This is a genomic window from Paenarthrobacter sp. TYUT067, from assembly GCF_023656375.1.
In the GTDB taxonomy this organism is placed as follows: domain Bacteria; phylum Actinomycetota; class Actinomycetes; order Actinomycetales; family Micrococcaceae; genus Arthrobacter.
Genome location: NZ_JAMOIT010000030.1, coordinates 1 through 46,282, shown reverse-complemented (window position 1 = coordinate 46,282; position 46,282 = coordinate 1). Strand labels below are relative to the sequence as shown.

Genomic DNA, 46,282 nt, shown 5'->3' with positions numbered 1-46,282 from the left:
CCGGCGTCGCGGCCGGCCGCTTAAGCACAAACGACGGCGACGCTCCCCAGCACGGGAGGCGTCGCCGTCGTCGGTCTTGCGTTGGTAAGCGCTACTCGGTGACGGCTGCGGCAACTGCCGCGGTGACCGCCGGTGCCACGCGGGCGTCCAGCGGGCTCGGCACGATGTAGTCCGCTGAGAGGTCCTCTGCGGCGAGCTCAGCAATGGCGTTGGCCGCAGCGATCTTCATGGCGGGCGTGATGCGGCGGGCTTTGGCATCGAGCGCTCCGCGGAAGATGCCCGGGAAGGCCAGCACGTTGTTGATCTGGTTCGGGAAATCGCTGCGGCCGGTGGCTACAACTGCTGCGTACTTCTGGGCAACCTCGGGCAGAACTTCAGGGTCCGGGTTGGACAGGGCGAACACGATCGACTGATCGTTCATGAGCTTCAGGTGTTCTTCATCCAGCTTGGAAGAGGAGACACCCACAAAGACGTCGGCGCCGGTCAGTCCTTCGCCCGGACCGCCGCTGATGCCGCGGGGGTTGGTGCGCTGGGCCATGCGGGCTTTGACGCTGCCGGGATCGGCCACGAGGTCTGCACGGTCCGCGTTGACCACGCCCTTGGAGTCGAGCAGGATGACGTCCTTGATGCCAACAGCCAGAAGGATCTCGGCAATGGCGATGCCAGCGGCACCGGCACCGGAGACGACTACCTTGAGTCCGGCGAGCTCGCGCTGGGTCACCTTGGCGGCGTTGGTCAGGGCGGCAAGAACCACCACGGCGGTACCGTGCTGGTCGTCGTGCATGACCGGGCAGTCCAGGGCTTCGATGAGGCGCTCTTCGAGTTCGAAGCAGCGCGGAGCCGAGATGTCCTCGAGGTTTACTGCGCCAAAGCTCGGGCGGAGGCGGACCAGGGTTTCGATGATCTCGTCCACATTGGTGGTGTTGAGGACCAGCGGGATGGAGTCGAGGTCGCCGAAGGACTTGAAGAGGGCCGACTTGCCCTCCATGACCGGCAAGGAAGCGCTGGGGCCAATGTTGCCCAGACCCAGAACGGCGGTGCCATCGCTGACCACAACAACCAGGCGTTCGGCCCAGGTGTGGGTGCGGGCAAGTTCAGGGTTGGCGTGGATTGCGCGGCTGACCTGGGCAACGCCAGGGGTGTATGCGATGGAGAGGTCGCGCTTGTTGTTGAGCGGGACGGTGCTGGAAATGGTCAGCTTGCCGCCTTCGTGGGCGGTGAAGATCTCTTCTTCACTCAGTACCAGGGCGTCGTTATCAGTTGCAATTGTCTCAATGGACACGTCTTTGTCTCCTCAGGCTAGCCGTGGACCCACGGCATGATTCGGGCAGGAACAGAACTGCTGGTGCGGGCCAAGGGTGACTGGTCCGGCATTGCTTCTGCAGATAGGGGGCTGCTAGCCGCTTCGGTGATTCCAGCCTAGGGACACGTTGAGGGTACAAGATTCAATACCAACAGAGACGATTCGAGAGTAAAACGTTCAACCAAGCCAAATCGTGAGCTACCTCACGCCAAAAAGCGTGTTCTGGGGCCGCATCGGTCTAGACCAGCGGCCCGTTTCTCATTCACCAGAGAGCAGCGTGCACGCTTTCTTCAGGTCCTTCTCCGCCTCAAACAAGGACAACCTCCGGCAGCGGACCGCCTGCACCAAGCCACTCACCAGGTGCAGCAGGATGCGGGCCTTCACCGTGTCCTTCCCCTGGTCCTTGCTCAACGAACCGACCACTTCTTCGGACAGGGCATCGATCTCGCGCAGCAGCTGCGCCGTGTCGTCATCCTTACCCGCAGGACGGATGAGGCAGTGCTCAATACCCGGTTGCATAACCCGCAAGTGAAAAATCTCCATCATCAAACCCGCGAGGGCATGGCCTTTACCTTCCCGCAGCCGGACGCCGTCGCGAAGTTCCCTCAACTGTTGCCGATAGACGGCCAGCATCAGGTGGGCAGTGGAAGGGAAGTAACGGTAGAGCGTACCGAGCGGAATGTCAGCCCGGGCCGCCACGTCAGAAAGGCTCAACGTATCGAACTGCCGTTGGGCGAAGCCTTCGGCAGTCTTGAGAATGCGGGCATAGCGCAACTGCTGCCGCGGTGTGGTGGGCGCGGCAGCCATACGGGGCAGCCCCGTGGTCAGGTCAAGGGAGTAGGGTTCCAGTGAGTTTGTTGCGGGCATTTCCGGCGATCTCTTGGCAGGCTGACAACGAAACGGCCGGCTGGGTCCAGGACCACAGCTGGCCGATCGCATCAATGATACGGGAGCAAAATGACCGTTTCCTGAGAGCTCGATCTGCTTCCATGAGCCATGCCTTTCCCGTCTATCCACCCGGCAGACATACACTTCATGCAGGTTTTGAAGCCACTCGGGAGGAACACACACATGGGGAAATTACGACGCCGGATGGCAGCAGCGCTGCTGACCGCCACTGCTGCGGCCATGGCACTTAGCCCCCTGCCGGCGTCGGCCGCGCCCAGCAACGGGCCAGACCCCATAGTCAACGGTCAAGCATTCGTCGGCAAGAAGCTGACCGCGGACATCGGCCCGTACACGTTCTACGGATGCGGGGGCGGCAAAGGCCCCGATTTCACGATCTACTGGACCCGGGACGGCTTTCTGGTGGCCGGGGAAACAACACGCAGCTACACGCTGGAGCAGGACGACACCGGCGCCCGCATGGCCGCGCACGTGACAGCCAGCACCACGGCCTGCGGCGGAGAATCGCTCCACAGTAACGAAACCAAGCCCGTGGGAGCCGCGAACAGGGCTGCAGGTTTCACTGGTCGCAGCTTTGAACTCCTCACCCGCGCCAACGATGGCTCGCTGGTGCTCTACGGGCGAAATGGCAGCGCATGGGATCCAGCCCGAACCGTGGGTTACGGCTTCAACATCTTTAACACGGCGTTCTCCCCAGGCGACTTCGACGGTGACGGCAAAAGCGACGTGATAGTGCGTGACTCCGTCGGGGGGCTCTACCTCTTCAGCGGGGACGGCGCAGGCGGATGGAAGCCAGCTAAGCCCATCGGTAACGGATGGAACGTGTTTGACTCCATCGTCGGTCCGGGAGACTTCAACGGCGACGGCCATAACGATGTCCTCGCGCGAGAACCCGGCGGCGCCCTCTATCTCTACCCGGGCAATGGTGCCGGCGGCTGGTTGGCGCGAACCGCCGTCGGGACCGGCTGGAATGTCATGGACGCACTGGTGGCGCCTGGTGACTTCAATGGCGACGGAAATGTGGACATCCTGGCACGTGACCGCAGCGGCTATCTGTTCTTCTACGGCGGCAATGGCTCAGGAGGCTGGTCGCGGTCCTGGATGATCGGCGTGGGATGGAACGCCCTCAAATATGTTGGCGGTGCCGGTGACTTCAACGGTGACGGCTTCCCCGACGTCTACGGAGTGGACCAGCAAGGCCGGCTCCTTGCCTACTACAGCGACGGTAAGACGGGGTGGAAAGGTTCCGAAGCGGTGGGCGCCGGATTCGGGTGGTTCACAGCAATCTTCTAGGAAGATCCCAGTCGCGGTACCATTAACCCCATAAAGTCTGGGGAGGACACAATGTTTGCTTCATCACGCCCTACGTCCGGCGTGCGCCGGGCTATAGCCGGAATAGGGGCTGCGATCTTTGCAGCAGTTGTTCTGGCCCCCGCCCCCGCCATGGCCACCATGGACCCCGAACCGCCGGTGATCACGGGCGCGCCATACGTTGGTTCCACCCTCACGGTCACCTGGGACCCCTACGCGTACAAGGGCTGCGGCGCTGCTGCCGGCCCGGACACACGCATCTATTGGACGCGCGATGGTGAAGTAGCAACGGACCACCCCACATGGCCCGACTATGTCCTCACTGAAGAAGACCGCGGCAAAACCATCGCCGCGCACCTGGTGGCCAACTATCCCTGTGAAGGCATGGAAGTCGCCAGCGAGGAAACCGCTCCGATTTCTGCGTCCAACCGGCCCAACGGGTTCACTGGCCGCGGGGCGTTCGAGCTCCTGGCCCGCCGATCCGATGGCGCGCTGCTGATGTACCCGCGGGTCCAGAACTCCTGGGAACCGGCGAAGACGGTCGGTGCAGGCTGGAATATTTTCCCCACAGTGCTCTCCCCCGGTGACTTCGACGGCGACGGCATCAACGACGTCCTGGGCAGGGACTCAGCAGGCGGCCTCTACCTGTACAGCGGTGACGGCTCAGGCGGCTGGAGCGGCCCCCGGAAGGTCGGGACCGGGTGGAACATCTTCACTTCGCTGGTCTCTCCCGGAGACTTCAACAGCGACGGCACCAACGATGTCCTGGCCCGCGACGCCAACGGGGTTCTCTACCTTTACCCCGGCGATGGTGCCGGCGGATGGCTGCCCCGGTCCGTGGCGGGGCAAGGCTGGAACTCCCTGAACGCGCTCATCACCCCCGGCGACTTCGACGGCGACACCAACGTTGACGTACTGGCTCGCGATTCTGCCGGTTACCTGAGGCTCTACAGCGGCAACGGTGCCGGCGGCTGGAACGGCATGACCGTAGTTGGCCAGGGCTGGAACGGCATGAGCAAGATCGGCAGCGCCGGCGACATCAACGCCGACGGCAGCCTCGACGTCTTTGCTGTGGATGGCTCCGGCCAACTGCGCGCCTACTACGGCAACGGCAGGGCCGGCTGGGCCGGCGCTGAAGTTGTCGGCTGGGGTTGGGGCGGTTTCACGGACCTGTTCTAGCCTCAAGCCACCATTTCGAGGGTTCCTTGGCGCTTACGCTGTTGCGAACGGCACCGTGAGCAGGGAACCATCGAATTGGTGTGTGTTCGCCATCCATCCACGGCGTCGCAATATTCGGACCGCTATATGCCAGCGGGCCAGCAGGCGGTAGTGTCATCCCAATTGATCTCTTCGGCCAACTCTGTGCCGCCTTATTTTGGGGGAATCCTTGGGCTTTAACTCTGCCCTTCGCGCGCCTGCGCGCCGCCGCAGTCCACGCCGACTGCTTGCACTCATTACGGCCCCGGCTTTAGCCACTTGCCTCTTGGTCTCGGCCGTCCCTGCTTCCGCCGCTGAAGAAGCGGTGGACACCACGGCCTCCTTCACAAAAGATGCGGTGCCTAGCAAAGAATCCATCCAGGGGCTTCCCGTAGAAGCAGCCCCTAGATCGAAGGGTTTCGACGGCGACGGCACCTTCGATCTGTTCGCCCGGGACAACGCGGGCCGCTTGCTCCTCTACCCCACCGATGGACGAGGCAATTGGCGAGCGCCGCAAGTGATCGGCAACGGCTGGCACATTTACAACCTCTTGGTTTCACCGGGCGACTTTGACGGCGATGGAACCGTAGACGTCATGGGCCGCGACGGCTACGGACGGCTCTTCCTTTACCAAGGAAACGGCGCAGGGGCTTGGAAACAGGCCTTCCAGATTGGTCAGGGATGGCAGGGGTTCGTCAATCTGATCGCACCCGGTGACTTCAACGGTGATGGCACCAACGACATCCTTGCCCAGGATGGTTCAGGCAATGTCTTCCTCTACCCCGGCAACGGGCGGGGTGGTTGGCTCACGCCGAGCAAGGTCACTACGAGCTGGCAGGGACTAGATGCTGCAGGGGCCGGGCATTTCTATGGCACATCCGAAGCCGTGGTCCTCGCGCGCACCCGCTTTGGCGACTTGCAGGCCCGTTCATCGCAGCGCAACGGTTTCTTCTTCGATTACGGTAGCCCCGACGCCTTTGACGGAACCATTGGCAGGGGCTGGGAGGCGCTTAGTCGTTTCGGGATTGCCGGTGACTTCAACGGAGATGGCTACAACGACGTCTATGGCATCAGCCCCAACGGCCTGCTGACGATGTACCTCGCCGACCCTTCAGGCTTCAGCAGCTGGGGCATCTACGGCTTCAAATGGAAGGGGCAGCCGGTAGTCGGAAGTGGCTGGAACGTCATGAACTACGTCTTTTAGGACTAGTCCACGCTCTTGATCTTCACCACAAACACGGCGCCCAAGAGCCCAATGACTGCGGCGGCTACGTACAGCGAGACGTAGCCGCCCCAATAGTCAACGAAGAGAAAAGCGATACCTGGAGCCAGCACCTGCGGCATTGAGTTTGCGATATTGATAACCCCCAGGTCCCTTCCCCGGTCAAGTGCTTTGGGTAGTACCTGAGTGATGAGTGCGAAGTCCACGGCCAAGTAGGCACCGAACCCGATCCCGAGAACCACTGCGCCCGTAATCGCCCCTGTCCATGTCGGGGAAAAAGCGAGGATCAGTGAGGCTACGGCGATGACGACGGATGAGGCAATGACCAAGGGCTTTCGCTTGCCCGTCCTGTCGCTCATCCGGCCACCCACGACGCTGGTAATGATGACGGCGACGGCATAAAGGCCGGTAACGACCAGCACCCCGAACTCGGGGTCAATGCCATTGACCTCCTTCAAGCGGACAGCATCCGTCAGGAAATAGAGCAGGTAGATAGTAACCATGTGATTTCCCGTGCTTACCAAGAACCTGGTCAACCACGCCCAAGCGAAATCCGGGTAGCGCTTGGGCGAAACCCAAAAGCCTTTGAGGAATTCAGCCATTTTGAACGGGGGACGCTCGCTAGGCGACAGTGGCTGATCGTCGCTCTTGAATAGATACAGAACGACGCCGGCCAGCAGCGCCGCGGCGCAGACCCAGTATCCGGCGGCGAAGTTCCCAGCTACGACAGCAGCGATTACTGCGCCAACGAGGATACCCACGGTCTGACCCATGGCTGCCAATCCGCCTACGGTTCCCCGCTGCGGTACGGGCACTCTGTCCGGGATAGCAGCGAAGATAGCCGCGTACATGGCGTTGGCTCCGGCCTGCACCAGGCACCACAGCAAAGTCATGGCTGCAACGTTGGGAGCACCGGCCAAAGCAATAAGCGCAGCAGCTCCAAGGATGGCGCCCATCAGTACCCAGGGAACGCGGCGACCAAACCTGGACGTCGTGCGGTCGCTGAAGGCCCCGAAGAGCGGGTTCGCCACCATGGAAACGGCCGCGCCGCAGCCCGTTACCAAGGCCAGAATGGCTTTCTTTTCATCCTCGTCGAAGTACGCCGCTTGTTGCGCAAGAAGAACCTGGAGGGGTCCAAAGAACGCTGCATTGATGCCCAGGTTAACCAGCACCACGCCCGTAACCCACAGGGGTCGCACACGGCTGACCGGCTCGGCCAGCGCCGTTGCGGTACCTCCACGGACTACGGCTGGGTCCGGCACCGGTCCCGGCAGATCGGACAAGCTCATGGCAGGTTCCCCCTCTTTGAATGTTTGGATTCAGCCTAGCGCGACGCGGCCACACTGAACCGCCGTCGGGTCTTTTATCCACATAGGCCGAAACAACTCCTGCCGCAGCACTGAACCAGGGGTTAGTGTGGCCTCAAACCGATAGAGGAGCAGCACCGTGAGTGAGCAAGTAAATACCGCCGATCTCTACGACGATCGCGGCGAGGAACTCGAGTCCATCGCCATCCAGTTTCACAACCTGGGCGGGCGCACGCATTTCAGCGGGCCTGTCCGCACTATCCGCTGCTTCGAGGACAACGCCCTGGTCAAGACCATCCTCAATACACCCGGCGACGGCGCCGTTCTGGTCATCGATGGACAAGGGTCACTGAGGACAGCACTCATGGGAGACATGATTGCGGAAAGCGCTGTGGCCAATGGCTGGGCTGGCGTAGTGATCAACGGTGCCATTCGAGACCGCGAGGCGATCGCCCGCTTACCCCTGGGCGTCAAGGCACTCGGCAGTAACCCGAAGAAGAGCGCCAAGACAGGTGTGGGTGAAGTGGATGTCCAGCTGGTCATCGATCGCGTCCGTATCCAGCCAGGCGTGATGATCTTCTGCGATCCGGACGGCATTCTGATCGAGCGCTGACCCTCACCGGGCTGCCGACTTAGAGGGAAAGTGGAAGAAATATTATCCCGTCGGGAATCAACCGGCCTGTAAGATAGTTACTGAAAGCAACTATCCTGCTTAGTCCACTTTTCTGCCACCTCTGGAGAAGATATGTCCAAAACTGCGCCTGTACGGGCCGCCGGAGAGGTCCTGACGCATCGTCAGACCCTCACGGTCATGGTGGGGCTCATGCTCGGCATGTTCCTGTCCTCGCTGGATCAGACCATCGTGTCCACCTCCATTTACACCATCGCCAACGACCTCGATGGCCTGTCCCTCCAGGCGTGGGCCACCACTGCGTACCTCATCACCTCCACCGTGAGCACCCCGCTGTACGGCAAGCTCAGCGACATCTTTGGCCGCCGCCCCCTCTACCTCGTGGCCATCGTGATCTTCCTGATCGGTTCCCTCTACGCAGGATCCGTCCATTCCATGACCGAGCTTGCCATTGCGCGCGGCATCCAAGGCCTGGGCGCCGGCGGTTTGCTGGCCTTGGCGCTGACCATCATCGGCGACATTGTGGCGCTGAAGGACAGGGCAAAGTACCAGGGCTACTTCATGTCTGTGTTTGGTATTTCTTCCGTGCTCGGTCCGGTCATTGGCGGCGCGTTCGCCGGCTCGGCCAACATCCTGGGCTTTGAAGGCTGGCGCTGGGTCTTCTTCATCAACCTCCCCATTGGGCTCGCCGCCCTTGTTGTGGTCTTCATGTACCTGCACCTCCCGGCCCGGCACGTGAAGCAAAAGATCGACTACTGGGGTGCAGCCGCGATCACCCTTGCGATTGTTCCGCTGCTGCTGGTTGCAGAACAGGGCCGCACCTGGGGTTGGGCCTCGGGCGCATCCTGGCTCTGCTATGGGCTTGGCGTCATCGGCATCGTCGCCTTCCTTCTGGCTGAGAAGCGCGCCGGAGACTACGCCTTGATCCCGCTGCGTCTTTTCAAGAACACCACTTTCGGATTGTCCTCGCTGCTGAACTTCATCATCGGCATTGGTATGTTCGGCGCCATCGCCATGCTGCCCATGTACCTGCAGCTCGTGAAGGGGCTTACTCCTACCGAGGCCGGCCTGATGATGATCACGTTCACTGTGGGCATCCTCTTTGGCTCCATCTCCGCCGGCCGAACCATCTCCTCATCAGGCGTCTACCGGGTCTTCCCGATCATGGGTACGGCTATCCTTGCGGCTGCCGCCACCGTGATGGGCCTGGTCCTCGGCGTCGATACCGGCCTCTGGGTTCCCGGCCTGATCGCCGTGTTCTTCGGCGTCGGACTGGGTTTCTGCATGCAGCCGCTCACGCTTGCCATGCAGGTTTCGGTCCCGCCGAAGGATATGGGCGTGGGCACCTCAACAGCCGCATTCTTCCGTTCCATGGGTGGTGCAGTGGGCACGGCAGTCTTCATCTCCATGCTCTTTAGCACTGCGGCTGACAAGATCGCCGACGGCATGAAAACTGCCGCCGCTACCCCGGACTATCAGGCGGTCATGCAGGACCCTGCCGTGGCGTCGGATCCCGCCAACGCCAAGCTCTTCGACTTCTTCAAGAACGGCGCCAACAACGAGTCCCTGAACGACACCAGCTGGCTCCACACGGCAAACAGCACGCTCACCAGGCCGATCACCGAGGGCTTCGCCCAGGCGATCGACATCGTGATGCTTACTGCTGCCGGGCTCATGCTCGTTGCCTTCCTGATCAGCTTCGCGTTGCCGAACAAGAAGCTCACGGACCCCAAGGCGGCAGCCAAAGAGTCCGTTCCCGCGCACTAGATTTGCGCGTCAGGTACTACGTCACGCACCACAAGCACGGCAGGCAGTCTTCGGACGGCCTGCCGTGCTTTGTGTTCAACTAGTTGAGCCATGAACCCGCTTTTGCCGCCACAGCAACCAGGGAGCGTCCACCCAGTCAACTCCCAGCTGTGCGGAAGCAACATGATGCGTTAACTACGTGAATACATGTCGCCTCCGTCACTTGACTGGAACTGGAGCGATATGACGTGCCACACTGTGTAGCGCGAGTGCACCGGCGTCCCCGTCGGACAGCCGACGACGTCCCGCACATCGCTTCCAAACCCCCATTCCCTAAGGGAGACCCATGTCCAGTTCCAGCACCGAAGGCGCGCCCCCAGTTTCACGGAAGGTGATCGGCCTGGCCGTCGCCGGCGCGGTGGGCGGTTTCCTCTTCGGCTTCGATTCCTCCGTGGTCAATGGCGCCGTGGATGCGATGGCGGACGAGTTCGTCATGACGGAAGCGGTCACAGGCTTCGCCGTTGCCGTTGCCCTGCTGGGCTGTGCCGCCGGGGCCTACTTTGCCGGCAAGATCGCCGACCGCTACGGCCGTATACCTGCCATGAAGATCGGTGCGCTGCTCTTCCTGGTGAGCGCGGTGGGAACGGGCCTTGCCTTTGGTGTGTGGGACCTCATCCTCTGGCGATTGGTAGGCGGTTTGGGCATTGGACTTGCCTCCGTTATTGCCCCTGCGTATATCTCCGAAATTTCCCCCCGGCACGTACGTGGCCGTTTGGCTTCCCTCCAGCAGCTCGCCATTACCACCGGCATTTTCGCGGCCCTTCTCTCCGATGCCGTGCTGGCCAACTCGGCCGGCGGCGCAGATGGCACGCTGTGGTTTGGCATTGAAGCCTGGCGGTGGATGTTCATCGCTTGCGCCGTGCCTGCCGCAGTGTACGGCTGGATCGCATTCCGCCTGCCCGAGTCCCCGCATTTCCTGGTACTGAACGGCAAGGAAGACCAGGCCCGCAGTATCTTCAACAACATCATCCCGGGCGACGACATCGAGCGCCACATCCGCGAGATCCGCGAGTCCATTCAGGAGGAGAAGCTCTCCACCAGGAAGGGGTCCCTCCGCGGCAACAGATTCGGCCTTCTGCCAGTGGTGTGGATCGGCATCATCCTCTCCGTCCTGCAGCAGTTCGTTGGCATCAACGTGATCTTCTACTACTCCACCACGTTGTGGAAGGCCGTCGGGTTCCAGGAGAAGGACTCACTGACAATCTCCGTGGCCACCTCCGTCACCAACATCCTGGTGACTTTGGTTGCCATCGCATTGGTGGATCGCATCGGCCGCCGCCCCATCCTGCTCACCGGTTCCGTTGGCATGGCTGTATCCCTCGGCGTCATGGCAATGGCGTTCTCGTCCGCCGTGGGTACGGGCTCCGAGATCAGCCTCCCGGGCGCGTGGGGACCGGTAGCCCTGGTAGCGGCGAACATTTTTGTGATCAGCTTCGGTGCCTCGTGGGGGCCGCTCGTCTGGGTGCTGCTGGGCGAGATCTTCCCGTCCCGCATCCGCGCCCGGGCCCTCGGTCTGGCCGCAGCGGCGCAGTGGATCGCCAATTTTGCCATCACGCTCAGCTTCCCCATCATGGCGGCAGGTTCGCTGCCACTGACTTACGCCATGTACGCGGCATTCGCGGCGGCGTCGTTCTTCTTTGTGATGTTCAAGGTTCCGGAGACCAACGGCATGTCCTTGGAACAGGCTGAAACGCTGTTCGTTCCCAAAGGCGCACCGGTGGCTCCCCTGCCGGTCACCTCGGACGACACGAAATAGAGCACACGACACAAGAAAGCCCGGCGGAAACCGCCGGGCTTTCTGTGGTTTCGGGACCGCTACACCAAGTGGGGCTCGTGAGATTTCAGGTAGCCGCGTCCTCCGAAAGCAACGAGGATGGCGATAGCCATGGCCACCGCTCCGGCGAAGAACGGTACTTGCGGGCCGAAGTGCTCGCCCAGCTGGGCGGCCGCGAACGGGGCCAGCGCGCCGCCCATCCAGCGCACAAAGTTGTAACCGGCGGACGCAACGGGACGCGGGGAATCAGAAACGCCCATGGCCAGTTCCGTATAGACCGTGTTGTTGATGCCCAGCAGGGCACCGGCCACGATGACAAGCACGACGACGGCAGTCACCGAGTGCCCGGCTGCCAGTCCCAGGCCGATCAGGTCGAGCATGAGGACGGCCAGCGTACCGGTGAGGACCTTGACGGCGCCGAAGCGCTTCTGGAGTACAGGGGCGACAAACACCGAGAAGACCGCAACAGCAACGCCCCAGCCGAAGAACACTCCCCCGATTCCGTAGGCGTCCATACCCAGGATGAACGGCGTGAAGGCAAGGATGGTGAAGAAGCCGTAGTTGTAGAACAGTGCGCTGGCTGCGGTGGTGCGGAGACCCTTGTGGCCGAGCGCAAGGAGCGGATCCCTCAGGCGGGACTTTTTAGCGGGAGCGGGTGTTTTGGGAAGCAACGCCAGCAACGCAATGAAGGCCGCGGCCATGAGGACTGCGGTGCCGAAGAACGGAGCTCGCCACTGCCAGCCACCCAGGAGGGCGCCCAGCAACGGGCCAAGGGAGATACCCAGACCGAGTGCTGCTTCGTAAAGGATGATGGCAGTGCCGGTTCCTCCGCTGGCCACACCTACGATCACCGCTAGTGCCGTGGCCACGAACAACGCATTACCGAGGCCCCACCCCGCCCGGAATCCCACCAGCTGCTCAACGCTGCCGGCGAGGCCGGACAACGACGCGAACACCACGATGATCGCCAAGCCGATGAGCAGCGTCTTCTTTCCACCGATCCTGGAGGACACGAATCCGCTGATCAACATGGCGATTGCGGTCACCAGGAAATAGCTGGTGAACAGCAACGAGACTTCACTGGTGGACGCCTCGAGATTCTTTGCAATCGCGGGGAGAATAGGGTCCACGAGCCCGATGCCCATGAACGCGAAAACGGCCGCGAGCGCCGTGGCCCACACCGCTTTGGGCTGTTTGAGAAATGAAGCTTTCTCGGCTTCAAGGGTGGTTTCGATAGTTGTTTCGGCGCTTGCTGAAGCGTCAGCCAACTGGCGTGACATTCAATGGCTCCTTGTCGGTGCTTATCTGGTTAGTTCTGGAACGAGCTGTTGAGCTTGGCGATCACGGGCAACGCTGAGGCGAGCTGCTCAATCTCCTGGTTACTGAGACCCTGCAGCAGTTCGGCCACCATGGCATTGCGCCGCTGATTGGCGGACTCGACGGCGGCGGTCCCGGCTTGGGTGATGACCACCTGGACGGCCCGGGAATCGTCCGGGTCAGGCTGGCGTGTAACCAGTGAGGCGCGCTCGAGCTTGATGATCTGCTCCGTGGCGCTCGGGACTTTGATCCCCAGGTTCTTGGCGATGTCGCCCACTCGGAGGCCGCCCTCGGAAATCATGGACAGCAGGCTGAGCTGCGCGGCGGTTAGCTCGCCTTCGGGATCGAGGCGGCGGAACATGTACACGCCGAGCCGAAGTGACTCACGGAAGTCCTGGGCGAGGTCCAATAGCCGGGGATCAAAGGTGTTCATATTTAGGTACCCTAATAGTTAGGGTACCTAAATGTCAAAGAATAGGGCGGGTGAGGCTCTTAGAGTGTGAGCTTCATGCCCTCATGGCTCGCAACAAACCCCAAGCGCTCATAGAAGCGATGGGCCCCCACGCGGGACTTATCCGTGGTGAGCTGCACCAGAGAGCAGCCGCGCTCCCGGGCCTGATCAATAGCCCACCGAATCATCAACGCACCAACCCCCTGACCCCGCAGCGCGCTGGAGACCCGGACCGCCTCGATTTGCGCGCGCCAGGATCCCCGGCGCGACAAGCCGGGGATATAGCTGAGCTGGAACGTCGCAACAACATCACCGTCGAGTTCGCCCACCACCAAAAGGTGCGCCGGGTCGGCGTCGATCGCGTCAAAAGCCTGCTCGTAGGGCGCTAAATCGTCCGCATTTTCGCGCGTGGCACCCAACTGGTCATCCGCGAGCAGCGCGAGGATGCGCGGGAGGTCACCCTTGCGGGCGCGCCGAAGGGTGAAGGTCCCATACTCGACGGCGGCAGTCAGCAGGGCGGGCACGGAACCGGATTGAGTAGTCACCAACCCAGCATGCCACTCCGGTCGATATTCTTCGGAACTCAGTGTTGCTAAGTACCGGTACTTAGTTCTACTATGTAGTGGTAGCTAGTAATACTGAGTAGTGAAGGAGGTGTCCGATGGGCAAGCAAATGACAGAGATGCTCAAAGGCACATTGGAGGGAATCGTCCTGGCCCTCCTGACCGGGAAGGCGGCGTATGGATACGAAATCACCACGCTGCTCCGAGAGCAAGGCTTCACCGAGATCGCTGAGGGCACCGTGTACGCACTGCTGGTCAGGATCGAACAAAAGGGCCTGGTGGACGTGGAGAAGAGGCCGTCCGAAAAAGGGCCGCCCCGCAAGGTGTACACGCTCAACACCCAGGGCGAAAAAGAACTGAGCGAATTCTGGAACACATGGAGCTTCTTGTCCGAACGGCTGGAACAGCTCCGCAAGGAAGGAAAATAGCATGGCAGCAAAATGGATCGAGCTGGTCACCGGATCGCTCGAGCAGAAAAAGCAGTACAAGCAAGCCAAGGCACGGCTGGACGCCTTGCCCGAGCCCTACCTCGCTGTGGCCACCGCCTTCAACCGCTATTTGATGTACTACGGCGGTGTCACGCAAGGCGACACCATGGTGCAGATGTTCACGGACCTGGCCGACCTATGGGAACGAGCCGCAGTGGACGGCACCCCCGTCAGCGACATCGTGGGTGATGACCCCATCGAGTTCGCAGAGAGCTTCGCCCAGGCCTACGGCGGAAAACGCTGGATCGACAAAGAACGCGAGCGCCTGAACAAGGCGATTGATAAAGCCAGGGAGGCGGAATCATGACCACTGCAGCAATCCGCGTAGAGGGCATTGAGAAGACATACAAGGACCTCCACGTACTCAAGGGTGTGGAATTTGAGGTGGCCCCCGGCAGCATCTTTGCGCTGCTGGGATCCAACGGAGCGGGCAAGACCACCATGGTGAAGATCCTGTCCACCCTGCTCAAAGCGGATGCCGGCTCTGCCGCCGTCGAAGGCTTTGATGTCGCCACCGAGTCACAACAGGTACGGCAGTCCATCAGCCTGACCGGGCAGTTTGCGGCGGTGGACGAGGTCCTGTCCGGGAAGGAGAACCTGGTCCTGGTGGCTAAGCTGCGCCACCTGAAGAACCCGGGACAGATCGCGGATGAGTTGCTGGCGCAGTTCAGCCTCACGGAAGCCGGGTCCCGCAAAGTAGCTACCTACTCCGGCGGCATGCGTCGTCGATTGGACATAGCGATGAGCCTGATCGGCAACCCCACGGTGATTTTCCTGGACGAGCCCACCACCGGCCTGGACCCTGAAGCCCGCCTTGAGGTGTGGGACATCGTCAAGAACCTCGCCAACCAAGGCACCACAGTCCTGCTCACCACGCAGTACCTCGATGAGGCTGAACAACTGGCAGACCGGATTGCCATCCTGCATGAGGGACGCATCATCGCCAACGGCACCCTCGCCGAGCTTAAGCAATTGCTGCCGCCGGCCAAGATCGAATACGTAGAAAAGCAACCGAGCCTGGAGGACATCTTCCTGGCTCTGGTGGGTAGCGGCAACGCTGGGGCCAGTGGCAACGAGTCAGTAAAGGACAGGTCATGAACACCCACTTCTTCGCAGACACTTCTGTTCTGCTGGGCCGTTCCATGCGGCACATTTTCCGCAGCGTGGATACCATCATCACCACAGCAATCACACCGATCGCCCTCATGCTGCTTTTCGTCTACGTTTTCGGCGGAGCCATCAGGACCGACACTGAGAACTACGTGAACTACCTGCTCCCAGGCATCATGTTGATCGCGATCGCCTCCGGCATCGCCTACACGGCAGTCCGCCTGTTCACGGACATGCAGAGCGGGATCTTTGAGCGGTTCCAGTCCATGCCGATCGCACGCTCATCGGTTCTCTGGGCGCACGTCCTGACATCCCTGGTGGCCAACGGACTGTCGCTGGTGATCATCGTGCTGGTGGCACTTCTCATGGGATTCCGCAGCTCCGCCAACATCCTGGATTGGTTGGCCGTGGCGGGTATCCTGGCGCTCTTCACGTTGGCGCTGACCTGGATCGCAATCATCGCGGGCCTCTCGGCGAAGTCCGTTGACGGCGCGGGCGGGTTCTCCTACCCGCTGATCTTCCTACCGTTCATCAGCTCCGCCTTCGTCCCTACGGAGACCATGCCGGGCCCGGTCCGCTGGTTCGCCGAAAACCAGCCAGTGACGTCCATTGTGAATACCATCCAGGATCTGTTCGCGCAGCGTCCGGTAGGTGGGGACATATGGGTAGCGCTGGCCTGGTGTCTGGGGATCCTCGTGGTCTCCTACGCCTTTGCCACAGCCGCCTACAAGCGCCAGATCGCCTAGGTTCCCACCACGTTCCTATAACGGCCAGAGCTCCTCCATGTCATGGGAGGAGCTTTCGCCATGCAGACCGATTCGCCATTGGTCAGACATTAGCTATAGCTTTATCGAACAGATTTGTAACGGCCGTCACCATTGTGGCGGGTCCTTCGAAGGGTTCTTGAACTAATGTCCGACCAGACAACACAAGGGAAGCTTCACGCCTCCAGCAGGGACAGCGAGCCACACCTGTCGCGCTCCCTGAGCAACCGCCACATCCAGCTCCTGGCCATCGGCGGCGCCATTGGGACCGGCCTCTTCATGGGCTCCGGTAAGACCATCTCCGTCGCCGGCCCCTCCGTGATCTTCGTGTACATGATCATCGGCTTCATGCTCTTCTTCGTCATGCGCGCCATGGGCCAGCTGCTGCTGTCCAACCTGAACTACAAATCCTTCAGCGACTTCGCGGGCGACCTCCTTGGACCGTGGGCCGGCTTCTTCACAGGCTGGACCTACTGGTTCTGCTGGGTAGTCACCGGCGTGGCAGACGTCATCGCTATTGCGGGATACGCCGACGAGCTTTGGCCGGGAATCCAACTCTGGATCCCGGGCCTGGCCACCATCATCATCCTGCTTCTCCTGAACCTGCCCACCGTGAAGGCCTTCGGCGAGACCGAGTTCTGGTTCGCGCTCATCAAGATCATCGCCATCGTGGCACTGATCGTTGTGGGCCTGGTGATGATCTTCACCGGTTTCCAATCCAACGCAGGAACCGCGAGCTTCACCAATCTCTGGAGCCACGGCGGGTTCTTCCCCAAGGAATTCATGGGCTTCGTGGCTGGCTTCCAAATCGCCGTGTTCGCGTTCGTGGGCATCGAGCTGGTGGGTACGGCCGCCGCCGAAACCAAGAACCCTGAGCACAACCTCCCCCGCGCCATCAACGCGATCCCCCTGCGCGTCATGCTCTTCTACGTAGGTGCCCTGATCATCCTCATGTCCGTCACCCCGTGGACCGAGTTCAAAGCCGGCCAGAGCCCGTTCATTGCCATGTTCTCCCTGGCAGGCCTGGGAATGGCAGCTACCGTGGTCAACCTCGTGGTCCTCACCTCGGCCATGTCCTCCGCCAACTCGGGCATCTACTCAACATCCCGTATGGTCTACGGCCTGGCCAACGATGGCGACGCACCCAAGCTCTTCGGCCGCCTTTCCAGCCGCAAAGTACCCCAGAACGCACTGTTCCTGTCCTGCGTCCTGCTGCTGGCCGGCGTCGCGCTCCTGTACGCGGGCAAGGACGTTGGCGTGGCGTTCGACATGGTGACCACCGTGTCCGCAGTCTGCTTCATGTTCGTTTGGTCGATCATCCTGGCCAGTTACCTCGTGTACCGTAAACGCCGCCCCGAACAGCACGCGGCCTCATCGTTCAAGATGCCCGGCGGAATCCCCATGGTGTGGGTGGTGTTCGCCTTCTTCGCGTTCCTCGTCTGGGCGCTGACCACTCAGCCGGACACGCTCACCGCCCTGCTGGTGACGCCCATCTGGTTCGCCATTCTTGGTGTGGCCTACGCGGTTGTTCGGAAATCACCCCTGCACCAGGCCCGCGTGGCTGAGTGGAAGGCGATGGTGGAAACCGAAACCGCGGCAACGCGCTAACTCTTAGGACAGAAACAGCGACGTCGGCACCCTGACTTGAGTGCCGACGTCGCTGTTTTATTTCACCTTATGCCCTGCGTTAGGCGCTCCTTCGCCGGCGGCTGGCAACCAGTGCCAGGCCTCCAGCAACCAGAAGCCCTGCAGCGGCCCAGAGTCCGATCATGACACCGGTTGCGCCGGTGTCAGGAAGGTCGCCCGTCGTCGCAACGGGCGGCGGGGTGGACGCTGCGGCGGGAGGAACAGTGGCTGACGCGGCGGGAGGAACATCCACCACCGGCTTCACTATGACCTCGCTTGAGTCACTCCCCGTGGCCTCTCCTCCGCCGGGCACCGTTGCAGAAGCAACCACGACGTTGACGTAGGACTCTGTGACATTGCTCTGGGCAATGACCCGGCTGACCGTTTGCCCGGGTGCGAGAGTGGCAACTGGCTCGATGGCCCCGAGCGCGGGGTCGTCGAATCGGACATCCGTGAGTACCGTGTTGCCGGTGTTGGTCACGCTGAGTTGCCAGAAGACCGTCTCAGCCGGGTTGATGGTGACAGCCTCGCTCCAAGGCCCTTCTTGGGTAGTTGAGACGAGCTTGCCCACCGTCAAGCCGGGGAGAGCACCGAAGTAGTACGAGTCATCAGCAGCACTCAGGTCAGAACCGCCAAGGGGGTTCTCCGCCGATGCCGTCACAGTGTTCTTGTACTGGCCCTCAATAGCCTCGCCCTGAGCCGACAACACCACAGAAGCACCCGGCGCCAACAGGGGAACTGTCCCGGAGAACACCTCCCTGCCAGCGCTGTCCTTATCAACAACCAGGACATCCTTCAGGACAAAGTCGCCGGTGTTCTTCACGGTGTACGTCCACTTCACCTCGCTGCCGGGAACAACCTGCGGCCCCGGAGCAGCTTTAACATCCTCGCCATTGGTGGTCTTCACAACAGACAAACCGGTGTTGCCGCTGAGGTACCAGGATTCAGCGGTGACTGGAGCGGGCTGCTGCGCCAAAGGGGTCCCTGCTGCGTCCGTTGCCGTGGCAGTGGCAGTGGCTGTGTTGTGGTACTGACCTGCCACGGCGGCATCCTGAGCGGTGAAGACACGGGTGTCTCCGGGGGCCAGTGCGCCTGTATCGCTCGAGGTGGGTATCAACGTACCCGTGCTGCCATCCCCTGCGGAGAAGGCATCCGAGACGGCTACGTTTGAAAGCGGCGTATTGCCCGTGTTGGTGACCTCGTAGGTCCATGTCACATCTGAACCGTTAGCCACTATTGCACCGGGAGCTGAAGAGTAGACGGTCCCGTTGGTTTTCTTCACGATTCCGAGCCCAGGAGTTCCGGCCACATTCACAGCTGCCTCGTTAGTAGCGAACTGGACCGCTTCCCCGTTATACGTTCCTGTTGCGAGGAGTACGTTGCTTGCTTTCGCCCCGAAGCCGGGATCTCCTGCCACCTTGGTGGGAACCACCAAGGTGAAGTCATCCCCGGATGCCAGGACGTCAACGAACATCCGGAAGGCAGTGGCGTTGAGGGGATCAGTGGACCAGTTGCCCGAGGTGGCATCCGTTGCATCTGTGGAATATTCGATCCTTGCCCCCGCCGGTGCGCCCGTTACGGCGCCCGAAAGGACCACATCGAAATCGTCGCCCGTTGCCACCGCCGGCAAACGGTCGAAGAAGGTGGCGCCAGTCACCGGGTTTGGCAGGACGTTGCTGACGTAGACCTGCCAGAACGCGTCCTCGCCTATGGTGGTGGCCAAGGACCACGGACCCGTCGCCGAGGTTCCGGACAACTTATCCAGCAGCAAACCACCGGCAATATTGATCGATACACGGCCAATATCTTTGGCGACACTTGCCCGTGCGGCATCGAAATTGTAGATGTCTTCGCTGAAGAAGGGGGCGTAGCCAATCATCGGTACCGTCTGTACGGCTGTGCCGCCGTCAGCAACTCCGATGAACCGTGGGTCTGCTGTGGAGGCATACGATTCGACCTGAACCGAGGAGGTGGTGGGCTGGTAGGCCTTGGCGAGGACCGTGACGGGAATGTCGTACTGCCACCCCGTGTTCTCAACCTTGCGGTCAGAAGCTTCCTTCGGATCCCGCATGGGAGTGATGTGATCGAAGGCGAAGGTAATGACCTGCAGTTCGCATCCTTCTGCATCAACCACCCGCGAGGTGGAATCCACCTTCACACCGTTGCCGATAGCAGGGATGGGCTCCACTCCCACCGAGAGGTCGGTGATGGGTGTGATGGCCTTGGTGGGATCGTACTGGACGCCGCAGGGAAGCACCACGGACATCGAGGCGTCCTTGTAGGTTTCCGACGGGTTTTGGTTGACGATACCGGCCCTGATAGTGCCGGTGTCGCCCACGCTCAGGACCGAGGGAGCTGAGACGTTGGTGGTCAGGTAGACAGAATCCACCGGAGTAAAGACGTCAGAAGCCTCGCCCGTCAGGTCCCCGGCCTTGAGGGTGGCCGTGTTGTTCACGGGTCCTGGCGGAATGCCGGCAGGACTGTTCACGGCGACCACGCCATCGGTGATGTCCCGGAAGATTGGCACGCTTGCAACTGTGATTCGCATTTCCGAGCCAACGGACACCGTCTCGGCGCCAGGTGCAACGGAGATGCGCCACCCTGTCAGGACGGAGCCCGGCGGCAGGTCGAGCGTATTGTTCCCATTGAACGTCTCCCAGCTGCTGGAACCAGTGTTCTGCACGGTCAGCGCCAGATTGGTACTGGTGGAAGGCTGGGCAGGTGTAAAGGTCTGCCAAGTGTCAGAATAATCAGTCTGGTACTCAACGCGGTAAGGGAGATCATCGGTAGCCAAGACGGGGCTGAAGGCCACGTTGATAGCGGTGACATCGTTGTGGTGAAACCACTCCTCCGACGGGCTGCCGGCGGTACCGCTATCGGTGACTACGAGGTCCTCGGCCTTGGGGCTGTCCCGGGGCCCGAGGTAGGAGGCATTAACGTAGGTGCTTCTGGCGATCATGCCGGCGGAGGTCTGGCCTCCTGAAGATTTCTCGATGGCCGTTGTCACGCCACCTGCCGGACTGAATGCAGGGCCCTGTGCAGTTGCGGGTACGCCTGCCCTGACCACACCGTTGGCGTCTGTTGTCTCCAACGTGGCGGTGTTGACCGGAGGCCGCTGGCCGTCTTCCCAACCAGCTACATCCTCCGGGTACCGGACGGTCAGCCAAATGCCCGTGTTGCTTCGGTCCAGGCAGTATCCGGTGTGGTCGTATTGTTCGGTGCTGGTCCACGTAGCTGTGGGCCATGCACTCGTGTCCCATGTGCCCAGGCCGGTAGAGGCCGAGGCGAACACGGCACCGGCAGGCAAGACGTCAGTGAGTTTCTGCGCGTAGGCGGAGAAACTCAAGTAGCTTTCCTCCGAGCACACATTAAACCGGTAGGTCACCTCGCGATGGGTGGAGCCGGTGATGGTGGTGGCCGTCTTCTGCGCACGGTAATCATGGGGACCAGTGACCAGTGACGTCACCGGACCGGATGATACTTCCCCGCCTGGTCCTCCGGTACCGGTCATTTCCGTGCTCAGCGGAAAGCCCTCGTACTTGCGCCCGTTGTCCACCTGAGACACCGTGTACACAATGCTGACAAGATCCTCAGTGGTTTCGTCGAGGATCATGCTCAGTACTCGGGTAGCGGGATCGTAGCTGTGGCTCAAAACTGGTGAAGAGCTACCGGTAGGGAGCCCCGCGAAGGTAGTGCCCTCCGGGAGTATTGTGGTCATGGTTACACCGGTTGCCGGATGGGAGGCGTCGACGCCCTCGAAATCAACGGTTGCAGTGTAGTTGTAATTCTGGCTCAGCGGGACCGTTTCCGGGGCGGTCAGTGAGATGGTGAAATCCCCTGCCGCTGCCATGGCCGGGGAAACGCCCAGCATCAGCGAACCCGCACTGACCACTGCGGCCAGTGCTGCCGCCGGAATCCGCATCACAGAGCGTCTCCGAGACGGGGGTATCCGAGGCTTGACTGTGGAGTCCTCCCTCGAACCCGGCGATTTTTGCCGCCGGCCGAAACGACCCCGTGACTGTACTGCGGACATCTATAGCTCCCTTGCTAGTCCCGGCCTCCCAACCCTGGTGCACACACAGCGGTGCGCAGGGCAAGGAAGCTCGGGGTTTGGAAAGTGAGCGTTCGCTCTCTTCTCCTATCTAGTGGGGGAGGTATCGCAAACGTGACGAAGAGATTGCTGACCGGGGACATATGTTGATAACTCCGGCATGGGAAAGGGAGTGTCAGGCGAAGTACACGCCGATTCGGTTGCCGTCGATTTCCTCTATGCGGATATCGATGTCGTAGACGTCGTACAGCATTCCGGCGCGCATGATGTCTGCAGGCGTGCCCTGATGGATCAGGCGTCCGTTCTTCATGGCCAGGATGGTGTCCGAATAGCAGGATGCGAAGTTGATGTCGTGGACCACCAGCACGATGGTCTTTCCGAGCTCGTCAGCCAAACGACGCAAAAGCCGCATCATTTCCACCGAGTGCTTCATGTCCAGGTTGTTGAGCGGCTCGTCGAGCAACAGGTATTCCGTGTCCTGCGCCAGGACCATGGCAATGTAGGCGCGCTGGCGCTGACCACCGGAGAGCTCATCAACGAACTTGTCCGCCATGGAGGCCAGGTCCAGCTGCCGGATGGCCTCTTCAACGTGCTCAAGGTCCTCAACTGTTGGCCGCCCACCACTGTGCGGAAAGCGCCCGAACGCCACCAGATCACGCACGGTCAATCGCATGGTCAGGTGGTTTTCCTGCCGGAGGATGGCCATGGTCTTGGCCAGTTCCTTGCTGGGAGTGGCCGTCACATCCAGCCCGGCAACGGATACTCCCCCTGCGTCCATGGGCTGCAGGCGGCTGATCAAAGAGAGCAGCGTGGACTTGCCGGCGCCGTTGGGGCCGATGATGGACGTGATGCCGCCGCGGGGGATTTGGCAGCTGACATCGTCCAGCACAGTGGTGCCGCCGTAGCGCTTGGTCACATTGCGGACGGTAATCATGGACGGATACCGATCATTTCAGTGAGCCTTTCAGCAACAAATAGAGGAAAAGAATGCCTCCGGTGAATTCGATAATCACGCTGAGGGCAGTGGCGAACCCGAACACGCGTTCCAGCAGCAACTGGCCACCCACCAGGGCAATGGCACCGAGGAGGACCACGATCGGGAGAAGCCAAGCGTGCCGGAAACCGCGGCATAGTTGGTAGCCCAGGCTGACCACCAGGAGCCCGAAGAATGTCACCGGACCCACCAACGCCGTGGAAATAGCCACCAGCAGGGAGCATGCCAGCAGCACGCGCATCACCACTGGCTTGTGGTCGACGCCCACGTTGATGGCTACTTCGCGGCCCAGCGCCAGGACGTCCAGTGTGTGCCGCATGCGCCAGACGCCAACGCAGACCAGAGCGACCAGTACAGCAGAAACACCCAGCAAACCCGGGTCAACGTTGTTGAAGCTGGCGAAGAACAAGTCCTGCAGGATGATGAATTCGCTGGGTTCCATGAGCCGCTGAAGCAGCGAGGAGAACCCCCGGAACAAGGTCCCCAGCACAATCCCCACCAGCAACAGCAGGTGCAGCGATCGCGTGGCACCTGTGAACATCCACCGGTACAGGATGGCGCTGAACCCCATCATCAGCAGGATCTCCACCCCGAACTTGAGCGTGGACGGCGCCGTGGCCAGCGTTGCAGCTCCGGCCACGAAAGCCAAGCCGGTCTGCACCAGAATGTACAGCGAATCGAAGCCCATAATGGACGGCGTCAGGATCCGGTTCGCCGTCACTGTCTGGAACAGCAGCGTGGACACGCCCACCGCGACGGCCACCAGCAGCATCGCGGAGACCTTGATGACCCGACGCGGCAGGACGTACGCGATGTTCCCTTTGAGGTCGATTGTCAGGAAAACAGCAACCAGCACGACGGCGGCAATCGCCACTACGGCGATCACCAGTCCCGGCGGGGTGCTTCGGACGGCATCACGCCAGCGCGACGGCGACCATGGCCGCGGACCCGGCCTGCCGCCGTCGGGCATTGGACGGATATGGGAGGCCGTCGCCGGGGTCACAGGAGTTTCAGGCATTGCGTTTCCTCAGGAGCAGGAAGAGGAACAGAATGGCGCCGAGCACGGACATGACCATGCCAACCGGCACCTCGTAGGGGAACCTGATGGTCCGGCCGATGATGTCGCAAACCAGCACGAAGGCAGCACCGAACAACGCGGTCCACGGAACGGCCCGGCGGAGGTTGTCCCCGAACAGCAGGGACACGATGTTGGGGACCACGAGTCCCAGGAAGGGCACAGCTCCAACCGTGGTGACCACCACGGCGGAGATCAGGGAGACGATCATCAGGCCAAGCCGCATGGTGCGGGCGTAGTTCAGGCCAAGGTTGGTGGTGAAGTCCTGGCCCATGCCTGCCACCGTGAAGCGATCGGCGGCGAAGAGGCCCACCAGGACAAGAACAGCAACAATCCACAGCAGCTCGTACCGGCCACGGAGAACACCGGAGAAATCGCCGATCATCCAATTGCTGAGTGTCTGCAGGAGATCAAAGCGGTAGGCAAAGAACGTGGTAACTGCCGCAATAATGCCGCCCAACATGATGCCCACCAAGGGAATGAGGAGGGTGTTGCGGGCCGGGAGCCGCCTCAGGATGGCCAGGAACAATGCTGTGCCGAGGATCGCGAACACAGAAGCCACCACCATCTTGGTGAGAATTGGAGAGTCCGGAGCCAGCACGGTGACTACCAGGATTCCGAGCGTTGCGGATTCAACCGTTCCCACGGTGGAGGGCTCCACAAAGCGGTTCCGGGCCATGAGCTGCATGATCAACCCGGCAACGGCAACAGCCATCCCGGCCAGGACCACAGCCACGGTGCGCGGCACCCGCGAAACCCAAAAGATTTCCCAAGCGCCGGCGTCGTTCGCCAGCAACGCGGGCAGTGAGACGTCACTGACCCCTACGAAGATGCTGCCAACAGCGATCACCAGCACCACGGCAGCAGCCGCAACCAGGCGGGCGGTCTCGCCAGCCCGGTTGCGGCTTGCTGGTGCCGTGGGGCGCACGGCTGTGATTGTCACTTCAGTTAAGGGCTAGGCGACGGAGTCGGCCACTGCTGTGACCATGGCTTGGACGTTGTTCAGTCCATAGCCCACGATGTACCAGCCGGCAGGATCGAGGTTGACGATCTTGTTGTTCTTGGCGGCGTTGGTGGACTTGACGAGCTCGTTGTCCAGGATCGGGTTTGCCGTGGAACCGGCGGTGCCGATGGCGGTGTCGCGGTTGATGACGTAGAGGATGTCCGGGTTGGTTTCCTTGATGTACTCAAAGGAAACGGCCTCGCCGTGGGAGCCTTCAGCCTTGACCTCAGCGGCCGTCGGAACGCCCAGGACGTCGTGGATGATGCCAAAGCGAGAGCCCGCGCCGTACGCTGTGACTTCGCCGCCGGAGGTCAGGACGATCAGGCCCTTGCCGGCGGTAGCTGCCTTGGTCTTGGTGTCCGCGACAACCTTGTCTACCTCAGCGAGCTTGGAAGCAACTTCGTCTTCCTTCTTGAAGATCTTGCCGAGCTTCTCTGTCTGGGCCTTGAAGCTTTCCATGGGCTTTGCGGCGTCCACGGAGAGATCAATGGTGGGGGCGATCTTGCTCAGTTCTTCGTAAGCGCCGGCGGTGCGGCCGGAGACGATGATGAGGTCCGGAGCTGCGGAGCTGACGGCTTCGAAATCGGGTTCCTTGAGGGAGCCGACCTTGGCGTACTTGGCGTCGGAGAACTTCTTCAACGCTTCCGGGTAGCTGGCCTCGGGAACACCGGTGGGCTCGACGCCGAGCGCGTTCATGGTGTCCAGAACGCCCAGATCGAACGTGACCACCTTCTCCGGGTTCACGGGAACGTTGGACGTGGAGCCCTGGGCGTGCTCGATGGTGATGGTGCTGGCTTCCTCGGGTTGCGAAGACGCCGTTGCCCCGCCCCCACAAGCCGTAACAGTCAGCAAGGCAGCCCCTGCAGCCAGTGCCCCAATGTAGCTCGACAGCCTCTTCTTCACGCCAGTACTCCACTCACTAATAAGTCATAGATGTGTTGCCTAATTGCGCTTTGACTCTATTAGTTAGGTGAGGCTAACTTCAAAACCGAAAGGCCCTCCAGCGGGTAAAAGTGAGCTATCTCACTGGTTTTTCTCCCGCTGGAGAGCCTTTATGACGATCGGTGGTGAAACTTACGCTTCGGCCTGCCTGTCCTCCACAAGCTTCTGGACGGCGGAGAAGAGCGGGTGCGGCGGCGTCAGTTCCGTGATGCGCTCGACGGCGGCCGCTGCGTCCAGCTCGGACAGAAGCTTTGCCAGTTCCACCGCTTCGTCGTCGTTGCCGTCGTCGAAACGGAGGGCTGCGGACATCGCCTCAAGCAATGCCACCGGTGTGACACCGCGTTCGGCCAACTCCGCCGCCGGGCCAACGAATCGCTCGTGGCGGCTGAGCTTCCGCAGAGGCGCCCGGCCCACGCGGTTCACGGTATCCGGCAGGTGTGGGTTGGTGAAGCGGGACAGGATCTTCTGCACATAGGCTTCCTGCTCAGCCTCCACAAACCCATGCTTGGCCACCAGCAGTTCCTTGGTTTCCTCCAGCACCGCCCGGACCTTCGCTGCCACAGCCGGATCCGCCATGGCATCGGAGATCTTCTCAAGCCCTGCTGCGTAGCCGAAGTACGCAGCAGAAGCGTGGCCGGTGTTCACCGTGAACAGCTTGCGTTCGATGTACGGCCCCAGCTCGTCCACGAAGGTAGCTCCGGGAATCTTCGGGGCGTTGTCTCCAAACGGCGTACGGTCAATGACCCACTCGTAGAAGGTCTCCACCGTGACGTCCAGGCCTTGTCCCGCCGCCTGATTGGGGACGATGCGGTCCACGGCCGTGTTGGCAAAGACCGCGACTGCCCCCAAGTCACCCGCGGATTCGTCCCAGGCAGCCTGGATCTCCGTGTGCAGGAGGCCCGTGGCGTTGATGGCATTCTCGCAAGCCATCACTTGGAGGGCCGGCAAGTCCGCGGGACGGGCCGCCAGCCCTCGGGCGATTACTGGTGCCACGAACTTCAGGATGTGTGGCCCCACCGCAGTGGTGACCACATCCGCCGTCGAAATTTCCTCAACAACAGCGGCTTCCTGCGAGGCGGAGTTGAGGGCGCGGAAACCGGTCACGGTCTTGACCGCCGGGTTCTCGCCTACCTCGTGAACGTCGTAGCTGCTTGCCGAGGCGAGCTGGCTGATCAGGGCGTCCGCTACGTCCGCGAACACCACCTCATAGCCGGCCTCGTGGAGCAGCAGCCCCACGAAACCACGCCCGATGTTGCCTGCCCCAAAATGAACTGCCTTCACTATGCGTTGACCTTTCCGAACAGCTCCAACACTTCATCAACCGTGGTGGCTTCCTCCAACTGGGCAACCTGCGCCTTGTTGGTGAAGATCTTGGCGATCGAGGACAGGATGTGGAGGTGCTCGTTATTGATACCGGCCACGCCCACCACAAACTTCACTTGCTTGCCGCCCCAGTCGATGCCCTCCGGGTAGCGGATGATGGACACTGCCGAGTGGTTGATGTGTTCCTTGGCATCGTTGGTGCCGTGCGGGATCGCCAGGAAGCTGCCCATGTACGTGGACACGGATTCCTCGCGCTCGTGCATGGCGTGGACGTAGCTTACATCCACGGCACCGCGATCCAGCAGGAGCTTTCCGGCTTCATCGATCGCGGCGTCCCGGTCAGTCGCAGTTCCGTTCAGGACCACGCTTTCGCGGAGCAGGACACCTTTACCTTCAACGGGTTGACCGTCTGTTGCTTTACCGCCTGCGGCGGGGGCCGGCTCAGCGGCATGCGCACCATGGGCGGGGGCTGCTGTTGTGGCAGCTGCGGCGGGCTGCACGCCGGCGGTGGGCTCCGTCGTCGTGCCTGAGTCGGGCGTTACGCCTGTTTCAGATGCCGCACCTTCGCTGTTGCTGCTCCGGACCAGGTCCACGATTTCGTCGTACTTGGGGCTGTTCATGAAGTTGTCCACCGAGTAGTGAACGGCGCTGGCCGTCCTCGGCTGGGCACGTTCGGTGAGGTCCTGGTGCGTGACCACAACGTCGTAGTTGTCGTTGAGGTTGGCGATGGCCGAGTTGGTGACCTTGACGTCCGGGAAGCCGGCCGCCTTGATCTTGTTGCGCAGGACCGAGGCACCCATGGCGCTGGAACCCATGCCGGCGTCGCAAGCGAACACGATGTTCTGGACCGGGCGGGTGAGGACAGTGCCAGCCTGGGCACCGGCGCGTACTTGGCCGCCAGCGCTCTCACCGGTCAGGGCAGAGGAGACGGAGCTCTTCTTGCCTTTCATGGCCTCCATGCGCGAGGTAGCTGCGGAGAGATCATCCTCGCCCTTGTTCTTGGACGTACGCAGGATAACCGCAGCGATGAGGAAGGACACGGCCGTCGCCAAAACAACCGCCAGGATGACGCCCACATAGCTGTCACGGGATGTCTGTGCCAACACGGCAATGATCGAACCCGGGGCAGCCGGAGCCACGAGGCCGGAATTGGTGATGGCCATAGTGGCAATGCCCGTCATGCCGCCACCGATGGCAGCGAGGATGAGGACGGGCTTCATGAGCACGTACGGGAAGTAGATCTCGTGAATGCCACCGAGGAAGTGAATGATTGCTGCGCCGGGAGCAGAAGCCCTGGCTGCACCGCGGCCGAAGAACATGTACGCCAGCAGGATACCGAGGCCCGGGCCGGGGTTGGCTTCGAGCAGGAACAGGATGGACTTGCCCTGTTCCAGCGACTGCTGAATACCCAGCGGAGTAAGCACGCCGTGGTTGATGGCGTTGTTGAGGAACAGGACCTTGGCGGGCTCGATGAAAATGCTGGTTAGCGGCAAAAGACCGTTATTGACCAGGAACTCCACAACCTCGCCAGCACGGTCCGTGAACCACTTAACAACATAGGAAAGGCCGTAGAAACCGCCCAGCGCCAACACTGCGCCCCAAATACCGGCGGAAAAGTTGTTGACCAGCATCTCAAAGCCCGGACGGATCTTGCCGTCCCAGAGCCGGTCGATCTGCTTCATGGTCCAGGCACCCAGCGGGCCCATGATCATGGCACCGATGAACATGGGAGAGTCTGTACCCGCGATCACGCCCATGGTGGCAATGGCGCCCACCACGCCGCCTCGGACGTCATAGACCATCCGGCCGCCGGTGTAGGCGATCAGGATTGGAAGCAGGTACGTGACCATCGGGCCGACGATGCCGCCGTTGGGTTCGCCTTCGGCATTGGTTCCGAAGCCGCCCAACTCGGCTACGGGAATCCAACCCTTCTCAATGAACAGGGCAGTGATGAGGCCCCAGGCGATGAAGGCGCCAATGTTGGGCATGATCATGCCGGACAGGAATGTTCCGAACTTTTGGACACCAACGCGGGCGCTGGTGCGGGGCTTCGCAACGGTCTCTGTTGCCATGTGAATTCCTAACGTGTGTCCCGCTGCGGCGCGGGGTCAGTCGATATAGATCGAGAGAGAACAGCCTTAGGAGCTGCTGGAAATGCGGTGAAGCCACTCGAGGAACAGCTTCAATTCAGAGCTGGAAAGTTGGTCCGAATGTGAGGCCTGCAGTGCCGCATTCAGGGCGATTGCCGCAACAACCACGGACGACTTACCGGAGTCGTCCGCTGCGGCGCCACGGGCGATGTCCGTGGAGACGGCGAAAATCATGGAGTCCCGGGTCATCGTTGAGAGCTCGAGGTTCCGTTCTTCCACCGGTTCTGCGATCAGCATGAGCGTGACGCCCACGTTGGCGGCCAGAATGCTGCGTGCCGCCTCGCGGGGCGGCACGTTGATCTGACCGGCGATAGCGGCTTTGTTCAGCATTTCTTCCAGAAGCGCTTCAGCATCGGCCACGATTGCCGGCCGGCTTTCCGGTCTGATATTGCCGAACATCACCAAATACAGATGGGGTTGGCTCAGCCCGAACTGGACGTGGTTGTCCCACATCCGCCGGACGTCTTCCAAGGGCTCCCCGGACGGTGCAAAATCCCGCTCCCCCGCCACATACTCTTCAAATCCGGCCGATACGACGGCGTCGAACAGGCCTTCCTTGTCGCCAAAGTGGTGGTAGAGCGTTGGCGCCGTGACCCCGGCAAGCTTGGTGATCTGGCGCGTTGAGACCGCTGACCCCTCCGAATTCGCCAGCAATTCGGCAGCTGCGCGAAGCAACCGAATTTTGGGCGGAAGCTGGTCATCGAAACTCATAACCGCTACCCTAGCACCTATAGCGTTGCTATATGAAGTGGCTCACAAAGGAATTTTGTAGGCTAGTTTTCGAGGCTCCCGGTGCCGTCGCCGGCGGGCCTGAACCAACAAGCAGGAACAGAGGATTCAGTGCAGAATTTCCAAGGAGTAGGGGTAAGCCCTGGCCGCATCATTGGTTCCGTCCGCCAGATGCCCAAGCCGGTGAGCGAACCGCCGTCGGGAGAGCGTTTGGCAGCGGACGTGGGTCCGGAAGACGCCGTCGCGGGTTTGAAAGCGGCTGCGCAGGCGGTGCATGACGAACTCAAGGGACGCGCGGACAGTGCTTCCGGCGACGGCAAAGCCGTCCTCGAAGCCACTGCGCTCATGGCCAAGGACACCATGCTCCTGAAGTCGGCCGCGAAGCTGATCAATGCCGGCTCCTCGGCCGAAAGGGCTATCTGGGAAGCCGGCGCTTCCGTCTCCGAAATGCTGCACAACTTGGGCGGCTACATGGCCGAGCGCGCCACCGACGTCCTGGACGTGCGCGCCCGCATCGTTGCCGAACTCCGCGGCGTCCCCGCACCGGGTATTCCCGCCTCGGACACGCCCTTCATCCTGGTGGCCGAGGACCTCGCACCGGCGGACACCGCAACACTGAATCCCGCCGTGGTCCTTGCTCTGGTGACCTCGGGCGGCGGCCCGCAGTCCCACACGGCCATCATTGCGCGCTCACTCGGCCTGCCCGCCGTGGTGGCTGCACACGGCGTTGACGATATTGCCGACGGTTCCGAGGTTTACGTAGACGGCGCAGCTGGCTTCGTGGCCGTTTCGCCCTCTGATGAGCAACGCGCTGCGGCGACTGCCTGGGCCGAGACCTCCGCCACGCTCGCCGAATTCGACGGAAACGGCACGACGGCGGACGGCCACCTAGTGCCGCTCCTCGCCAACGTCGGCGGAGCCAAGGACGCCGTGGCAGCTGCCGCTTTGGGCGCCCAGGGTGTTGGCTTGTTCCGCACCGAATTCTGCTTCCTTGAACGAGACACCGAGCCCTCCGTGGAGGAGCAGGCCGCGGCTTACAAGGCCGTTTTTGACGCGTTCCCGGGCAAGAAAGTTGTCCTTCGCACGCTCGACGCCGGCGCCGACAAGCCACTCCCCTTCCTCACGGATGCCACCGAACCCAACCCTGCACTGGGTGTTCGCGGCTACCGCACCGACTTCACCACACCAGGCGTCCTGGAGCGCCAGCTCGAGGCCATTGCCCGGGCAGCTTCGGAATCCGACGCCGACGTGTGGGTCATGGCCCCCATGATCTCCACCGCCGCGGAAGCCGGCCGCTTCGCCTCCCTCTGCGCTGCTGCCGGAATCAAGACGCCGGGCGTGATGGTGGAGGTCCCCTCTGCTGCGCTGACCGCCGCCACCGTGCTGCGCGAAGTCGGGTTCGCGTCCCTCGGCACCAACGACCTCACCCAGTACGCCATGGCCGCCGACCGCCAGCTCGGACCCCTCGCGGAACTCAACACCCCGTGGCAGCCTGCCGTGCTCCGGCTCGTGCAGCTCACCGTTGAAGGTGCGGCGCAGGAAAGCTCCGGCCGCGAAGGCGACCCCAAGCCCGTGGGCGTCTGCGGTGAGGCTGCCGCCGACCCTGCCCTCGCCGTCGTACTGACCGGGCTGGGTGTCACCACACTGTCCATGACCGCGCGCTCCCTGGCCGCCGTCGGGACTGTGCTGAAAACGGTGACGCTGGAGCAGGCGCAGGAACTGGCCCGGCTCGCTTTGTCTGCTCCGAGCGCTCTTGAGGCCCGCGACTGGGTCCGCGCCAAACTCCCCGTGCTCGAAGAGCTCGGCCTCTAACTTTTCGCTTCCGACTTTTAGGAGAAATCCATGCCCGAACGCACAGCCACCATCGCCAGCCGCTCCGGACTGCACGCCCGCCCCGCCGCCTTGTTCGCCGAGGCTGCAGGCGAGCAGCCCGTGGAGGTCACCATTGCCATGCAAGGCGAACCCGCCGATGACGCGCTCGACGCCGCGAGCATCCTTTCGCTCATGACGCTCGGCGCTGCCAAGGGTGACGTAGTGGTGCTGCGGGCCGAGGGGGACGGAGCCGACGCCGCGCTGGACGCACTGGTCAAGCTGCTGGAGACGGACTTGGACGCGGAGTAGCTGCTCGCCGGGCTGGCCGATACGACGATTCGCTGCACCTTAGACGATAGGAGTCGTCTAAGGTGCAGCGATCCGTCTCAATGGATGCTGGACGCGGTGTGCGACGGTTCAACGTGAGCCACGCGCTAGGCTTCTGCCATGGCATTGATAGCTCCCCGCGTCACTCCTGGCTTGCCCGCCGATGACGCCCGGAATCTGGCACGCTCCCTCCAAGACAGCGATGACATCACCGTGTTCGTAGATGGCACGGTCCACCGCCTGCCCACCGAGGCGAGGGACGCCGTCGTCGACCTCCTCGCCAGGCTGAGCCGTGGCGAAACGGTGACGGTGAGCAGCGTGGAGGAAATGCTCACCACCTCACAAGCCGCTGAGCTTGCCGGCATCTCCCACACCTATCTGCGCAACATGACCGATCGCGGCGAAATCCCGGTGGAGTACCGGGGAACGCATCGTCGCATCCGGCAGGCCGCCATCATTGAATGGCTGGCAACGCAGAAGAAAAAGCAGCAGGCCCAAGCGGCAGCGGAAGATGACGTCTCCACCGATTCCCAGAGCTAGCCAACCCACATCACCAGCATGCTGTTCAATAGCGGTATGGCAAAAAGCTCCCCTTCGACCGTTTGGCCCGTGGTGCAGCAGGAGCGTCGTGCGCTGATCCAAGACCTCGAACCGCTTGAGCCAGCGCAATGGCAGACGCCGTCCCTGTGCTCCGGCATCCGCCGCGACTACCCCGCCCAGCACGGGGCCACCGTACTCAGCGCATTACTGCTTGCGGTGTCAGGGCGGCCGATCGGGAGCGATGAAGTGAGCGGACCCGGAGCTCCGGTGTTCCTGCAACGGTTGGGAAACGAGTGAAGATGCCAGGGGACACAAAAGGATTGCTTTCTGCCGACGTCCAGGCCTTAGGCCTGACCGGCAGGATCCATTGGACGAAGGGCTCGCCTGCGCCGGAGCCGGGCGCAGAGCCGGGGAGCGAACCCGCGTACATCTTGATTCACGGGATCGGGGTGTCGCATAGATACCTGGCGCGGTTGCATGCTGTTCTCGCGGCGAGCGCACCGACGTACTCGCTGGACCTGCCCGGTTTTGGCGGGACGCCCAAGCCCGGTCGCCAGCTCTCAGTGGAGGACTACGGCGCGTTCATTGCCGATACACTCGCGTCGTGTGGCATCGACTCCTACGTGTTGGTGGGGCATTCGATGGGTACGCAATTTGCCATCGAGGCGGCCCTGCGCGCCCCCGAGCAGGTCAAGCAGTTAGTACTGATGGGTCCCGTGGTGGATTCACGGCATAAAAATGTGTGGCGGCAGTCGCTGGCCCTGAGCCTCGACGGAATACTCCGCGAGAGTCCCACGTCCAACGCGATCGTCATGTCCGACTACTTCCGCTGCGGCCCGCGCTGGTACCTCACCGAGCTGCCGGTGATGATGAAATACCCCACGGAGAAAAGGCTGGCCGGCATCCAGGTACCGTTGCTGGTCCTGCGCGGTAGCCGCGACCAGGTGGCGGGCCCGGATTGGTCACTGCGGTTGTCCAGGACAGTGGTACAGGGTCGCTTGGTGGAGATTCCGGGCGTCGGGCACGTGGCGCAGCACATGCGTCCCAAGGCTGTGGCGGATGCCATCCGGAGCTTCGTCACCGCTACCACTCCGCACCGCTAAACACTGACGCACGACGCCGGCACCTGGACTGGGTGCCGCTTGTCGGGTAGCCGCGTCCCGGCTAGGCTGACGGAGCAAGCGCATTAGTAAGTTTGCTTATGAAAGGGCTGATCGTGACTGACAAAGACTCAACTGAAGAGACCCAGGGCTTCGGCGCCACCGGCGCCACAGGACCCTTCGCCACAGGATCCTATGACACGACCTCCGATGCCGACAGCATCCACGAAGATCCCGATATGCGCCAGGACGAGGACGAGGATCCCGCAGCCTCCGCCAACCCGGACCCCCTGGACGGCAACGTCACAGGGTTGGAGCCCGGCGGTGGAGTTCCTCCGGGAGAAACCCCGCCGGCCGAAGGCAGCATGAGCAGCGACCAAGGCCACCACGAGTAACTCCGCTGCAAGCCTCGCTGTTACGTTGCTAACCCGCTGTTTCGTTGCTGGCCAGCGACGTAACAGCGGGTTGGCAACGTTCTAGGCGTTCGGTAGCTTCAGGATCGCCCCGAGATCGTACTCAGCGGGCTCTTCCAGCTGCGCGTACGTGCAGCTCCCGGGGGTCCTGTCCGGCCGCCACCTGCGGAACTGCGTGGTGTGCCGAAACCTGTCCCCCTCCATGTAGTCGTACTTCACTTCGATCACGAGCTCGGGGCGCAGGGGCACGAAGGAGAAGTCCTTGCCCCCGCTCCAGCGGCTTTGGGCGCCCGGCATGCGTGAACCCCCGGCAGCCTCGTCCTGCCTGGCCCATTCGCCCCACGGGTGTTGGTCGAGTTCAATCTGATACGGCTCAAGATCAGCCACCAAGGCCTCGCGCTTGGCCATGGGAAACGATGCCACTACTCCCACGTGATGCAGCCGGCCGGTGTCATCGTGCAGGCCAAGCAGCATGGAGCCCACTACTTTCGCGGTCTTGTGCCAGCGGAACCCAGCCACCACGCAATCGGCCGTGCGCTCGTGTTTGGTCTTGAACATCACCCGCTTGTTCGGGAGGTACGCCCCATCCAGTGGTTTGGACAGCACACCATCCAGGCCCGCGCCCTCCAGTTGTACGAACCACTCCTGTGCCCGTTCCAGATCAGTCACCGCAGGAGTCACATACACAGGCGGCTCGGCCTCGGCGAGCGCACGTTCCAAGATGGCCCGGCGCTCGGAGAACGGCTTGTCCATGAGGTTCTGATCGCCTAGCGCGAGGATGTCGAACGCAATCATGGACGCCGGGGTCTTCTCAGCAAGCATACGGACGCGGCTGTCGGCGGGGTGGATCCGCTGCTGGAGCACCTCGAATTCGAGCCGGCCACCCTCGATCAGGACGATTTCGCCGTCAATCACGCATTTGTCCGGCAGGTTCTTCCTGAGGGCATCCACCACCTCGGGGAAGTAGCGGGTCATGGGCTTCTCGTTGCGGCTGCCCAGGACGATCTCGTCGCCGTCCTTGAAGACGATGGTCCGGAAGCCGTCCCATTTGGGCTCATAGTGCCCAACATCGGGGATGGTCGGAACGGATTTGGCGAGCATGGGCGAGACGGGTGGCATCACAGGCAGGTCCATAGACAATGTCTACCCGCCGGTGCGCGCCGAAGCTAGTGTTGGCCAGGGATATCTTGGTCGAGCGGCCCAGCGAGTGCCGCCCAGCACCGGCCCCGAAGCCTAAGCGCTAGAAGCCTACCGCTTAGGCTGAACTACCGCCCGTTACATTAATGTGACTTTACTTTCCGGCTCATGTACCGTCGTAGGGCGACCCATATCTCCGCTGGGCCGCTTCCGGATTGACGCCGAGCTCTGCCGCAATCCGGGATCCGCCAGACCCGCGGCAGAGACGGGGGACCCAGGTTCCCGGGCTTGTTACCCACAAGCCCTTGGGGTGAAGCCGCCTTGCGCGGCCGGACGGCCTCGTCCGAACCCGACAGCTAACCTCGAAGGCGTTGAGAGGCAACCACCATGTCCCCAACCATGGATCAGCCGCGCCGCGCCCAGACTGAAGGCGAGCGCACCAAGCCAACCGGACGCCGTCGGGCCCAACCCAGCGGATTCCTTGACAACGCGCCGGCAGATTCCGCCGCCGTCAGCGGAACGTCAAGCACGACGCCGGAATCCGCCACTGCGGCCATGCCCGCCGGGGTGAAACCCACCACGCGTGCGGAAATCCGTGCAGCCGAGCGCGAGCGTGCTGCCCGGGCCGTACTCGCGCCCGAGGAATCGGCGGCAGCTCCGAAGTCCACCACACCGGGACCTCCTACCGCAGCCATCCCCATCGTTCCGCCGGCCAGCCAGGAACCCGATTCACGGGAATCCAGTAGCCAGGAACCCGCCACCACGGCTATTCCAGTGGTGCAGCCTGCAACGCCGGAACCCGCAACTGCGGCCATTCCTGTAGTCACTGCCCGCGATGAGTCCGCGCGCACGCCGGAACCCACGGAGTCCCCGCGCGGCAAGTCTCCAGCTCAGGTGGCCGCAGCCGCTACAGCCTCGGCATCATTGGCTAGCCGCCGGGACGTTCGAAAGCCGGCCGCTGCGCCCACCACCAAGTCCGGTTTTGGCGCCACATCCTCGTTCGGCCGCGAACCGTTCAGCCGTGAACCACAGGCCGCCCTGCGCAAGGCAGCTTCGGTCAAACACATGAGCCAGCGCATGGCCGTGGTGGCGGGGGCCCTTGGCCTCGTGCTGACAGCCGGCGCTTTGGGGCCAGCCCTTGAACTTCCGTTCTTCGGCCAGGAAACCCCGTCGCAGGAAGCCAGCGGGGGCGAAGGCCGCACCTCGGGTTCGGCATCCCCCGGGCCCAAGGCTTCCTACACCACGGCGTCATCACCTTCGGCCTCCACGCCATCCACAGCATCAGGGGCAACGGCTTCCTCCGAGGCCGGCCAGCCCGCGACGATCGCGGAGGCACCCGGGGCGGTGTCGCCGTCGTCGACTCCCACCCCACAGGTTTCGCTCGCGGACCCGGTATGGGTTCCGTCAGCGGGCTCGTCCGCAGTCCCGGCAGTTCCTGGCGCCACCAGCCCGGCACCCACCCAGCCGGCCCCCGCGCCGAGCGATGTGCCGCCCTCGGACACCATCACTACACCGCCTGCGCCGACGCCAACGGGCACTCCCACACCGACCCCGACTCCCACAGGAACTGCGACTCCCACACCGACTCCAACGCCGACGGATACTGCAACGCCGACGTCCAAGCCGAAACCGGGCAAGCCGACCGCTGCCTCAGCACCGCAGCCCAGTGAATCGGCACTTCAGGACATCCTCGATGCCGCCCAGAAGGTATTCGGTTGAGCACCCGCGTGCCCCGTACGTCCACCCATGCGGGGTGGCATAGCCGGTACTGCAGCAGCAGCCGGACCGCCACGTTTCGTCGGCGGATGGGGCGCTGGAGCTGCCAGCGTTTGCGGCGCTCGTAAGGCAACACCGCATACTTCGTACTTACAAGAGGAGGCAGGCACCCGGCCCGGGTACCTGCCTCCTCTTGTTTGTGTTACCGCTGATTGTGTCACCGCGTTGGCGCCTTTAACCCGTCGCCTCAGATCCGTGGCCGTACTGCCCAGCGCCGCGCCTTCAGTGCAGCATGCAATTCGAGCCGGATCGCGCCACTTAATGGATCAGCACCGATGAGCTGACGGATCCGCCCGAGCCGGTTGTAAATGCTGCTCCTGTGGAGGTGAAGTTTGGCGGCGACATCCTGAACTGAGCCGTCGTTGTCATAGAGCAATTCAAGGACGGGCAGGAGTTCGCCGTTTTTGTCGTGGTCCTCGAGTGCCCTGAAATGCACAGATCCCGTGTCATCCCAACCGCCCGGTGCTACCAAACGATCGAACAGCTGGTACACGCCAACAGTTCGGCTGTCCACGAGCTCACCCAAAGGGAGGTCTACTGCGGCCGCTTGGGCAGCAACCTTCGCTTGCCGGTACGCACCGGACAGCTGCCGGATAACTTGGAATGGTTCGCTGATCCCCAGGATTACCCTGTCCACTTTGCGGCCTGCGCGTTTGGCGAGCTCCAGTTGATAGTGCACCAAAACCTGGGCATGGTCCGCCCGGCCGCCCGACTCGCGGAACAACACAACGGAATGCGTCTCCGTTCCGGCGCTGAACAACGCGGCGTTCACGCCGATGGTGGACTGCAGCGCGGCAGATCGATGCGTCAGGGTAGCTGCAATGGGATCGACGTCGGACCTCGCGCCATCGGGGTCGAGGATAGTCACCAGCTGCCACGGACCGCGGCCTTGGATTTCCTTCCAACCCGCGACGGCGGCCACAGCGTTGGATTCGCCGCCGCAGGCTGACAGAAACTCCTGTTCACGCCGTCGCCGGAACTCCGATTCAGCCGTGTTGGAATCAAGGAGCAAGCCCGCCAGCAGGTCCAGCTCGTCCCGCACGCCTGGCAGTTCGGCGAGTATCGCCGTCGCGCTCTGTTCCTCAAGGTCAAGCTGCACCCACAAGTACCCCACGCGGAAACCGCGCACCAGCAAGGGGACACAGACGCGGCCCAACATGCCCAGTTCGTCGTTGGCTGGAACCACCACGGGTCGCACCGCCGTGGCAATGCCGTGAGCAAGCTGCCATGCGCTGACGTCGCTGGGTACCCGCTTGCTCAGGAGGAAGTTCACGCGGACGCGGTCGGCGTGGGACTGGTTGGAGCTGTAGGCGAGGAGAACGCCGTCGAGGTCTTCCAGGGAGAGCCCGCGGCCCAGCTTCAGAGCCACCCGTTCAACGATCTGTTCCACGTCCTGCTGCATCGGAAAAGCGTACCAACAGCAGGCGACACTTGACGCTTCAGTGCTCGACAAATGTCGAGCTTGCTTGGCAAAGATCCTTATATCCACAGGGTTTTCCTGTGCGGGCTGCTCCGACTCCATGTCGCCTGCCTCACAGCCGGATTTATTCTGGAATCACAGCCCGCAACACATTTTTCGGCCGAAGAGGCCGCTAACGATGGAGCCCACAGATGATCATCGGTGTCCCCAAAGAAATCAAGAACAACGAGTTCCGCGTAGCCATCACGGCTGCCGGCGTCCACGAGTTCCGCACCCACGGACACTCCGTTCTGGTTGAGCGCGGCGCAGGCCTCGGCTCGGGCATCACCGACGAGGAATACTCGATCGCCGGCGCAGAAATCGTCAACGAAGCCGACGATGTCTGGGCCCGCGCAGACATGGTCATGAAGGTCAAAGAACCCATCGCGGCCGAGTACCACCGCTTCCGCAAGGGCCTCATCCTCTTCACCTACCTCCACCTCGCCGCAGAGCCCGAGCTCACCGCCGAGCTCATCAACTCCGGCGTCACGGCCATCGCCTATGAAACCGTTCAGGAGGGCCGCACGCTTCCGCTGCTCGCCCCGATGTCCGAGGTCGCAGGTCGCCTGTCCGTAGTGGTCGGCGCTTCCTCCCTCATGGCTCCGGCCGGTGGCAAGGGTGTCCTCCTGGGCGGCGTACCGGGTGTGCGCCCGGCCAAGGTTGTTGTCCTCGGCGCCGGCGTTGCGGGAACCAACGCCGCAGCCATGGCGCTGGGCCTCGGTGCTGATGTCACCATCATGGACATCAACATCAACCGGCTGCGCGAACTCGACGCCCTCTACCAGGGCCGCCTGAAGACCGTTGCCTCCAACGCCTACGAGATCGAGAAGTCAGTCATCGACGCAGATCTCGTGATCGGCTCCGTCCTGATCCCCGGCGCCAAGGCACCCAAGCTGGTCACCAACGACCTCGTTGCCCGCATGAAGCCGGGCTCGGTTCTTGTGGACATCGCCGTTGACCAGGGCGGCTGCTTCGAGGACACGCACCCCACCACCCACCAGGAACCGACGTACAAGGTCCACAACTCGATCTTCTACTGCGTTGCCAACATGCCTGGCGCCGTTCCGAACACCTCCACGTACGCACTGACCAACGTCACCCTGCGCTACGCCGTGGCACTGGCCAACCTGGGCGTCAAGGCCGCCTTCGACCGCGATCCCGCGCTCGCCGCCGGCCTCAACATCGCTGCAGGCCACGTGGCACACCACTCCGTTTCCGAGGCACACAACCTGCCGCTGGTGACGGACTGGCACAGCCTGGTCACCGCATAGCGAAGCCTTCGCGGCGACAGAAACACGTCCCTGGCCCGCTGTTCCGTTGCTGCCCAGCAACGGAACAGCGGGCTTCCGACGTTTCAGCGCGAAAAGTTCCGATGGGTGTCTCCACCTCAAGCTGCAGCACAGGCTCCTGGATGCCCAGCTTGTGGAGAAGCAGGCGAGTGCGTGTCTCCCCCACTGACTCGGATCTCTTATCCATTGCGGCGAGAACCTGACGCAGCCGCCGCGCACCCCGCGTGATCCTGCCGCTGTCCGGAAAATGTTGCAGGATTCCCGGATCAGCACCCCGCCTGAGGGCCTGGTCCGCGATAACCACGGCTGCTTCGAAAGCCAACGTTCTCGCACAGTCGATCACTGTCCGTTCAAGGCTCGTGACTCTGACCCGGCCTCCCCACGGCGCGGGCACTTCCGTGATTTCTTCCGGGTTCAACGGCCCACCGTGGGCAACCACATCCGCACCCGAACTTGCCTGGGCAGGAGAGAATGGCGTGGTGACATGCACTTGAGGGCCACCTTCCCAGTCAAGGCACCCATGGAGCCGGGCAGCACTCAGGTGGCTATACGTTGCTTGGCCCGACGTGCTGCACGCATGGGCCTGAATACGGAGTATCTCCCGTTCCCAGGGCTTGCGACGACGCCAGTCAACTGTCCGGACATAGGCACCGCGCCTCAGCCTCAGGAGCTTCCCCGAACGCACTCCTGCGGTCAGCGCGCGGTCCCCCAGGCCCGTGGCCGCAAGCTCGGGGGTTGAGGCAACAAGGGTGGACGGCCAATGCTCAGCGAGAAGGGCATCAAGCTTTTGTGATTGCATCTACCCATTTTTGGTGCAGGGGCGGCCGACAACCATCGATGATGCATCCTATGTGGACAACTACGTGCCGAGGCCGCTGTTCCGTTGAGGCCCAACGACGGAACAGCGGGCCGAGAACGGATTTGCGGTTAGGGCCTCGACGGGAGGGACGGAACCAGCTGCGACGGAACCGGCACAGGAACACCCGAGGGGCCAAGCTTGGAGGGATCGATCGTGGAGGGGTCGATCTCCGGCGGGGTCACGGGCAACACCGGCGGCGTGGGGACGACGCCGTTTCCGGGCTCCTGGTGCGACGGCGCGTTGGGGGTACGTTGCGATGGTTCGCCCCCGGGCTGCGGCTGGGGTTCGGGAGCAACAGGACTGACGGGTGCCGCCGGAGCAGGCTGGGGTTGGACAGTGGCAGGACCTTGCTGCGGCACGTCCGGAGCAGGCACCTGCTGCTCGGGGGTGGTGCCAGCGGGCGCATCGGGTTGGGGAGCGCTGCCCGAACCCGGGTTCAGTTGTGACACCACCGAACCGATTGCTGCTCCAAGATGCTGGAAAGCGCCCGGCAGGCCGCCCTCCGATGCGACGGCAGCGGTAGCCCCGCCTGCCATGGACACGGCAACGGCAAGGCCCGCGATGGCGGCGCGGCGCTTCTTACGACGACGTGCAGCGAGTTCGTCCACAGGAGCGGACCCGGGCTGGGGCTCCGGCGCAACGGTGGCGAGTACCGCCGTGGGTGCACCCGACGACGCGGACGGTCCCTCCGCCGTCGAGGGCTGTTCGGTGACAGCGAGCCGTTCTGTGGCGGCTGGGCTGCTGACCATGAGCGCGCGGACTGCGTCGGACGGCAAAGGGGCAGTGCCAGCCAGTGAACGGAGCTCCAGAAGTTCCGTGCGGAGGGCTGCGTCGCCGGAGAGGCCGGAGTCGGCCAGCAAATGGTCGATGGCCTGCTGGTCGCGGCGTCCGCGAGGCGTGAATTGTTCGCTCATGATGTGCCGTTCCTTAGTAGTGCACGCTTCTTCAGTGCACCCAATGCCCTGCGCTGCAGTTGTTTGACGGATCCCTGGGACTTGCCCATGATCGCCGCCGTATCTTCCACCGAAACATCTGCGACGACCCGAAGTGCCAGGACCTCCCGATAATCGTCGGGAAGATCATCCAAAATCTCGGTGACTCCCAGGCCGGCGACTCGTCCAAAAGCCTGGTCTTCCGCCGAAGGCACCCGCCTGGCGTCCAAGTCCGCCTCATATGGCGTGGACTCGGGCGTTCGTTCCCGCTTGCGATAGTGGTCAACCATCCGCGCGTGCGCGATGGTGAACAGCAACGTCTTGGCACCCTGAAGCCCTCCACGGAGCGAATCCAGCTTGGGATACAGGGCCAGGAATACGTCCTGCGTCACGGCTTCGGGGTCGTCCACGCCGCGTGCCCTGAGATAGCCAAAAACCGGTCCGGCGAAGTTGTTGTAGGCAGCCGTGAAGAGCAGGGCGGGATCATCCTGATCCGCCTGCACGTATTCATCAGCCAAAGGGTCTAGCACCCGTGGATGCCTCCGTCCCACACCACACTACGTAGCGGGGCTCCTTGTCCTAAGCCAAGGAGCCCCGCCCTTAAACCGTAACCGCTGCTTGCTTAGCGGACAGAATCGAGGGGTGCGCCCGGAACAGCCGGGACCTCGGAGGGAAGCTGAGTGGACAGCTCAGGAGTCGCGGGAACGGCAGGAACAGCCGGCGCGGCGGGAACGCCCGGCACTGCGGGGACAGCCGGTACGGCAGGGGTTGCAGGCAGTTCGGACGTAACGGCGGCGTCGACGTCGGCCTCAGCCTTTGCCGAACCGTCAGCCTTCAGGCCGGCGGCCTTACCGGCTTCCACCACGGACTCGCAATGCGCCTCCACCTTGGCTTCGCCGCCGGCAGCGATGGTCAAGGACTCGAAGCCCGGAACCTTCGTGTCGGACTTCAGGCCGCCGTTGAGGAAAGCGGTGCAGAGACCGAAAGCCTCCGGGGAGGTGGCATCTTCTGCCGCAGCTTTGGCATCGGACACTGCGTCGGCAGCCTTGGCCTGGCCGGCTTCGGCGGCCTCGGTTGCCGTTGCCTTCGCGGTCTCGACGGCGTCAGTGGCCTGAGACTTGGCGGTTTCGGTAGCGTCGGCTGCTGCAGCTTCGGCTGCTGCGACGGTCTTCCCGGCCACCGGGGCCGGTGCTCCAACGAGGTCGTGGGCGGACTGCTGAATATCAGTGGGAAGTGCGCCATTGAACGCAGCGACGCCGGTTCCACCGGCAGCTACAGCTCCGGCAGCCAGGACGCCCGCGGCGACTTTGCTGGTGGCAAGGACAGTGAACAAGGACATGAAACCCTCCGACAAACGATTTTGGGATTGCCCCGGCCGCGGTTGGGTCGCGACCGGATGATCAGCGTGCGGACGTGGCCCGCACACCCCTTACATCGCTCGCGACGCCGGTGAGGTTACGCCTTGTCCGAAATTCTTTTTCAAGAGCTCGGATACTGCTTCTTGGCCGTGCTGCTACTTATCCACATAACGCTCCTTTTCCACACTGGCTAGATGTCCCCATGGCCGGGCACGTTGGGGCCAACTATGCTCAAGAAACCGCCCGGCACCTTTGGACGCCCGGCGATTGACATGGCACTACGTTCAGGGGATACGTGATGGGGCTGAGAATCTGATGGGGCAGGGACTGGTAGGCGCGGATGTCGGGGATCTCCGGCGTTTGTCCGCTGTCATGGACGCCGAGGCTGAGAAGATCACAAATCTTCAACAGCAGCTCACAGCCATGATCCAGGCAGGTTCGTACTGGCAGGGAAATGACGCCGACCAGTTCCGGAGCAGGTGGCAGAGCGATCTCCGCGGACGGTTGGGAGCAGCAGCCACATGTCTGCGGACCAACGCCCGCGCCCTAAAACTCAACGCAGACCAGCAGGAACAAGCCTCCACGGGCGGTCCCGGGGGACCCAAGGGAGGACCCTCAGCAGGGACGGGGAGGACAGCACCCGGACCGCTGGAGTTCACTTTTGATCCCACCACCTACGGCCCGGTCACGGTGGAAGGCAGCGGCTCCTTCGACAGTAAAGCGTCGGGCGAAACGCACGGTTCCATAGGTCCGGCCGGCATCGACGTTGGCGGCTCCGGCGAGGCTTCCACCGGAGGTGAGATGACCTGGAAGGCAGGCTCTGAGTTCGGTCCTGTCAAGACGACAGTTACCAACGAAACGTTTGTGGGCGCGCGCGCCGAAGGCGAGTACGGGGCCAGTGTGCCGTTCGGGTTCGGACTGCCGAACGCCCACGCCAACGGCGAAGCATTCGCAGGCGCAGAGAACGTGACCACCGTACGATCCGACTTCTTTGACGGCTGGGTGACCGACACCTCCACCACGCGAATGATGACAGGAGTGGAGGCCAGCGCACACGCCAATGCCAGCAGCCCGTTCCTGTTTTCCGCGGGTGGGGAAGGCTTTGCCGGTCAAAAGGTCACCATAGATAACAAGACCGAGTTCGCCGGCGGCTTGTTCTCCGTGGGTCAGGGCGGAGAATTGCGGGCCGGAGCCTGGGCAAGCGCCGGCGAAGGCGAGGTCAGCGTCAAGGGCCGCGAGACCACCGGGACAGCCTTCAGCGCAGGTGCCGGAGCGGAACTGACTGGAAGCCGGTATGTAGAAGTTTTGGGCCAAACCGTAACTCTCAACGCAACGGTCGCCGCCGGAGCGGGCGAGGGTCACTTCTTCACGGCATCCGTTGACGAGGACGGGCTCACTCTGGGCGCGGGCGCCAAGCTCACCGCGGAACTGGGCCTGGGTGCGGGTGGCCAGATCACCCTCAGCCCCAAGGGGTTGGTGGATTCCGTCACCGGATTCGTCGATTTCCTGAACAACTGACATTCCTCACTCCAGTCCACTGCCGGAAAGGCTCCCATGTCGCAGCAGGTATTCCCGTCCACAGCTTTCCCCGCCTACCCCACCATCAAACTCAGCCCGCCAGCCGGGTGGACCCATCAGGTGGTCCCCGACGCCGTGGGCGCCTTGATGGCTCCTGCATCCGAAGGCCGCTACACGCCAAACGTGGTCATCTCCGTGTCCCGTCGATTGCCTGGCTACCAGCTGCAGGACATCGCTGCGTCCGTTGACTCGTTCTTGGACGCTTTGCCGGACGCCGTCCTGCTGGGCACAGAACCGGTAGTGATCAACGGAAGGGACTGGTACGTACGCGAGGCACGTTATACACACCCGCAAGCGGGCTCACTGACCCAGTTCACCGCCGTGACGGTGGTCCATCAGGACGCCGCTTCGGATATCGTCCAGCTGACTGGCAGCTGCCAGCCCAGTGAAGGCGAGGACCTGAAGGCCATCTATTCGTTGGTCGCCAGCGCTGACATTACGCCAGCGTCCTAGCCTGCTCGATCAGCTTCAGCACCTCAACCGAGTCCGCCGGATCCACAGGTAACGGAAGCGCGGATGCTGAGCCGCCGTCGTCGAGCTTTTCGGCGAGGATCCGGTAAAACTCAGGGTATGCACCGCGCTCCGTGGGGATAGCGGTGCGCTGCCCGTCTCCCTCCAGCGTGCCGTGGTTTTGGGGAGCTTCGACGCCGTACTCCGCATCCGTCGGCAGCCCGCCACCCAGCAGGTACGGCTCCTGCGGATCGGTGCCGAACTTTACGTAGCCGCCCTCTGTGCCGAGGATGCGAAAGCGTGGGCCATGGAGATGGCTGTTGAGGTTGAGGGTGACATGGCTGATCACCCCTGACTCGTGCCGGAGAGCCAGGAACACGTCGTCGTCGGCGCTTTCCTGAGGACGACGAGCCTGTATTTCCGCGAAAGTGACGGTGGCCGGTCCCAGGAATCGAAGAGCAAGATCGAGGACGTGCGTGCCGAGGTCAAACAGGACACCGCCACCGTCTTCGGCCGTGGCGCTGGCCTTCCAAGCCTTGGCGATTTCCGGCGCCCAGCGCTCCATGCCCACCTCGAACCGGGTCACGGTTCCCAGCGTACCGGCGTCGAGCAGTTTCTTCACGGTGAGCGAGTCACCATCCCATCGCCGGTTTTGGTAGACGGTGAGGACACGGCCCAGTTTCCCAGCCAGTCGGATCAGTTCCTCACCCTCGGCGCTGCGCACCGTGAACGGTTTATCAACGACGACGTCGAGCCCGGCTTCCAGCGCAGCTTTCGCGAGTGGAAAATGGGTGGCGGGCGGAGTGCCCAGGACCACCAGGTCCAGTTGGTCCGCGAGAGCCAGGATGTCCTGTGGGGAACTGACGATGCGCGTTTCCGGGTACCGCTCTTTCGCTTTGGCCTGCCTTCCGGCGTCCGAGGTTGAAATAACTGCGAGCTCATAAGCAGGGTTGCTCGCGATGAAGGGCGCATGGAAGACGCTGCCCGAAAGGCCAAAACCTGCAACGGCGGTACGTATCGGCTGGGAAGTCATGTGCCTAGGCTACCGATCCTCTCTCACGTAATAGCCCTTTTACGCCAACTGCGGCCGTATGGTTTTCTGAGACAGGTTGATGGGAGATCGACTTCAGAATGACTGGTCCTAGAAGAAAATATGATGCGGCTTTCCGTGAGGAAGCTGTGCAGCTGGTGTTGTCCTCGGATCGTTCA

At 62.5% G+C, this 46,282-nt stretch carries 42 protein-coding genes and 1 riboswitch; of the genes, 21 read left to right on the top strand and 21 right to left on the bottom strand.

Going from position 1 to position 46,282, the window contains the following annotated elements; genetic code table 11:
- Positions 1-91 precede the first annotated feature (91 nt).
- The gene (locus MOD31_RS20755) at positions 92-1,282 is read right to left on the bottom strand and encodes an NADP-dependent malic enzyme (RefSeq protein ID WP_166842475.1); all 1,191 of its coding nucleotides are present in this window, start codon (positions 1,280-1,282) and stop codon (positions 92-94) included.
- A 279-nt stretch (positions 1,283-1,561) separates the two neighbouring features.
- The gene (locus MOD31_RS20750; RefSeq protein ID WP_043806405.1) at positions 1,562-2,170 is read right to left on the bottom strand and encodes a TetR/AcrR family transcriptional regulator; all 609 of its coding nucleotides are present in this window, start codon (positions 2,168-2,170) and stop codon (positions 1,562-1,564) included.
- 204 nt (positions 2,171-2,374) lie between these two features.
- Here MOD31_RS20750 and MOD31_RS20745 point away from each other — a divergent pair, with 204 nt between their 5' ends.
- The 3 genes from MOD31_RS20745 (at position 2,375) to MOD31_RS20735 (ending at position 5,921) form a co-directional block, all read left to right on the top strand.
- On the top strand, positions 2,375-3,502 hold the full coding sequence (locus MOD31_RS20745) for a VCBS repeat-containing protein (RefSeq protein WP_250821568.1): 1,128 nt from the start codon (positions 2,375-2,377) through the stop codon (positions 3,500-3,502).
- A gap of 51 nt (positions 3,503-3,553) precedes the next feature.
- Positions 3,554-4,699, top strand: coding sequence for an FG-GAP-like repeat-containing protein (locus MOD31_RS20740; protein ID WP_142937601.1), 1,146 nt, complete (start codon positions 3,554-3,556; stop codon positions 4,697-4,699).
- 376 nt (positions 4,700-5,075) lie between these two features.
- Positions 5,076-5,921: a VCBS repeat-containing protein gene (locus tag MOD31_RS20735; protein WP_238703319.1), complete on the top strand. Its 846-nt coding sequence runs from the start codon at positions 5,076-5,078 to the stop codon at positions 5,919-5,921.
- 2 nt (positions 5,922-5,923) lie between these two features.
- Here MOD31_RS20735 and MOD31_RS20730 read toward each other — a convergent pair whose 3' ends face one another.
- Positions 5,924-7,228: an MFS transporter gene (locus tag MOD31_RS20730; RefSeq protein ID WP_142937599.1), complete on the bottom strand. Its 1,305-nt coding sequence runs from the start codon at positions 7,226-7,228 to the stop codon at positions 5,924-5,926.
- A 157-nt stretch (positions 7,229-7,385) separates the two neighbouring features.
- Here MOD31_RS20730 and rraA point away from each other — a divergent pair, with 157 nt between their 5' ends.
- The 3 genes from rraA (at position 7,386) to MOD31_RS20715 (ending at position 11,439) form a co-directional block, all read left to right on the top strand.
- On the top strand, positions 7,386-7,859 hold the full coding sequence (gene rraA / locus MOD31_RS20725; RefSeq protein ID WP_011776445.1) for a ribonuclease E activity regulator RraA: 474 nt from the start codon (positions 7,386-7,388) through the stop codon (positions 7,857-7,859).
- 132 nt (positions 7,860-7,991) lie between these two features.
- Positions 7,992-9,644, top strand: coding sequence for an MDR family MFS transporter (locus tag MOD31_RS20720; RefSeq protein ID WP_142937598.1), 1,653 nt, complete (start codon positions 7,992-7,994; stop codon positions 9,642-9,644).
- A gap of 325 nt (positions 9,645-9,969) precedes the next feature.
- The gene (locus MOD31_RS20715; protein ID WP_142937597.1) at positions 9,970-11,439 is read left to right on the top strand and encodes a sugar porter family MFS transporter; all 1,470 of its coding nucleotides are present in this window, start codon (positions 9,970-9,972) and stop codon (positions 11,437-11,439) included.
- Between the two features lie 59 nt (positions 11,440-11,498).
- Here MOD31_RS20715 and MOD31_RS20710 read toward each other — a convergent pair whose 3' ends face one another.
- Genes MOD31_RS20710 through MOD31_RS20700 form a run of 3 tightly spaced genes read right to left on the bottom strand, consistent with a single transcriptional unit; the run spans position 11,499 to position 13,773 of the window.
- Positions 11,499-12,737 carry an MFS transporter gene (locus MOD31_RS20710; RefSeq protein WP_142937596.1) on the bottom strand — a complete coding sequence of 413 codons (1,239 nt, stop codon included), beginning with the start codon at positions 12,735-12,737 and terminating at the stop codon, positions 11,499-11,501.
- 29 nt (positions 12,738-12,766) lie between these two features.
- Positions 12,767-13,207 carry a MarR family winged helix-turn-helix transcriptional regulator gene (locus MOD31_RS20705; protein WP_142937595.1) on the bottom strand — a complete coding sequence of 147 codons (441 nt, stop codon included), beginning with the start codon at positions 13,205-13,207 and terminating at the stop codon, positions 12,767-12,769.
- Between the two features lie 59 nt (positions 13,208-13,266).
- Entirely contained in the window at positions 13,267-13,773 is a 507-nt protein-coding gene (locus tag MOD31_RS20700) for a GNAT family N-acetyltransferase (protein WP_142937594.1), read from the bottom strand.
- A 113-nt stretch (positions 13,774-13,886) separates the two neighbouring features.
- On the opposite strand from MOD31_RS20700, the gene MOD31_RS20695 reads away from it, so the two are divergent.
- The 5 genes from MOD31_RS20695 (at position 13,887) to cycA (ending at position 17,758) form a co-directional block, all read left to right on the top strand.
- Positions 13,887-14,216 carry a PadR family transcriptional regulator gene (locus tag MOD31_RS20695; protein ID WP_142937593.1) on the top strand — a complete coding sequence of 110 codons (330 nt, stop codon included), beginning with the start codon at positions 13,887-13,889 and terminating at the stop codon, positions 14,214-14,216.
- 1 nt (position 14,217) lies between these two features.
- Positions 14,218-14,583 (top strand): DUF1048 domain-containing protein, encoded by a 366-nt coding sequence (locus MOD31_RS20690; RefSeq protein ID WP_142937592.1) that lies wholly within the window; start codon positions 14,218-14,220, stop codon positions 14,581-14,583.
- Positions 14,580-15,374, top strand: coding sequence for an ABC transporter ATP-binding protein (locus MOD31_RS20685; RefSeq protein ID WP_250821567.1), 795 nt, complete (start codon positions 14,580-14,582; stop codon positions 15,372-15,374). The genes MOD31_RS20690 and MOD31_RS20685 overlap by 4 nt, the downstream gene beginning before the upstream one ends.
- Positions 15,371-16,132, top strand: a complete 762-nt coding sequence (locus MOD31_RS20680) for an ABC transporter permease (protein WP_142937590.1) — start codon at positions 15,371-15,373, stop codon at positions 16,130-16,132. The genes MOD31_RS20685 and MOD31_RS20680 overlap by 4 nt, the downstream gene beginning before the upstream one ends.
- Before the next feature lie 165 nt (positions 16,133-16,297).
- Positions 16,298-17,758 carry a D-serine/D-alanine/glycine transporter gene (gene cycA / locus MOD31_RS20675; RefSeq protein ID WP_187697086.1) on the top strand — a complete coding sequence of 487 codons (1,461 nt, stop codon included), beginning with the start codon at positions 16,298-16,300 and terminating at the stop codon, positions 17,756-17,758.
- 79 nt (positions 17,759-17,837) lie between these two features.
- Here cycA and MOD31_RS20670 read toward each other — a convergent pair whose 3' ends face one another.
- The 8 genes from MOD31_RS20670 to MOD31_RS20635 form a co-directional block, all read right to left on the bottom strand.
- Positions 17,838-21,698: an LPXTG cell wall anchor domain-containing protein gene (locus tag MOD31_RS20670; protein ID WP_250821569.1), complete on the bottom strand. Its 3,861-nt coding sequence runs from the start codon at positions 21,696-21,698 to the stop codon at positions 17,838-17,840.
- A gap of 304 nt (positions 21,699-22,002) precedes the next feature.
- Entirely contained in the window at positions 22,003-22,761 is a 759-nt protein-coding gene (locus tag MOD31_RS20665) for an ABC transporter ATP-binding protein (RefSeq protein WP_142937587.1), read from the bottom strand.
- 13 nt (positions 22,762-22,774) lie between these two features.
- Complete coding sequence (locus MOD31_RS20660) at positions 22,775-23,839, bottom strand: iron chelate uptake ABC transporter family permease subunit (RefSeq protein ID WP_250821566.1); 1,065 nt, start codon at positions 23,837-23,839, stop codon at positions 22,775-22,777.
- Positions 23,832-24,839: an ABC transporter permease gene (locus MOD31_RS20655; protein WP_142937586.1), complete on the bottom strand. Its 1,008-nt coding sequence runs from the start codon at positions 24,837-24,839 to the stop codon at positions 23,832-23,834. The genes MOD31_RS20660 and MOD31_RS20655 overlap by 8 nt, the downstream gene beginning before the upstream one ends.
- Positions 24,840-24,851: 12 nt before the next feature.
- Positions 24,852-25,802, bottom strand: coding sequence for a siderophore ABC transporter substrate-binding protein (locus tag MOD31_RS20650; RefSeq protein ID WP_142937585.1), 951 nt, complete (start codon positions 25,800-25,802; stop codon positions 24,852-24,854).
- Between the two features lie 171 nt (positions 25,803-25,973).
- Positions 25,974-27,122, bottom strand: a complete 1,149-nt coding sequence (locus MOD31_RS20645; protein ID WP_250821565.1) for a mannitol-1-phosphate 5-dehydrogenase — start codon at positions 27,120-27,122, stop codon at positions 25,974-25,976.
- The gene (locus MOD31_RS20640) at positions 27,122-29,236 is read right to left on the bottom strand and encodes a PTS mannitol transporter subunit IICBA (protein ID WP_250821564.1); all 2,115 of its coding nucleotides are present in this window, start codon (positions 29,234-29,236) and stop codon (positions 27,122-27,124) included. The genes MOD31_RS20645 and MOD31_RS20640 overlap by 1 nt, the downstream gene beginning before the upstream one ends.
- A 66-nt stretch (positions 29,237-29,302) precedes the next feature.
- Positions 29,303-30,025 (bottom strand): TetR/AcrR family transcriptional regulator, encoded by a 723-nt coding sequence (locus MOD31_RS20635; RefSeq protein WP_250821563.1) that lies wholly within the window; start codon positions 30,023-30,025, stop codon positions 29,303-29,305.
- 129 nt (positions 30,026-30,154) lie between these two features.
- Between MOD31_RS20635 and ptsP the strand changes: the two genes are divergently transcribed.
- From ptsP to MOD31_RS20605, 6 genes are all read left to right on the top strand, one after another.
- On the top strand, positions 30,155-31,855 hold the full coding sequence (gene ptsP, locus MOD31_RS20630) for a phosphoenolpyruvate--protein phosphotransferase (protein ID WP_250821562.1): 1,701 nt from the start codon (positions 30,155-30,157) through the stop codon (positions 31,853-31,855).
- Between the two features lie 30 nt (positions 31,856-31,885).
- Positions 31,886-32,164 (top strand): HPr family phosphocarrier protein, encoded by a 279-nt coding sequence (locus MOD31_RS20625; RefSeq protein ID WP_089596564.1) that lies wholly within the window; start codon positions 31,886-31,888, stop codon positions 32,162-32,164.
- Between the two features lie 138 nt (positions 32,165-32,302).
- Complete coding sequence (locus tag MOD31_RS20620) at positions 32,303-32,722, top strand: helix-turn-helix domain-containing protein (RefSeq protein ID WP_142937580.1); 420 nt, start codon at positions 32,303-32,305, stop codon at positions 32,720-32,722.
- Positions 32,723-32,758: 36 nt separating this feature from the next.
- Positions 32,759-33,019, top strand: a complete 261-nt coding sequence (locus MOD31_RS20615) for a hypothetical protein (protein WP_250821561.1) — start codon at positions 32,759-32,761, stop codon at positions 33,017-33,019.
- 2 nt (positions 33,020-33,021) lie between these two features.
- Complete coding sequence (locus tag MOD31_RS20610; protein ID WP_250821560.1) at positions 33,022-33,825, top strand: alpha/beta fold hydrolase; 804 nt, start codon at positions 33,022-33,024, stop codon at positions 33,823-33,825.
- 113 nt (positions 33,826-33,938) lie between these two features.
- Complete coding sequence (locus MOD31_RS20605; RefSeq protein WP_250821559.1) at positions 33,939-34,217, top strand: DUF6480 family protein; 279 nt, start codon at positions 33,939-33,941, stop codon at positions 34,215-34,217.
- An 81-nt stretch (positions 34,218-34,298) separates the two neighbouring features.
- Here MOD31_RS20605 and MOD31_RS20600 read toward each other — a convergent pair whose 3' ends face one another.
- On the bottom strand, positions 34,299-35,369 hold the full coding sequence (locus tag MOD31_RS20600; RefSeq protein ID WP_250821558.1) for an ATP-dependent DNA ligase: 1,071 nt from the start codon (positions 35,367-35,369) through the stop codon (positions 34,299-34,301).
- 239 nt (positions 35,370-35,608) lie between these two features.
- Positions 35,609-35,757: riboswitch (cyclic di-AMP (ydaO/yuaA leader) on the top strand.
- Positions 35,758-35,759: 2 nt separating this feature from the next.
- Here MOD31_RS20600 and MOD31_RS20595 point away from each other — a divergent pair.
- Positions 35,760-37,091: a hypothetical protein gene (locus tag MOD31_RS20595; protein ID WP_250821570.1), complete on the top strand. Its 1,332-nt coding sequence runs from the start codon at positions 35,760-35,762 to the stop codon at positions 37,089-37,091.
- 244 nt (positions 37,092-37,335) lie between these two features.
- Here the strand turns inward: MOD31_RS20595 and MOD31_RS20590 are convergent, their stop codons facing one another.
- Entirely contained in the window at positions 37,336-38,550 is a 1,215-nt protein-coding gene (locus MOD31_RS20590) for a CdaR family transcriptional regulator (protein ID WP_142937574.1), read from the bottom strand.
- 209 nt (positions 38,551-38,759) lie between these two features.
- Between MOD31_RS20590 and ald the strand changes: the two genes are divergently transcribed.
- Positions 38,760-39,878, top strand: coding sequence for an alanine dehydrogenase (ald, locus tag MOD31_RS20585; protein WP_142937573.1), 1,119 nt, complete (start codon positions 38,760-38,762; stop codon positions 39,876-39,878).
- Here ald and MOD31_RS20580 read toward each other — a convergent pair.
- From MOD31_RS20580 to MOD31_RS20565, 4 genes are all read right to left on the bottom strand, one after another.
- Entirely contained in the window at positions 39,868-40,695 is an 828-nt protein-coding gene (locus tag MOD31_RS20580; protein WP_142937572.1) for a type IV toxin-antitoxin system AbiEi family antitoxin domain-containing protein, read from the bottom strand. The genes ald and MOD31_RS20580 overlap by 11 nt on opposite strands.
- Positions 40,696-40,823: 128 nt before the next feature.
- The gene (locus tag MOD31_RS20575; RefSeq protein WP_142937571.1) at positions 40,824-41,669 is read right to left on the bottom strand and encodes a hypothetical protein; all 846 of its coding nucleotides are present in this window, start codon (positions 41,667-41,669) and stop codon (positions 40,824-40,826) included.
- Positions 41,666-42,217, bottom strand: a complete 552-nt coding sequence (locus MOD31_RS20570) for a sigma-70 family RNA polymerase sigma factor (protein ID WP_250821557.1) — start codon at positions 42,215-42,217, stop codon at positions 41,666-41,668. The genes MOD31_RS20575 and MOD31_RS20570 overlap by 4 nt, the downstream gene beginning before the upstream one ends.
- A gap of 92 nt (positions 42,218-42,309) precedes the next feature.
- On the bottom strand, positions 42,310-43,026 hold the full coding sequence (locus tag MOD31_RS20565; RefSeq protein ID WP_250821556.1) for a hypothetical protein: 717 nt from the start codon (positions 43,024-43,026) through the stop codon (positions 42,310-42,312).
- A gap of 334 nt (positions 43,027-43,360) precedes the next feature.
- On the opposite strand from MOD31_RS20565, the gene MOD31_RS20560 reads away from it, so the two are divergent.
- Complete coding sequence (locus MOD31_RS20560; RefSeq protein ID WP_142937568.1) at positions 43,361-44,563, top strand: WXG100 family type VII secretion target; 1,203 nt, start codon at positions 43,361-43,363, stop codon at positions 44,561-44,563.
- 36 nt (positions 44,564-44,599) lie between these two features.
- Positions 44,600-45,076, top strand: coding sequence for a hypothetical protein (locus MOD31_RS20555; RefSeq protein ID WP_142937567.1), 477 nt, complete (start codon positions 44,600-44,602; stop codon positions 45,074-45,076).
- On the opposite strand, the gene MOD31_RS20550 is transcribed toward MOD31_RS20555, so the two are convergent.
- A complete protein-coding gene (locus tag MOD31_RS20550) occupies positions 45,060-46,106 on the bottom strand; it encodes a Gfo/Idh/MocA family oxidoreductase (protein WP_250821555.1) in 1,047 nt (348 codons plus the stop codon). The genes MOD31_RS20555 and MOD31_RS20550 overlap by 17 nt on opposite strands.
- Between the last annotated feature and the right edge of the window lie 176 nt (positions 46,107-46,282).

Coding starts and splice junctions, on each gene's coding strand:
- MOD31_RS20750 (WP_043806405.1), bottom strand. CDS start 2,170: ATGCCCGCAACAAACTCACTGGAACCCTACTCCCTTGACCTGACCACG.
- MOD31_RS20745 (WP_250821568.1), top strand. CDS start 2,375: ATGGGGAAATTACGACGCCGGATGGCAGCAGCGCTGCTGACCGCCACT.
- MOD31_RS20740 (WP_142937601.1), top strand. CDS start 3,554: ATGTTTGCTTCATCACGCCCTACGTCCGGCGTGCGCCGGGCTATAGCC.
- MOD31_RS20730 (WP_142937599.1), bottom strand. CDS start 7,228: ATGAGCTTGTCCGATCTGCCGGGACCGGTGCCGGACCCAGCCGTAGTC.
- MOD31_RS20720 (WP_142937598.1), top strand. CDS start 7,992: ATGTCCAAAACTGCGCCTGTACGGGCCGCCGGAGAGGTCCTGACGCAT.
- MOD31_RS20715 (WP_142937597.1), top strand. CDS start 9,970: ATGTCCAGTTCCAGCACCGAAGGCGCGCCCCCAGTTTCACGGAAGGTG.
- MOD31_RS20710 (WP_142937596.1), bottom strand. CDS start 12,737: ATGTCACGCCAGTTGGCTGACGCTTCAGCAAGCGCCGAAACAACTATC.
- MOD31_RS20705 (WP_142937595.1), bottom strand. CDS start 13,207: ATGAACACCTTTGATCCCCGGCTATTGGACCTCGCCCAGGACTTCCGT.
- MOD31_RS20695 (WP_142937593.1), top strand. CDS start 13,887: ATGGGCAAGCAAATGACAGAGATGCTCAAAGGCACATTGGAGGGAATC.
- MOD31_RS20690 (WP_142937592.1), top strand. CDS start 14,218: ATGGCAGCAAAATGGATCGAGCTGGTCACCGGATCGCTCGAGCAGAAA.
- MOD31_RS20685 (WP_250821567.1), top strand. CDS start 14,580: ATGACCACTGCAGCAATCCGCGTAGAGGGCATTGAGAAGACATACAAG.
- MOD31_RS20680 (WP_142937590.1), top strand. CDS start 15,371: ATGAACACCCACTTCTTCGCAGACACTTCTGTTCTGCTGGGCCGTTCC.
- cycA (WP_187697086.1), top strand. CDS start 16,298: ATGTCCGACCAGACAACACAAGGGAAGCTTCACGCCTCCAGCAGGGAC.
- MOD31_RS20670 (WP_250821569.1), bottom strand. CDS start 21,698: ATGCGGATTCCGGCGGCAGCACTGGCCGCAGTGGTCAGTGCGGGTTCG.
- MOD31_RS20665 (WP_142937587.1), bottom strand. CDS start 22,761: ATGATTACCGTCCGCAATGTGACCAAGCGCTACGGCGGCACCACTGTG.
- MOD31_RS20660 (WP_250821566.1), bottom strand. CDS start 23,839: ATGCCTGAAACTCCTGTGACCCCGGCGACGGCCTCCCATATCCGTCCA.
- MOD31_RS20640 (WP_250821564.1), bottom strand. CDS start 29,236: ATGGCAACAGAGACCGTTGCGAAGCCCCGCACCAGCGCCCGCGTTGGT.
- MOD31_RS20635 (WP_250821563.1), bottom strand. CDS start 30,025: ATGAGTTTCGATGACCAGCTTCCGCCCAAAATTCGGTTGCTTCGCGCA.
- MOD31_RS20625 (WP_089596564.1), top strand. CDS start 31,886: ATGCCCGAACGCACAGCCACCATCGCCAGCCGCTCCGGACTGCACGCC.
- MOD31_RS20620 (WP_142937580.1), top strand. CDS start 32,303: ATGGCATTGATAGCTCCCCGCGTCACTCCTGGCTTGCCCGCCGATGAC.
- MOD31_RS20615 (WP_250821561.1), top strand. CDS start 32,759: ATGGCAAAAAGCTCCCCTTCGACCGTTTGGCCCGTGGTGCAGCAGGAG.
- MOD31_RS20610 (WP_250821560.1), top strand. CDS start 33,022: ATGCCAGGGGACACAAAAGGATTGCTTTCTGCCGACGTCCAGGCCTTA.
- MOD31_RS20600 (WP_250821558.1), bottom strand. CDS start 35,369: ATGGACCTGCCTGTGATGCCACCCGTCTCGCCCATGCTCGCCAAATCC.
- MOD31_RS20595 (WP_250821570.1), top strand. CDS start 35,760: ATGTCCCCAACCATGGATCAGCCGCGCCGCGCCCAGACTGAAGGCGAG.
- MOD31_RS20590 (WP_142937574.1), bottom strand. CDS start 38,550: ATGCAGCAGGACGTGGAACAGATCGTTGAACGGGTGGCTCTGAAGCTG.
- ald (WP_142937573.1), top strand. CDS start 38,760: ATGATCATCGGTGTCCCCAAAGAAATCAAGAACAACGAGTTCCGCGTA.
- MOD31_RS20580 (WP_142937572.1), bottom strand. CDS start 40,695: ATGCAATCACAAAAGCTTGATGCCCTTCTCGCTGAGCATTGGCCGTCC.
- MOD31_RS20575 (WP_142937571.1), bottom strand. CDS start 41,669: ATGAGCGAACAATTCACGCCTCGCGGACGCCGCGACCAGCAGGCCATC.
- MOD31_RS20565 (WP_250821556.1), bottom strand. CDS start 43,026: ATGTCCTTGTTCACTGTCCTTGCCACCAGCAAAGTCGCCGCGGGCGTC.
- MOD31_RS20560 (WP_142937568.1), top strand. CDS start 43,361: ATGGGGCAGGGACTGGTAGGCGCGGATGTCGGGGATCTCCGGCGTTTG.
- MOD31_RS20555 (WP_142937567.1), top strand. CDS start 44,600: ATGTCGCAGCAGGTATTCCCGTCCACAGCTTTCCCCGCCTACCCCACC.
- MOD31_RS20550 (WP_250821555.1), bottom strand. CDS start 46,106: ATGACTTCCCAGCCGATACGTACCGCCGTTGCAGGTTTTGGCCTTTCG.